Origin of the sequence: Brevibacillus borstelensis, assembly GCF_037834415.1 — a bacterium.
Lineage (GTDB): Bacteria > Bacillota > Bacilli > Brevibacillales > Brevibacillaceae > Brevibacillus > Brevibacillus borstelensis_A.
Window position 1 is genome coordinate 1 of the sequence record NZ_JAUMSJ010000026.1, and the last position, 57671, is coordinate 57671.

Below are 57671 nucleotides of genomic sequence, written 5' to 3' on the forward strand. Positions count from 1 at the left end.
AAACCGATGTGGGAGAGGTCGAAGCAAATGTCGGCGGATAAGCCGTTCTGGCTGCTTTCTTTAATCAGCGCGAGAAATTCGTCTGTGGCGCGGCGGCATTCTTCCGCGTCAGCCGTGTTTTCCCCGATAAACTCTAGCGACTGCCGGTAGCCGAGCTCCTGGAGTCGGACCGCCGCCTTCACTGCCTCGTTTCTCTGTTCTCCGGCCACATACCGTTTTGCCGCCGAATAGAGAATCCGGTATAGCCAAGGCGTCCGCATTACGAAGTCCTTCATGTCCGGGTCGCGGGCTATTGTCCGCAAAACTTGTTCGTCGGACATGATTTTGGGCGGGTCCTCCTCCATCAACGCGGGCGAAAGTTCCAGCCGAGCAGCCATGTCCCTGGCCCCCGATTTGTTTTGTTTCTCCATCCTCGGTTCCTCCCTTTCTTCGCTTTTCTCCCACACGATAACATGCTAATCTGGCTAGGATTAGGTCCACTTTTCATCAATGTGGACAGTACCACTTTGCGAAAGAGAGGGCTTGCCATGCTCTGGATCAACATAGACCGCACCCAGCCGCTGCCCTTGTTCCGGCAGTTGTACGCAGACATTCGCGGCAAAATTCTGAAAGGCGAGCTGCGTGCCGGGGAGCGGCTCCCCTCCACGCGAAAGCTCGCGGAAGAACTGCATGTGTCCCGCAATGTCGTCCTGGAGGCATACGACCAGTTGCTCGCAGAAGGGTATCTGGAAGGACGGCAGGGCTCCGGTCATTATGTGGCTGCCGGGATTGATCTGGCGCTTTTTACGCCGCTTCTTTCGCAGGACCTTTCTTCGTCTGGCCGGAAAACGGAAAAGCGCGGAGAGGAAATGCCAGAGGCACGGCAGGATGGATGGCGATCGGATTGGCCAATGAATCACGATAGAGCTTTCCCCCTGCTCCAGAACGATGCGCGGACGCCCTCATCGGCAATTGGTCGCACTTCCTCGAATGTGATCGATTCGACAATTGCTCCCACTCCCCCGGATGTGATCGATTTCCGCTCCGGCATTCCTTGTCTCGATCATTTCCCCCGCGCCCTGTGGGGAAAAATCATGCAGCGGGTATGCCGGGACGCTCCGCTCGACGCCTTTGGCTACGGACGGCCCGAGGGCCAAGCGGAGCTGCGCTCGATCCTCAGCCGCTATCTATTTCGGACGCGCGGCGTGCAGTGCCGTCCCGAGCAGATCGTGATCACGTCCGGGGCGACCCAGGCGTTCGTCCTGATCGCCAGGGTGCTGCTCTCCAAAAGCGCTTGCGCTGTGCTCGAGGACCCGATTACCCGCGATATCCAGACGATCTTCGCTCAGACCGGGGCCGCGCTTCTCCCTGTACCGGTCGACAAGCACGGGATGATGACGGACCTTCTCCCCGCCGATGCACAGCCGCGCTTTGTGCTGGTCACGCCCTCCCACCAGTTTCCTTTGGGCGGCACGCTGCCGATCCAGCGGAGAATCCAGCTGATCCGGTACGCGAGCGAGCGCGGTTGCTATCTCGTCGAGGACGACTACGACAGCGAATTCAGGTACGACAGTCCGCCGGTCCATTCGCTTCAGGGGCTTGCCGGAGATCGTGTCATCTACATCGGCTCCTTTAGCAAAATTCTCTCTCCCGGGCTGCGCATGGGCTATCTCGTGCTCCCTCCGTCCCTGGTGGAACGGTATCAGGAGGCCAAATGGTACACCGATCTGCACACGCCTTCGCTGGAACAGCTGGCATTGGGGCGGTTTATGGAGGAAGGCCACCTGGAGAAGTACATCAGCAGGGTGAAAAAACTGTACAAGCGCCGCCGGAAAGCGTTATGCGACGGGCTTCAAGCTCATTTTCCCGGACAGGTGGACATTTGGGGGGCGTCGACTGGACTGCACATCGTCGCTTCTTTTCCCGGCAAAGCGTTTACCGGGGAGAGTTTGTCGGCGCTTTTGCAAGCAGGCGTCCGGGTTTATCCGGTCGAGGAGCATGCGATCTGCAAAGGGAGACATGCGGACAAGGCGATTATCGGGTACGGGAATTTGCCGGAAGCGGACATTGTAGAAGGGATTCGGAGGATGAAACGGGTTTTGGGATAGAGGAATTTTGGCTTAGAACTGACTGCGGGTTAAAAATGGAGTTTGGAAAGGGAGAAACCCTATCAACAATAAACTATAGGCTAAAGATGGACTAGATCCAAAAATTCAACTCCAAATATATTGATACTCGGAAAATTATTCATTATTTTGATAAGCTAAATTGAATCTTTAGCGATGTCTGGGTGGGGCTGAAAAAGGGAGTCTGCAAAATATTCTGTGTAAAAACTCTCAACCTCTACACTACAATTAGTCTTAGAAAGGTTGGGAGATTTTTATGATGTCAAAAGAGCAGATCAAGCAGTGGATCAAAGAGAAAAACATGAAGTTGACGATGTACAGTCAGCGTTAAAGAAGCTATTCTCAGACACGATTCAAGAAATGCTGGAAGCGGAAATAGAGTCCTCTCTTGGATACGCCAAGCATGACGTGAAAAACAAGCTGACAACCAACAGCCGCAATGGGTATAGTAAGAAAACCGTCCATTCTGAGTATGGGGATGTTGACATTCAAGTACCTCGAGATCGAGAAGGTGATTTTGAGCCAACCATTGTAAAGAAACATATGTGGCAGATCGAAGACCAGATTCTCGCCCTATATGCAAAAGGCGTATCCACGCGCGATATCCAGGACCATCTGCAGCAGCTCTACGGTATCGACGTCTCACCAACACTCATTTCCCTTGTAACGAATAAAGTTGTTCCGATGATGAAAGAGTAGCAAAATCGCCCTTTGCAATCGGTTTATGCTGTTGTCTTCTTAGATGCCATTCACTTTAAGGTAAAGCAAGATGGAGCTATCGTCAATAAAGCCGCTTACATGGTATTGGCATTGTCCTTGACGGTCATAAAGATGTGCTTGGAATCTGGATTGGGAAGAATGAATCAGCAAAGTTCTGGCTGCATGTCCTTCATGAACTGAAAAAACGTGGGGTCCAGTATTTTGAGGATCGAGTCCACCCGTACATCCGCTAACAAATGAAAGGCTTCATCCCCGAAGGGATTATCTTTCTCTTCCACCAACGTATCAAGGGTTCGCTTCGCCTTACGCCCTTGACTCTGTTGGTGGAGAGAAAGATGTCCCAATTCGTGGATGAAACCTTCTCATCTATATCGGTTGATTTGAGTTTACACAAAATTCTTGACAGACCCGCTTTAACTCTTTGTAAATCGATAACATTCGGAATACATAGTTTCACCTTAATCAATCTTACTTTTCTTCTACGCTGTCAACTTTCCACTCTCTCGTCTCCTTGTCACTTTCAGCACTAATTGACGCCTTAGAATCCCCTTCTAATGCCAATTCGATTTTAACTGACTTACCTTTGCCTTCATCACGCTTGAACATGATTACGGCCTTAGTTTTGTCTTTATTCACCATCAAGATTGGCATCATATCTCCAACCTTCTGGTGCTCAGACATTGCATTTAACATCGCTTCATAAAAGCTACTCTTTTCCTGTTCGCTCAATGTCTTAGTGAAATGAGAGCGATCAGCATAGTCATATTTAGTCCAATCACTATCGTCAAATTCAAAAGTCTCTTTTGCACTCTTCCAAGACTTTTCAATTTTGTCGTTTGTTTCTTTTGAACGATGTTTCTTCATTTTGTCACTTTCTTCAATTTGCTTTTTAGATGCATTCGCATCTGAATAGAAAACCCCAAAACTTCCTCCAGCAATTGCAGCAACTACAAACATACTAACAATTAATCTCGTGCTCTTTTTCATTTTAGCTCACCTCAATTGTAAAATTTATAATTCGGCTTTTGAGTCCACAAACAAGAATCTTCAATATCATCCGTCCACCATATTCTATGTCCGGACAATGCCTCAATATCGTCATAGCCAGATGGAGCATACGCAAAAGCACTTGAATTGCTTCCCTTAACTTTTTCACTGTTTTTCCAGTCTTTTTTCACCCCACCTGCATAAATCTCAGTATACGTTCTTGTATAGACTGTGCCATAGGAACCATAAGTAAAAGCTCTAGACTCCCATTTCTTTTTACTATCAGACCACTCGATAGTAGTACCAGTTCCCCTCTCAAATGAAATTGGAGCAGCATATGCAATTCCAGCAAAACTAGCGAATGTGCCAACCAAACCAGCAACAATCATTAATTTTTTGACAAAGTTCATGCTTATCTTCTCCTACGAGTTTATGTCGGTCGACGGCTACTTTACGATAACATATTTGGGAAAAAATTCAATTTTTTGCAATTTCTTTTTCATGTTTATGTCACAACTATACATTAAGACGATTCGGATCTAATATTGGTACATACATTTATGGGATTCCCTGTTTGTTTTGATTTATTGCCTTGCATTTTCATTCTCGGTTTTTTGCTCAAGGAAAACCTGCCTCTCCTGATTACAAGCCAATAGTTCATCTGGAAGTCAACGGGATTCTTAAAACAAAAGGTGTAAATACATTAGCGGCCACACAAGTACCCAACTGAAGAACCGATTGCTGGCGAGCCGTCATTTTTGATCTCCTTAGTATGGAATAAAGTACAAATCCTCTGAAGATGAATATACTCTGACGGTATATGAAATCGAAAAAGAGATAGAAGTAAATAGCCCCGAATTAAACTATCTTTCAGGAAGTAGTGAAATGGGTGGAATTAGTGGGAGAAGGACCAGTCAATCTCTAACTTCTTTTGAGGAGATGGAAATTCCTAAAAACCCTAAATTAGTTACAATTGATTCAAATCTTTCTGCTTGGATAGACGCTGAATACGATATTTTCGGATATATGGAACTAAAAAACTGGAAGGTGAAGGTCGCCTTAAATGGCGAATCCGCAACCAAAAAATTAACAGAAATATACAATATACTGAAAGATAGTTCACCGCCAGATTTTTCAACTGGTCAAATTTTGTTATCTAGCAGAGATACATTTATAAGATGGCAAAGTGCAGATAGAAAGTATGAATACGATTTTAATTAGAATGTAAATCCATATATTCAAAATTTTGGTATTATACAGCCAAATCAATAAAGAAAGGCGGTTTCCCGCCTTAGGGCCCTCTAAGGTCAACATCGTGACGAATACCCCGAAATGTCCTCCTATTTTTTCTTCAGAATGAATAGCAAAAAATGTTTCCTCGTGACGCTCTGGAACGGTATCAGAAGACTAAATGGTACACCGATCTGCACACGCCTTCGCTAGAGCAGCTGGCTTTGGGAAGTTTTGTGGAGGAAGGCCATCTGGAGAAGTACATCAGCCGGGTGAAAAAGCTGTACAAGCGCCGCCGAAAAGCGCTATGCGACGCGCTTTAGGCTCATTTTCCCGGGCAGGTGGACATCTGGGGGGCGTCGACCGGACTGCACGTCGTCGCTTCTTTTTCCGGCAGAGCGTTTACCGGGGAGAGTGTGTCGGCGCTCTTGCAAACAGGCGTCCGGATTTATCCGGTCGAGGAGCATGCGATCTGCAGATCTCCAATTCTGTCGCCGCAAATGGGGGACGTCTCTACAGATCCCTTACATACCAAAAAGGCTGCATTGTTAGAGCAGCCCATCCCTGCTATAGCCTTACTGTCCTCCTGCGCTTGCCTGTACTGCCGCCCCGTTCACAAAGCAGGCAGCAGCCTCCAGCTCGATCTCGCCCGGCTGACGGCCCAGCGCGGCGGTTAACCCGGACACGATGGCCTCGCGCTCCCCATTCGCGTCCTCCGTAAGCTGGCAGAGCAGTCCAAGCAGCTCCGCGTAGCCTTGAAATTCCACTTTCGACATTGGCATTTCGTGAGACAGGACGTACCAGTCGGCATCGTACTTCTCCAGCTTCGACAGCAGCGCACGCGTTTTCGCCGCCGTGTAGCGTCCATACAAGTCCGCGTACAGGCAATCTCCCAAAAACAAGACCTTCTCCTCCGGGATGTAGACGACCGAAGAATCGGAGGCATGGTCGCCGCCGACATGCTCCACTGCTGCCCGGATGCCGCCGAGATCAGTCTCCCAGCTCGCTTGAAAGGCAATCTCCGGCAGCCGGATCGAGATAATGCGCTCGTCGCCGTACTCCTTTTTGATCATCTCGGCGCAGAAAGCAAATCCGCTGCTTTTATCCTTCCACTCGTCGATGGCCTCATCCGTCCAGGCGAGGGGGACGAGCTTCTCCAGCACGGCTTTCGTTTTTTCATGGGCAACGAGTTTGGCCCCGACCCGTTCACCGCCAAACGTGTGGTCCCAGTGCCAATGAGTCAAAACGGCAACAGACGGTTGTGATATCCCGTGCCGTTCCAATTGGTTCAGAAACAACTCCGCATGTGCGGGAGAGTTTCCCGTATCGAGCATCAACGTCTGCTCGTTCCCGGCAATGGCCGCAAGAATCGGACGATCTGTCCCCTCATCCGGCGGCAGAAAATGAATGCGGTCGGTCAGCCGTTTCAGGCTTTGGTTTTGTTCCACCAGCTTTCTCCCTCTCTTCTTTCCATTTTCAAAAAAATCCAAGCTGTCACCATCACGATACCACGTTTTTCCGTATCCAGATGCACCACTTTTTTACATCCTGGTGAAACTGGGAAGGAGCTGAAAACTAGCGTAAAGCATCTGTCTACCGCCCTGCCGCATCCCCGCCCGGTTTTGATGCATCCATATCGCCAGCTGCAAGGCGTTTTATAGGCCGTCTAAAACCATCATTTCTCAACCAATGGAGACCAAATAAAGACCTCATTTTGAAGTTTTGTGAGTGTGTAAGTATTCCCCTGCCTAATTGGTTCGAAAAGCGAAACAGCGTGGGCAAAAGCTTTTTGTCAGGTATGAGCAAGGGAAAAAACTCATCAAGCGATTTTACTACCTCCGATTATCTTCAGGAAGTAGCGAATATTCTAAACCCATATAACTGGCTACAGAGAGCTTTTTTTCGTTTGCGACCTGAAACCGGTAATTGGCGGGAGACAATAGCGCCTGTTTATCAGCTTCCGTCAAATTGTTTTTTAGCTTTAGCTGTTGCGAAATCGTATACAGATTCTCTTTACTGTTTAACTCAATTTGAACGAGTGAAGGAGACTCAGCAAGCAAATTCTTGATTGTCTCGTTACCCGGCAGATCCCCAAACGTAAAGTAAATGGGGTTTTCCGTACTCATCATTTTTTCTCTCAAATCGTCCGAAATGAAGATTTGTAACGTGAGTTCTGCCGAATTATCGTTTTTTGTTATTTGAAGCACGGATGTTTTCAAATTCTCCCCTGTAAATTCTGCGAAATAGTCGTAGACGCTTGCATATGACTTTTCTTTAGGGGCTGTTTGGATCGTGTCACTTGGTACTTCTTCCACTGTTTCTGATGAACTGCCCGCGCTGCAACCACCAAGGAGAACGATGAACAGAAGGAGAAGCATCTGAAGAGGTCGGATCATAGGGATTTTGTAAAATCATATCCTTGAGATACTGCGAAGGCAGAACCAGCTGCAGATACTGCTAAACTGCTAAGGAAAACAGTTGCGTTAGAAAGCTTCTTAGTATTCATTTTCTCCTCCTGTATATTCACCAAAAATTTCAAATAAAATGATTATAACACAAATTTTTCTGTTCCTATTGTAAATATATCCATTTCTGATTTTCAATCATATTAGCAAACTACTGTTCTGTTTTCTCGAAACATATTGGTGCAAATCGTTGAGAATTTTCGCTGACGAAATGATTGAAAAACACCTTTTATGGAGTCATATTGAAGTCAATCTCCCATTATGGAGTAATGTTTGCCTCAACAGACAAAATGCCCCCTCTCTAAAATCAAAACCAAGTGATGAAAGCGAACTGCAAAGGAGTGGAACGTCAAAGTGAAGGTTGTGATTGCCCCTGATTCATTCAAAGGAAGCTTGTCTGCATGTGACGCCGCCCTCGCCATTGAAACAGGCATTAGACAGGTTTGCCCCGAAGCTCATACCGTTCTGGTGCCGGTCGCAGACGGCGGAGAAGGCACGATGGACAGCCTTATCGCAGCTACCTGGGGACGCAAGGTGGAAGTGACTGTAACAGGCCCTTTGAACACGCCCGTGGATGCCGCCTACGGAATTTTGGGAGACAACGTCACCTGCGTAATTGAGATGGCGAGCGCGTCCGGCCTCTATCTGGTCCCGGCTGAGAAGAGAAATCCGCTGATCACCACGACGTACGGCACAGGCGAACTGATCAGACAAGCACTGGATGACGGCTGCCGCAGGTTTATTCTCGGCATTGGCGGAAGCGCGACCAATGACGGCGGCATCGGCATGCTGCAGGCGCTCGGCATGAAGCTGCTCGACGCCCGGGGACAACAGGTTGGCTTTGGCGGCGGCGAGCTCGAACGAATCGTGGAGATCGACGACAGCGATTTTGACCCGCGCGTACGAGAAGCGGAGTTTTTGATCGCCTCCGACGTCCAGAATCCCCTGATCGGTCCCAACGGAGCTTCCCATGTGTTCGGCCCGCAAAAAGGGGCGACTGCCGCGATGGCGGAAAAGCTGGACCGCGCCCTCCGCACGTGGGCAGATCTGGTCGAGTCCAAGACCGGAATCCGGCTTCATCAGCTGGCGGGAGCAGGGGCCGCAGGCGGAATCGGCGGTGCATTTCAAGCCTTCTTCCCTTCGTCCATGAGACGCGGTATCGACATCGTGATCGAATACACGCAGTTGGGGAAACATTTGCAGGATGCCGATCTCGTCTTTACGGGGGAAGGCCAAATCGACTTCCAGACAGCATCAGGCAAAACTCCGATGGGAGTAGCGCAGGCGGCCCAGCAACGGGGCATTCCCGTATTCGTTCTGGCAGGCTCGATCGGACGCGGTATCGATACCCTTTACCAGTACGGCATTCATAGCATTCACAGCATAGTCAACGCGCCGATGTCCCTGCAGGAAGCGATGCAGCGGGCACCGGAACTGCTGGCCCAGACGGCCGAGCAAGTGTTCCGGACGTATCTGGCTGGCCGCAAGCATAAATAAGCGAATGAGACGTAGATTCAGCGCATTGACGAGCTGAATGCCGCCCTCTGACAGCTGTCAGGGGAGTTCCACCTTTCTTTTCATAACAATCATGGCAAATGCGTGATGCCGTGCTTCATCGTTACACTCCCCCTCGCGCTTGCTTGAACGCTTGTTTTTGGCTATGGTAGTACACGAGGAAACAACCTGGATAAAGAAAGATTCGAGGAGGCTCTGCCGCATGTTGCTGCTGACGGTTGTCACGTTTATCCTCTTGCTGGTTTCCCATATTTTTGTCTATCTTACCATTCAGAAGAAAACGACAACAAAGCTTTTTTCCTTTTTTATGCTTTATACCGCGCTTGCCTGCCCGCTTGTTTTCACCTTGCTCTATGAGCGCTCCAATGACGTTGCGGGAGCCAATATCGGCCTCGGCATCGCCTTTTTGTTCACGTGGGCGGCGATCATTGCGATGTGCGCCGCGGGATTCTTCCGGTTTATCAAAAAGCATATGAAACAGGATGAGATATAGCGGCAAATCTCCCTCTTGCTCGTTATGGAGAGGCCGCGGAGTCTAGCTGCTCCCTCGCAAACAAACGGTAAAAAAACAAGGGATATACGAGCAAATACAGATTGGGGAACCACCAGGCGGGATCGAAGTCATCTTTGAACCCCCAAAAGGCGATGGCCTGCAGGCCTGAACAAAAGGTAAGGACAAGCGAAACTTGCGCCATCGGACGCCAGTTTCGCTTTTTATGATAAAAATACAGACTCGTCAGTCCCGTAATGGAAATAAAAATGTCCAAGGGAAAGAACGACAGATTCCAGGCCGCCATCAGCGGATTGGCGTAATCCGGATAGAGGTATTCGGGTGGGAGCCATTCGAGAAAGACAATGCTCCAGTATACGATAAATCCGACGTCCGTCAACCAGAAAAAAGGCCGCAGCGTTTTCATTTCACACGTACCTCTCCGGCGGCATCCGCGATTTGCCCCACGGTTCCCCCGCCGCCCGCAATCCCGTGCAGCAATATGTCAATCATCGCGTCCAGGGCGCCTCTCATCGTCATGTTTGTTTCTTCTGTGACCTGCCGGTTCACCAGATGCTCGAGCGATCCGATATACATGTGAATAAAGACAGGGATGCTCACCCGCTGAAATGTTCCCTTTGCCATTCCTTGCTCAAGAATGTTCCGTACATGGTCCCACTCGTTTTCAAGGCATCCCTCAACAAGCGCCCACTGCTCGGGATAGTACCGCTTGAGTTCGTACCACAGGCGGATATGCGTACTGCCAAAGCCACTGGGGACGAGTGCCAGCAAAAGCTTTAGTTTTTCCGTCAGATCGATGTCTGTTCGCCCGATAATCTCGTCTTCTTTCTCCTGCAGCTCTTTGATCGCGCGCTCAATAATCGTGGTGATCAGTTCTTCTTTGGACGAAAAGTATCCGTACAGCGTTTTCGTGCTCATCCCCGCTTGTCGGGCCAGCTCCCCCATCGTAAACTTGAGACCCTTGCTGTGGATTTCTCGAATAGCCAGTTGAACGATTCTCTCCTGCACGGCTCCTGCCTCCCCCAAAAAACTTAAGAAAATAATTTATTTTCTTTATTTTCCTGTCGATGAGCAGTTTACTCCCAAACCAGGCATTGTGTCAAGTTTTGGGAGTCAAAACGGAAACTACCCCCACCAAACATCGGTGAGCCTGCGGATACCCGGCTCGATTTTTGCCAGCTCAATCCCGGCAAAGCCCAGGAGAAATTCTTTTGCAGCCCCTTCCGGGCGAGGCGGCATCCAGGTATAGGCAGCCGAGGCGACATTGATTCCGGCCTTTTTTGCCATCAGCGAAAGCTCCCTTTTCCTCCAAATGATGCTCCACCTTCAGCAGCACATGAAAACCGGCGTCCTCTCCGATCAGCACGGCCCGCTCCCCCATATGCTTGCGGACTGCCTGAACCAGCGTGTCGTGCTTTTTCCGATAGACATTCCGCATCCGGCGTACATGCTTTTCGAAATGTCCCTCCCGCATGAGCAGCTCCAACGTTTTCTGGTGCAAGGGAGATGCGGACTGTTCGAGCAGCAGTTCTCTCAGCAAAAGGTCGTAGGACGCAAGCAAGGACTCCGGCAGGGCCATGTAATAGACGCAAAAAGCGGGGGCCAGCACCTGTGAGAAACCGCCCATGTGGATCACGTTGGTCCCCTCCGCCAAGCCCTGCAGGGACGGAACGGGCCTCCCGTGATACCGGAATTCGCCGTCATAATCGTCCTCGATCAAGTAAGCATCCGTCTTCTTGGCCCATTCCAGCAACCGCAGCCGTTTGGCGATCGGCATGATCATTCCCCGCGGGTACTGGTGAGACGGAGAGACCGCGACCAGCTGCACACCGCTGTCCGCCAGCTCGTTTACGTTCAGGCCGTCCTCCTCCAGCGAGACGGGGACCACCTCATAGCCGTTTTGGCGGAAGATCGAAGCGATCAACGGATAGCCCGGATTCTCAACCCCGACGCGGGCCACGCGAGCTTTCAGGAGCAAGGCGAGCAAGCTCAGCAGCCCGTACTGGTCGGCTCCGATCACGATCTGCCCGGGCGAACACGATACACCTCTCAGCTGGTGCAAATAGCGCGCCAGCTCCCTTCGCAGTCCATACTCCCCCTGGGGGTCTCCGTAAAAAAGCAGCTCCTGGTATTCGTGACGCAGCACTCTGTTGAACAGCCTGCGCCACAGCGCAAAGGGGAATTGGGAAAAGTCGTTTCTTGAAAGGTAAAAAACGTAGGGGTACGAGGATGTATCCCGATGCTGCAGGCGGGCCACGGTCGATTTTCTTTCTCTCTCCCCTCCCCTGTCCACCTGCTGTTCGGCGAGCGGTTGAACGTAGTAGCCGCTTTTGGGCTTGCTGGCGATAAAGCCTTCCGCGATAAGTTGTTGGTACGCCGTTTCCACCGGGGTGGTGCTAAGTCCCAGCAGATCAGCCAGCTTGCGGACAGAAGGCAGCTTTGTATGCTCGGACAATGTTCCCGCGATCATTTGCCGCTTCATCTGCTCGTAAATTTGCACGTAATGGGGAATGCGGCTGGAATCGTCCAGCTGCGGTGTGAAAAGCATCAGATGACCTCCATCTGTCCTTTTTATTTTTGCAAAACTGCACATTTTCAAGTATACACATTTTCGCTATCGTAAGCGTTAAGCCATACTGCTCATTAGGCTTTTGGTTCACCTCATCTTTTGCGCATGTCGAAAAAAATCAAGACCATCCCCCACAGATCAGAAAGTTGCGTTTGGAGGCGATTCGATTTGGAGATAAGGGCGAGGCTGGCAGCTGAAAACGATGCGGAAGAGCTTGCCAGGCTAAATCAGCTGTTCAACGGTGGCGACAGAAGGCCTTCACCGGAAATCATAGAGAGCATGCGTACAAGCAGCGAGTTGATCGCCGTAGCAGAGTGCGATGGCAAAATCGTTGGATTCGGCTGCGCGCAAAGCTTCCAATCATTCTGTTATGGGGAGCTTTTGGGAGAAATAACGGAAATATATGTGGAAGAATCTGCTCGAGGAAAAGGCGCGGCTGCTTTATTGATTTCTTGCTTGGAAAAACACCTGAAACAGCGTGGAGTCGCGGAGATGAAAGTGTTGACAGACAGTCAAAACGCTGTTGCGATTCGAACGTATGAACGCTGCGGTTATGTAGTGGATGACGAGGTGCTTCTCAAGAAACAGCTTGGCGTCGAGCCGACGGATACGCGAGCGCTGCCGTGAAAAGAAAACGGGCAGCAGCCGTTTCGGATTGTATTTTCGAGCCCGAAGCTGCCGCTGCCTTTTTGTGATTGAGAACAGTCCAAAGGAGCGCCGCAACTCATCGTTGCAAGAAAACAGTCGAGGCAGCGCATGCCTATGTGTTGCCCATATTGGAAAAGCCCACTCCTCACAGTCCGAGCTTCAGGCGGCACCGCATCCTAGTCGTATCGATACTGAGGGTGCCTACGCAATCGGGACTTGGTTTATCCCGATTTCGGACAGCCTACGCGGAAGACCCGTGCCTTCGCAATATCTCCCAAACATCACGGCTTCCCTCCGCCTTGTCGGGCACGGCTGCTCCCGCCTGAATCAGCGCCTCGACTACAGCGGCATGCTGCCTCGCGCAGGAGCTGCCGCAGTGCAGCGAACCGTGAATGGCCTGTCCAAAGGGGTTCCTCCGTATCCGTTTTGTGCCGAAACGGAAGCTCCCTGAGCAAGGAGAACCCGCACCGTGTCGAAATGGCCGAACCACGCCGCAACATGCAACGCGGTACCTTCCTCCCTGCTGGTCTCCACGTCAAAACCTGCTTCAAGCATCAAGCGGACGGCATCCGCCTGTCCCCGTTCGGCAAACTCTAGCAGCATTTCGCGATCTTCCGGTGCCAAGTCAGATCGCAAATCCGGGTCTTCCTCCAGCATTCTGCCCATGCGCTGCTCGTCAGCCGCGGCGCATGCGCCGAAAAACAGATCCAACTGTCCAGCCTCGCCGTTTGCCCCGCGGCGCAGCAGCAATTCCGCCACTGCGGTTTCACCAAAGCGAACAGCGAGCGCAAATGCCGTTTTGCCGTCCGACCTCCGGGCATTGACGTCGGCCCCATGGTTCAGCAGCAGCTCGATGATGGGCAGCGATCTTCCCCGATAGACAGCCCAATGCAGCAGCGTATTTCGCTGCTCGCCCAACGTAAGGGTCAGATCGGCTCCGTGGTCCAGAAACCAGCGAACGCCCGCTTCGTCTTCATAATCGAGCTTGCGGAACAAAGCGGGAGCCGTATTGACATCGACGCCGTATTCGAATAGCAAATCAAGGCAATCATTCCGGGACATCTCGGCTGCATGGTAGAGCGTTTCCCCGTCGTTCGGATTGGCCCCGGCTGCGAGCAGCGCTTTGCCTACCTCCAAATGTCCCACTATCCCCAATGCTCCGTATAGTACAGGCAGCTTGCGTCCACTCTGATCTTCCGGATCAATCGTGGAGACGTTTGGGTTCGCCCTGTTGGCGAGCAGCAATTTTGCCGCTTCCGCGAAGTCTTTGTGCTTTGCAGCATCTTTCAACAGACAGGAAAAGCATAAATAAAGAAGCGGTTCCGCCTTGAGCGGCCCTCCCGGTTTCACTGCGGAAGCCGGATCTCTTTCCAATATGGCGGCAACAGCATCCGCATTCCCTGCTGCTGCGGCGGCATGAATACTTGTCACGGCCAAAACCGGGTAAGCAGCAAGCAGTGCCCTCGCGGCAGCTTCATCCCCTTCCATGGCGGCTTGCAGAAATTCGTCTAACGCATCCCGGTTCATCTGACTTCCATCACCTACTCATTTACTTGCTTTTTCAAAGCCATTCCCTACCCGTCCTGTCTTCTCGGGATTCTCTGCTTTCTACAGTTTCCCTGTTTTTTCCTTTTCGCCTGCTCCGCCGTTTTCTCCGCTTTTAATCGACGTCTGCTCTGCCTGAACAGCCTGCCGCAGGTTGGGTCCCGGCCCTTGCTTTCATATTTACTAACAAGCCATGCGTGAAAAGAAAACCCGCAGTCATTTTCACCACGGGCTTGCCTTTTCTTCCCCCGACTAGATTTTGACTGCCACCTTGGATTGTCCAGTCAGGGATGCATCTATAAATTTGCGACTCTCTCCAGTTTTGCCTCCGCTTCCAGCAGGCGCTTGTTCAGAACGTCAATTTTGGACTCATGTGTTTCGGTCTTCGTTTTGACAAGCCTAAGCATCCCGATTACCTCATCCTGCTGGGAATGTTCGATCCGGTTTACGGCTTTTTGCAGTTCGTCCAGCCTGGATTCGACTCGGCCCAGAGAGCTTTCAAAACCTTGCAGCTTGGGCTCTACATTGCCCTGAAACTCTGTCAGCCTGGTATCGAGGTCAACTATTTTCGACTCCATCCGGTCTATGGTGCCCTGGAACTCCGTCATTCTCGACTCCATCCGGTCTACGGTGCCCTGGAACTCCGTCATTCTCGACTCCATCCGGTCTACGGTGCTCTGGAACTCCGTCATTTTCGACTCCATCCGGTCTACGGTGCTCTGGAACTCCGTCATTCTCGACTCCATCCGGTCTACGGTGCTCTGGAACTCCGTCATTCTCGACTCCATCCGGTCTACGGTGCTCTGGAATTCCCCCATCTTCGATTCCATCCGGTCCAAGCGGTCCGTCAGCTTCTGAAATTCAGCAAACATCCTGTCCAAAACGTTTTCCAAATCAGACATTCGACACACTCCCCCAGTCTACTGTGTTTATTATACAATAGCAGTTATGCTTTTGTACCAAATGAAAACTATACCAGACCTCCACCGTAATCGAGTTCCGGGCCCGCCTGCTGCCGCAGCTTCTGTTCGAGTCGCTCGATCCGCTTGCGGTAAGCGGCCTCCTCTGCTTTCGACCTGCGGCGCAGCAGCGCCGCTTTCTGCTTCCACCGGTCATATCCGGCCTCCGCGTAGAAAAGCGCCTTCTCCAAATCCTTCGCCTGATGCTCGCAGAGTTTGGCCATCTCGATCAGAACATCCTCCGGAAGAGGGACTCCAGACTTGGCAAGGCTCTCCCAAACGAGCAGGGCTTGGCGCCAGTCCCTTTGTTTTTTGTAACAGCCCCCTATCGCAATACGGGCTTTGTCGCGCAGTGGATGAGCGCTCTCGGCAACGAGCCGGTACGCCTGCATGGCCCGTGCGACGTCGCCGAGCGCTTCGTACCACCGCCCTACCTTGAACCGTTCTTCCTCAGAGACGTTGGCCTGCTGCTCGTGTGACAGCAACAGCGCTGACAGATGAATGTAGAGCGTGATCAGGGAAAGGACGTCGATTTCGTTGTGCCGGAGCACCCCTGCCACCGTATCAGGGTCTTTGTCAGTCAAAAAGTCAAAGTACCGGATGGGAGCCAAATACCCCGGGACGTCATCTTCCCTCACCACGCCCAGTTTTTCCCGCTCGATCAGGGAAAGCCGGCAAGACTCCAGATCCTCCCGCCACAATCGCCTCGCTCCATGCAGCAAATCGTAATGGCCAAACGCCGGAAGCCGAGGAACGAGATCCCGCAAAAGCGTGTGCCTGGTCTTTACCTGCGGCCAGTCAAACGACTTCCCGTTGTACGTAACGAGGTGGGTAGCCGTCTGCGAATCCTCCAGAAAGGAGCGATAGAGCGCCGCTTCTGAATGAGGGGCGGCCAAAAAATGCTGCCGGACGATGACGCTCTCGCCATTCATACGGCTGTGCCCGAGCAGAAAGACCGTGTTTCCCGTCCCGCCGTGCAGCCCCGTCGTCTCCGTATCGAAAAACAGCAAGTCCTCCGCAGATCTCCCCGACGCTGACAGGGGGTGTTCAAATCCGGCTCTCTCCCATTCCTCAATCGTCTCGTACAATTCGGCAAATGCATAAAGGCCATGCCGCTGGCTGATTGGATAGCGTACCTCCCGCACCATGACGTGCTCGTCGTCCCAAAAGTACGGCTGGGCCCCCAGCTCCGTCCATTTGTCCAAAAACGGAATTTCTTCAAAACTGGCTTGGGAAGCGGTAAGCGCCGGGTTGACCGGGGCAGCGGCAGAAGCTGGTTCGAATGCACCGAAAGGCGGCGGTTCAAGGACGGCGGCAGACCTTGGTTCCAGTGCACCAAAAGGCGACGGCGCTTCAAGGGCAGCCGCATCCCCTGGTTCCAGCTCGCCGCCGGATCGTCCGGGAGCTTTCTGCTGACTGACTGCTTGCCGAGGCGCTTCGCGCGTCAAATGTTCTTTAAACCGATTCAGCTTGCCTTTAAGAGACATGCAGACTTCCTCCCTGCGCCACCCGCAAGAGCGTGAGCGCCAGTTCCTTTCCTCCGTCCTCCGCCGCGCCCACACAGGACGGACAGCCGGATTCGCACGGACAGGACAGGATCAGCTCCTCGGCCCTCGCGAGAATCGTATCCATCTCTTTGTACACCTGCTCGCTCAAGCCGATCCCGCCGGGGTAGCGGTCGTAGAGAAAGATCGTCGGCGACCCGGAATGGATGGCTTTGCGTTGCGGAATGACATGGAGGTCCATGCGGTCGCACATCACAAACAGCGGAGCGACGTGCTGCAGAACGTGCGCGAGTCCGACCAGGCCGCGCTCCACCTCGCTTTTTCCCACTGCATCCAGAACCTGCTCGGAAAAGCTGAGCCAGGCGGCATTCGTGTGCAGCTCCTCTTCCGGCAGGTGAATCGGACCGGAGCCGATGTTTTCGTGCGTCTCGAATTTAATCTTTTTGAAAATCGTCGCCATCGCGTTCACAGTGACTTCTCCGTAGGCAAATTCCGTCTCGGCCGCCCGCCGCGTCTGGTCTTCCTCCAGCACCCTCAGCTGGACAGCCAGGTTGGCGTCCGTGTAGTAATCGATCTGCACTTCCCTGACATACGCCTTCTTTTCCTCGTAGTCCAGCTTTTCCACCTGGTACTGCGTCCCCTGATGCAGGTAAATGGCTTCGTCGTGCAGCAGGGTCATCGAGCTGAAGCGGTCCATTTCCCCGATGACCTTTTCGCTGCCCCGCTCGGAGATGTCGATGATCACGACGTTTTCCTGGGAAGCGGAGCGCAGGCTGATGTTGTGCGCCGGAAAAGAGTCGTTCATCCAGAACCACTTTCCTTTTGCATGGTGGAGTATCTGCTCCTCAGTCAAAAACTCCAGAATTTCCGTAATCTCGGCTCGTCCAAAACGGTCCCCTTTGGAAAAAGGCAGCTCGTACGCCGCACATTTGATATGGTCCACCAGGATAATCAGGTTGTCCGGGTTGATCCGAGCCGACTCCGGACTCCGCTCAAAAAAGTACTCCGGATGCTGGATCACGTACTGATCGAGCGGCGTAGAGCTGCCGACCAGCACGACAACCGACTCGCCCTGACGGCGCCCCGCCCGTCCCGCCTGCTGCCAGGTGCTGGCTACCGAGCCGGGGTATCCGGTGATGACGCACACCTGAAGCTGCCCGATATCCACCCCCAGCTCCAGAGCGTTGGTGCTGACTACGCCAATGATGTCTCCCTGGCGAAGCCCCTTCTCAATCGCCCTCCGCTGGCTCGGCAAATAGCCGCCGCGATAGCCCTGTATCGTCTTTTCGCCCAGCTTTCGCCTGATCAGCTCCTGCAGGTATTTGAGCAGGATTTCGACCCGTACCCGGCTGCGGGCGAACAGAATCGTCTGAATGCCGTTGGTCAAAAACAGCTCGGTGATGTCCCGGGCCTCCAGCGTCGAGCTGCGCCTGATGTTCAACTGCTTGTTAATGACAGGGGGATTGTAGAAGATAAAGTGCTTTTTTCCGGCGGGAGCGCCGTTGTTGTCCACCAGCACGACGTTTTCCTCTGTCAGCTGCTCCGCCAGCTCGCGCGGGTTGGCGATCGTGGCCGATGTACAGATAAACTGCGGGCTGCTCCCGTAAAAAGCGCAAATCCGCTTCAGGCGGCGGATCACGTTGGCCACGTGGCTCCCAAAAACGCCCCGGTATGTATGCAGCTCGTCGATGACGATGTATTTCAGATGTTCAAAAAAGGAAACCCATTTCGTATGGTGGGGCAAAATGGCGGAATGAAGCATGTCGGGATTGGTGATCACGATATTCCCCGCGGTTCGGACCATTTGCCGGATGTTGGCGGGTGTGTCTCCATCGTACGTCTCTGATTTGATCGGGAATCCCATGTCGTGAACGAGCCCGTGCAGCTCGCTTTTTTGATCCTGCGCCAGAGCTTTCGTGGGGAACAGATAAAGGGCGCGCGCCTCCGGATCTTCCGACAGCTTCTGCAAAATCGGCAAGTGATAGCACATGCTTTTTCCCGAGGCCGTCGGGGTTACTGCAACAATATGCTTTCCTTCCCGCACATGGCGGAAGGCTGTCTCCTGGTGGGTGTACAAGGAGGTTATGCCCCTTCTTTCAAGGGCATCTTGTATTTGCTGATTCATCTCTGCCGGAAAGGGAACCGTGCGGGCTTCGCGCGAAGGGATGACCTCCCAATGCGCCAGATTCCGATAAAAGCGCTCGTCGCGCTTCAGCAGTTCAAGGATGTCTGCCATGCTTTTTTTACGATTCATTTTCGTCACCTTCTCCCCTCCATTTTACGAATAGATGTTCGGGTTGTAAACGACTTATCGTTCGTTCGGTTTGTTTCCAGATTTGGCAAGGATAATGAGGAGAGAAGCCATGTGAGCTGCGGCAGCCGCACTGAAAAGCCTTGTGGACCATGACGGCGCTGCCGGTGCCACCCACTGATGAAACTGCTATGCCGTTGCCCGTTGACCATCGCCTTACGCAAGAAAGTAGACAACCCTTTTTAAAATAGGTAAGCTGTAAATGACTCTTTTCGACCATACTTGTCCCTTTTAAACAGCCTAATTGTTTGCTGAAGATATTCCATACTCTTTTTGTCGAAGCAACCGCAAAAACGGCGATGTTTTTTGTACAACGAAGCGACGTGGACTTGAATAGCTCCACGCCCAAGGAGGTTTCCCAACCATGTTAAAAATCGGATCGCATGTTTCGTTTTCCGGCAAAGGGCTGCTGAATGCAGCCGAAGAAGCCGCCACCTACGGTTCGAGCACGTTCATGATCTATACAGGGGCACCGCAAAATACGCGGCGCAAACCGATAGAAGAGCAGTTTATCGAAGAAGGCAAAGCAGTGATGGACAAAAACGGCATTGAAGAGATCGTCGTCCATGCGCCCTACATTATCAATCTGGGCTCGTATAAGGATGACACGTACGAGCTGGCTGTCCGCTTTTTGCAGGAGGAAATCCGGCGGACGAACTACCTCGGCGTGAAAAATATCGTGCTTCATCCGGGAGCTTACACCGACAAGGACGCCGAATACGGCATCGCCCGCATCGCGGAAGGGCTGAATGAAGTTTTGAACGGCGTCAAGGACACTGACGTAAAAATCGCCCTGGAGACGATGGCCGGCAAAGGAACGGAGATCGGCCGCAGCTTCGAGGAAATCGCGGCGATCATCGACAAGGTGGGAGACAACCACAGGCTGAGCGTTTGCATGGATACATGCCATATTCACGATGCGGGCTACGATATCGTCAACGATTTCGACGGTGTCCTTGACGAGTTCGACCGGATCATCGGGCTGGACCGTCTGGCGGTTGTCCACCTCAACGACAGCAAAAATTTCCGGGGAGCCCGCAAAGACCGGCACGCACCGATAGGCGCGGGAATGATCGGCTTCGATGCGATGAAGTACATCGTCGATCACGATAAAATCCGCCATTTGCCGCTCGTACTGGAAACGCCGTGGATCGGAAAAGAAAAAGGCAAGGAGCGCCCCATGTACGAAGCGGAGATTGCCCTTTTGCGAGGCGATGTGAAAGGCAGACTCGGCGACGAATTTCTCGACCATGTGGAGCGTCTGGATTTCTTCTTCCGCAAACAGGCGGAGGTCGATCACGATTACGTCGTCCATACATGGAAGCTGCTCAAGGAGGACGCCAAAGCGAAAAAAGCGGATGGCCGCGAACCGCTGGAACGTCTGTACGATATGGTCGCGGAAGCCAGACTTTTTACCGATCTGAGTGAAGAGCAGATCAATCACAGGCTGATCGCCTGGTTCGCCAGCAAACACATCATGTAGGAACTGAAAAAATGAACAAAAAAGGGTTCCCTTTCCTCGAGGGAACCCTTTTTCCTTTTTCCCTGTTCCTTGTTCCTTGTACTCCCGTGCTTTAACCTTTTCCTACCCCGCCTGCTCCGCCATACTGCCCCCGGCGGCAAATTGACTGTTGTACAATTCGGCGTAAAATCCGCCCGCCCGCAGCAGCTCCTCGTGGTTGCCCTGTTCAATGACGCTGCCGTTGTTCATGACGAGAATCAAGTCTGCGTCGCGGATCGTCGAGAGCCGATGGGCAATGACAAAGCTCGTTCGCCCTTCCATCAGACGACTCATCGCTTTCTGGATGAGCAGCTCGGTCCGCGTGTCGACGCTGCTCGTCGCTTCATCCAGAATGAGAATGGCGGGATCGGCCAGAAACGCCCGGGCAATCGTCAAGAGCTGCTTTTGGCCTTGTGAAATGTTCGACGCCTCTTCGTTCAGGATCGTGTCGTATCCGTCCGGCAGCGTCCTGACGAAATGATCGGCGTGGGCCGCCTGCGCCGCCTGCAGCACTTCGTCATCTGTCGCCCCGGCCCGGCCGTACGTGATATTGTCCCGGATCGAGCCGTTGAACAGCCACGTATCCTGGAGCACCATGCCGAACAAGCTGCGCAGCTCGCCCCGCGGCAGCTCCCGGATGTCCCGGCCGTCAATCGTGATCCTGCCTTCCCCGATCTCATAAAACCGCATGAGCAGATTGACAAGCGTCGTCTTGCCCGCCCCGGTCGGGCCGACGATCGCGACCGTCATGCCCGGCTTCACATCGATATTCATATTCCGGATGAGCGGCTCCTCTTCCTTGTAGCCAAAGGAGACGTGCTCAAACCGCACATGCCCTTGAGGCGCGAAGGTCCCGGCCGCTGAAACAGGTTCTGCGGACTCTTCCGGTTCGTCGAGAATTTCAAATACCCGTTCGGCGGCGGCCAGAGTCGACTGGATCACGTTGGCGATATTCGCCGTCTGGGTGATCGGCTGGGAGAATTGCTGGGCGTATTGAATGAACGCCTGCACATCCCCGATCCTGATGCTGCCCCGGGTGACGAGCACGCCGCCGACCACACAGACGAGCACAAAGCCGATATTGGAGACGAGCATCATCAGCGGCATCATGATGCCGGAGATAAACTGGGCCTTCCAGGCGGACTGGTACAGCCGCTCATTGATTGTGTCAAACTTTTCGACAGCGCTTTGTTCCCGGCCGAACGCCTTCACGATCTTATGCCCGGTGTACATTTCCTCTACATGGCTGTTCAATTCTCCAAGCGCCTGCTGCTGCCCCTTGAAATGCGGCCGCGAGCGGGAGGCGATGGCTCTGATCACGACGAAGCTGAGCGGCAGCGTCAGTATCAGGATGAGCGTCATCAGCGGGCTGATGGTCAGCATCATCACAATGACGCCGATCAGCGTAATGATCGAGGTGATCATCTGCGTCAAGCTCTGCTGAAGCGTGCCGCTGATCGTATCCACGTCGTTGACGGCCCGGCTCATAATTTCTCCGTGCGTCCGGGCATCGAAGTATTTCAGCGGAAGACGGGCCAGCTTCTCATCTACTTCCTTGCGCAGCGTATACACCGTCTTCTGGGCTACGCCAGCCATCAGATACTGCTGGATATACGCAAATGCCGAAGAGGCGATATACAGCCCGATCAGGACCATAATGATTTGCCAGACGTAGGCGAAATCAATCGCAGCGCCAGGAACGCCGTTTACCTTCGCCATGAAGCCTTCAAAAAGCTTCGTCGTCGCATTGCCAAGCAGCTTTGGACTGACGATGCCAAATACGGTGCTGAGTGCTGCAGTCAGCAGTACAGCTGCCAGCTTCATGCGGTACGGCTTCAAATAACCGAGAAGCCGCCGCAGGGTGCCTTTGAAATCCTTTGCTTTCTGCCCCGGCATGGGCAGCATGCCAGGTCCTCCGAAGCCCATCGGGCCTTTGTGGCCGCCCGGTCCCGGACCAGGTCCAGACCCTGGCCCTGAAGCACCCGGAGACATGCCGCGCTTTTCCTCGCTCATGCGATCTCCTCCTCCGTCTGCTGAGATGTGACGATCTCCCGGTAGACACCGCATGTTTCCATCAGCTCCGCATGGGTACCGATGCCTGCTATGGCGCCTTCCTCCAGCACGATGATCTGATCGGCATCGATGACCGTGCCGACCCGCTGGGCAACGATGATCACCGTCGCAGCCTGCGTTTCATTTTTCAAGGCCGCCCGCAGTCTGGCGTCTGTTTTGTAGTCGAGCGCGGAGAAGCTGTCGTCAAACACGTACACGTCCGGCTTGCGGATGAGCGCCCTGGCGATGGAAAGCCGCTGCTTTTGTCCGCCCGACACGTTCATTCCGCCCTGCGCGATGACCGATTCGAATCCGTCCTTCATCCCCGTGATAAACTCGGAAGCCTGAGCGATTTCAGCTGCACGGCGGAGCTCCTCGTCGGTCGCGTCTTCTTTTCCGTAGCGGATATTATCCGCTATCGTCCCGCTGAACAGCAGCGCCTTTTGCGGAACGAACCCGATCTGGGCCCGGAGCGCCTCCTGGGACAGCTCCCGGACATCGACTCCGCCGACGCGAATGCTGCCGCTCTCCACATCGTAGAAACGGGGGATCAGGCTGACGAGTGTCGTCTTCCCCGATCCCGTTCCGCCGATGATCGCGGTCACTTGGCCGGGCGGAGCCTCGAAGGAAATTCCGGAAAGCGCCGACTTTTCCGCACCGGGGTAACGAAACGACACCTGGTCGAACACAACGCTGGCCGGTCCATGAGCCGCCACTTTCGCGCTGCCTCTGTCGACAATGACCGGATCTGTTTGCAGCACCTCCCGGATGCGGGCCGCCGAAGCGGAAGCACGGGGGAGCATGTTGAACATCATGGAAGCCATCATCAGCGAGAACAGGATTTGCATCGCATACTGCAAAAACGCCATCAAATCCCCTACTTGGATATGCCCCTCGCTGATGCGCAAGCCCCCGAACCAAATGATCGCGATCGAGGTGACATTCATCAGCAGCATCATGACAGGCATGATGGCCGCCATGATCTGAGCTGCCTTGATCGAGGTGGCAGTCAGATCCTCGTTGGCCACATCGAACCGCTCCCGCTCGTGGTCTGTCCGGTTGAAAGCGCGGACGACGCGGATGCCCGTCAAATATTCGCGCAGGACGAGATTCAGTTTGTCGATCTTCGTCTGCATCGCTTTGAAATACGGGATTCCCTTCGATCCGATCAGGTAAATCGCCAAGGCCAAAACGGGAATCACGGCGATAATGACAAGCGACAGCTTGGCGTCTTTGGAAACCGCCATGATAATCCCGCCGATGCACATCATCGGAGCCATGACCATCATTCTCAGCATCATGATCAGCACCTGCTGGAGCTGCGTGATGTCATTGGTCGTCCGGGTGATCAGCGAGGAGGTGCCGAGCTTGTCGAACTCCTGCAGCGAGAAACGCTCGACATGGCTGAAAACGCTGCTTCGAAGCCGCATCCCGAAGCCGGATGCCGTCCGCGAAGCCAAATAGCTGGCACCGACGGAGAGCGCGGCTCCTGCCGCGGAGACGAGCAGCATCAGCCCGCCGATTTTCAAAATGTAAGGCGTGTTTTCTTTGACGACGCCTTCGTTGACGATATCCGACATCAGCGTCGGAAGATACAGATTCGCAATCGATTGAAGCAGCACAAATACCATCGTCCAGACGATCATGGACCGGTAAGGCCGCAAATAACGCATTAATGTTCGCAAGATAACCACCCTCCGGTGCAGATTGGACCTCGGCTAAAGAGCTTGAACAGGGCGAAGCATCAAGGCGCAGGAAAGCGCCGCGCCGTCGATTTCCGTTTCCATAAGCTTCTTGACTTCCTCCAGGCTACGGCCTTGCTTCAACAGCTCATCGCTCCGCTGACGCAAATGCGCCATGCCATGCATCATCGCCCCCCAGAACTGGTCCGTGAGCAGCTCTGGAGACATGCGGCGGATTTCTCCCGCATCCATTCCCTTCCGCAGCGTGTCGACCATGACTTTCAAATTGTTGTCTCTCCAGAGCAGTCCTTTGATTTCCTCTTTGCTGAACAGCTCGCGCAAATCGTGGCGCATCCGGAAAAAGAACAGCACATGGTCGGATCGTTCAAACAAGTTGTTGAACATGATACCGGCAAATTGCTGGCACAGTTCTACCGCTGACCCCTCCTGCGAGAAATGGGTGCGGGTGTGGACATTGGACAGGCGGAACATATCCAGAAAAAGATCGCGAAACAGCGACAGCTTGTCTTTGTAGTAGTAATAGACAAGTCCTCTGGCAACGCCGGCCCGCTCCGCGACGTCTCCGATGTCAGCCGCGGCATACCCCTTTTCCACATAGACGCTCAGTGCGCCCTTCAGGATCGCTTGCTTGCGCCGGGCGCGGATTTCTTCGTTTTGTTCTTTCGTCCGAGGCACGGTTGGTTCACCGCCTTTTTGATTGACTTTATTGTCAGTCAAAAATATAGACCTTTGTCAGTCTCCTGTCAATATTCAAACTGCAATATTTCTCTTTGGTATTTGTTACAGGCAGAACCGGGCTTCATCCGAGAAGGCGGGGGCGAAAAAAACAAAAAGCCAGGCCGTCTTAAATGACAGCCTGGTCTGTCCTGGGGCAGTTTGCGATTCACGATGCAACTCCTGGAAGCCTGGGAGCATCGAACTCATTTCCGTTTTGCTCCCGGCGCTTTCCCTTCGGTTCCCCCGGCCAGACCCGGGCATTCACGATTCCATCCGAAATACCGGTCCTCTGGGTACAAAGGGAAGATTTTTTCCTTTTGGCAAAATGAAGGCGTGGCTCCGGGCGATCCGGATGCGGTCGCACTCGCCGTCGGTAATGACGAGAATAGGTCCGTCCGGGGGAAAGTCGGGAGCATTTTGCAGCAGATCGATTCCCGGCTGTAAAACCGTTCCGCCCCTGCCCTTTACCCGGACGCGTTCGGCTATATCGTCGGGAGAGAGATACCCTGCATCGTAGGCTGCGGCGTCGCAGAAAACGACGCGGGCATACGGGACATCCCGCGACTGGCTGTAGCTGGCGATCGCCCCCAGCGCTTTGCCCAGCAGCTTGGCGTCCATCGAGCTCGACGTGTCCAAGACAACCCCGAATGTGCGGCCAGCCTGGTCCGATTCTTTGCAGCTCCACGCCGGCCGCGGAATGTCCGGCGTAGACATCTGCCGCCTGCTGACGCGTGCGTAAGTCCGGCTCTTTTCCAAAAGGGGAAAGTGCTCGTCAAACCAGCGCGCCAGTTGAACATCCCAGGGGATCGGCGGCTGTCCCAGGGCGCGAATTTCTTCCACCAGCCCGGCCGGAAGGAGACCGCGTCCCCTCTCCTGGTGATAGACAAGCCCCTGCGTCAAAGCGTTGCGGTAAAAGTCATCCAGGGTCGTTCCCTGATTGGCGTCCCAGAAGCGGGGGTCTGACTTGTCCAGTATATCGCCCATGCCGATCCCTCTTAGCGTAAACAGCTTGCGGTAGGTTCGCAGGTCGGAAACGATCCGGTCGTAGATGGCTTCCGCAGACATCCCCCGCAGCTCTGGGTCCAGCAGTACGCCGACTTGCGGCAGCTGCCCCACGTTCATTTCGGCCAGCCATTGATTGATCACGTAGTCGCAGCTTACATTCCAATAGTACGGGTCACGCCCCATGCAGCGCTCATGATGCCTCAGTCCCGCGTGGAGAAGCTCGTGCCCCATGACAAAAATAGCCTCTTCCCGGTCAAGACCGGCCGCCGGATTCATGTAGATTTCGCCTGCGACCACGTCGATCGCGGCGATGGATATTTGCAGCCGCTGACAGAGCTGCGCGTCCTCGATAATCGAGAAATGACTCGCCAGCGATGCGAGCAGCGGATAGTGATTGATAAACCACTGCCTCGCCTCCTGCGCAGGGGACAGCCGGGCGGTCCGGTCATCCAATGCCTGGACGTATCCGCCCGCCACGCTGACGGCCGATTGCACGGCATTGGACAACCCCGTGCCAAACAGCGCTTCCCAGCTGACTCCACGAGAATAGCTGCTCCTGTCCGGCTTGCCGGAAAAAAGCAGGTCCGGCTGCCTGTCCCCTCCGGTCCCCCATCCGGCAAACCGCTCGGGGACTCCTTCCTCGCAAAAACGCCGGTACAGCTCCTCCTCGCTCCTGACGGAGTGCTCCAGCTCGCCAGCCCACGCCATCGGAGGCTTCCCGAGCTTCATGCTGGACAGAAAGGCAGCGATGTAGACATCGCACGCGATATTCCAGAGCGCCGGCTTTTCTTTCTCGACAAAATGACCAAACCCGAGGTGCAGCAGGTTATGGGCCAGCACGTAAATCCACTCCTGAACGTCCTGTCTTCGCGTAGGGTGTACGTGGATTACTCCGTTTTTGCTCACGACAGCCCATCCGTTGTCTGGACACTTGCTCCGTTTGTCCCTCATCAGAGAGACGCGGGCCATCAGCGGCGAAAACATCGGGTGACGCTCCAAATAGCTGACCGCTTCCACATAAGCGGCGAGGGCGGGGTCCAGCTCCGGCTTGTTTCGTTTCGCCATCTCAGCTGTCCCTTCTCTCCGCAGCCAATCGCGGCAGATCGCGAACCACTTCCACCACAAACCACGAAGGAAGCGCATTCCCCTCCTCGTGCTTGGCCACGGCCATTTGCGCCATCTCCAGCGAGATCATGCTGAGCTCCTTGAGCAGCGCCTTGGCCCGGTGGGCAAACCGCTTGTGCTGTTCCGTTACCTGCGACTTGTCGGCGGGCAGCTCTTTTCTGATCTGGGCCCGGAACGAGTCGGCGAGGAAGTAGAGAACATCCCGATCCTCCGGAGCGCTCGGAAATGAAGCTTCTCCTTCCAGTATCCGGTTCAACTGATACTTGCCCTGAATGTTTTTGTGGAAAGCCTGAAACTGCACTGCATGCTGGGGCGTCAAGGAGCCCCGCGCCAAAATTCCTACCGTTTCGTTGTCGATCGATTCGCCGTATTCGTACAAAATGTCCGAGAGCATGTGCCAGGATCTGGGCGTGGAAAAGGGCTCCTCCGTTTTCGGCGGCTGCGACCAGAGATAATCGGGACGCACCTCCAGAAATTGCAGCACGTACGGATGGATGCCGTTGTCGTATGCCCAGCTCATCCACTCCTGGTACGACACGTGCAGCTGGACGTGAAACATGCGATTGATCAGGGCGGAGGACATCGGCTTGACGATGGCGTTGTCCTGCGCCCGGTTTCCCGCTCCGATGACGATGGAGCCCGCCGGGAGCTGGTAATCCCCGACTCTTTGCTCGTGGATCAGACTGTAGAAGGAATTCTGGACTTCCTGCGAGCATGCGTTCAATTCGTCCAAAAACAGGCAGTACGGCTCTTCCCGCGCGATCAGCCCAGGCGGACAAAAGCGGCTTTTCCCCTCCACGATTTGCGGTACCCCGATAATGTCCTCCGGGGCAAGCTGGCTGCCCAGCAAGGAGACGCACGGAAGCCCGACCTGCCGGGCAAAGGATTGAACAAGCGACGACTTGCCGATCCCCGGAGCTCCCCAGATAAACACGGGCCGGGCAACGGCGACATGAAGCAATACATCCAACAGTTTTGTTTGTGTTACGTGAATTCCTACATTCATTCGTATTCCTTTCTTTTTCTCATCATGATTTTCTAGTATCATCCTCGCTTTTCTGCCTTTTTGACTATTGGCGCACGTCACACCACTAAATATTTCCCATTCTAATCCAGCTCAGGGATCCAAAGCAACCAAAATCTCTGGACCGTTGTAACGATCCTTTTTTTTCCACGTCGAATCAAAAAAGGGGGTATAGAGATGAGAAAACAAATCATGGCAGGAGCCTTGGTGCTGGTCGCCTTATCGGCTGCCGGATGCAGCTCGGGAGAACAACAGGCAGTTGCTCCAGGCAAGATGGCTGGCGGCAGCGTCGAGAGTAAGGCACAGCTGGGAGCTCGAAATGAAGCAGAGCCGGCGGCAGCCAGCACCGCTTCGGACAGGGCGGTCAGCAAAAGAGCTGCCCCGGCGCCGGCAGGCTCTCCGAACGGCATGCATTTCAAGTATTACGGCACCAACCCTGCCGTCGATACGGCCGAAGACCACTTGTCCACCTTTGCTGCCGATGTCGATACCGGTTCCTATTCCGTCATGCGCAATTACGTCACGCGAGGTTCTCTTCCGCCCGCTGATGCGGTCCGCGTCGAAGAGTTCATCAATTATTTTCCGCTCTCCTACGAGCCACCCTCCAAGGATGCGTTCGCCATCCATACGGACGGAGGCCCCTCGCCTTTTCGGCCGGGATACGACCTGCTCCGCGTCGGGATCAAAGGCAAGGAAATCGCCGCCACAAACCGGAAGCCGGCCCACCTCGTCTTCGTCATCGATATTTCCGGGTCCATGAACCAGGAAAACCGGCTGGAGCTGGTCAAGAAAAGCCTCCGCGTCCTGGTTGATCAGCTGGAGGAAAAAGACAAGGTCGGCATTGTCGTCTACGGCTCCAAAGGCAGAAAGCTGCTGGAGCCGACGTCTGCCGACAACAAGGCGGCGATCATCGAGTCGCTCGACTACCTTTTGCCGGAAGGCTCCACCAACGCCGAGGAAGGGCTGCGGCTTGGCTACGAAATGGCGGCCCAGGCCTTTTCCCCTGAGGGGATCAACCGGGTCATTCTCTGCTCGGACGGGGTGGCCAATGTGGGGCAAACCACCGCGGAAGGCATTCTCTCCGCGATCGAGCGCTACGCCGGAGAAGGAATCACGCTCAGCACATTCGGCTTTGGCATGGGCAACTACAACGATGTGCTGATGGAGCAGCTGGCCGACAAGGGCGACGGAACCTACTCGTACATCGATACGTTCTCAGAGGCGCGGCGCGTTTTCACCGAGGCTTTGACCGGGACGCTTCAGACCATTGCCCACGATGTAAAAATTCAAGTGGAATTTGATCCGAAGGCAGTGGAAACGTACCGGCTGCTCGGCTATGAGAACCGGGACGTGGCGGATGAGGATTTCCGCAATGACCGCGTCGACGGCGGGGAAATCGGAGCCGGCCATACGGTGACAGCCCTTTACGAGATCAAGCGAAAGAGCTCAGAAGCCGAAAAGCTGGGCACGGTCCGTGTAAGGTATAAAGACGAGAAGACATCGCAGGCAAAAGAAGTGGCAGAGCCGCTGGCAATCGGGAAAACGTTGGAAAAAGAAGTCCAGTTTCTCGCCTCGGCAGCGGAGTTCGCCGAAATCCTGCGCGGCAGCGAGTGGGCAAAGGAGAGCTCTTTGAAGAAGGTAGCCGATCTGGCGGAAAAAACGGCCTCGGGCGAGCAGCAGCTGGAATTTGTCCGTCTGGTTAAGGATGCGCTGGCCCTTCGCGGAAACTAGCTTTGCAAAAACAAAATGAGAAAGGCACCGGTAGCTTTGGCCGTCGGTGCCTTTTTCCCTATTTCCTTCGACCGGTATTTCTTATACCGGCGGGTTTTGACTTGCAGGAGGATTTTGATTGTTGTCATCATTTGGAGGCTGTTGATCAGTCGGCGCTTGTTGTTGTTCTGCCGAAGCATCGGCCTGCTTTTTCTTTTTGCCGGTCAGGAATCTCCACAATGCGCCGACAGCAACTACGATCAGGACCCAGCCCTTTTTCAAAAAGAGCAGCAGACCCGCGAGAATCCCAACTTTCTTTGCGATCGCGACGCCCAATCCGCCCAGGACAAGTCCGGTCAGACCATACTCTGCCACTTTATCTGTCGATTCATTGAAATCTTCGTACCGATTGCCTTCTTTTAGTTTAAAAGTAGGAATGATTTCATCGTGCAGCTTCTTTTTATCGCGTTGCAAATTGCTTGGATCGGAAATCAGCAGGAAGGAAACAAAGCCTTGGCGCGTCAGAACCTGAACGTTGTAGTTGATCAAAGGGTTCTTCTGGTAGTCCTCGCCGAGCATGGACCACTCCAGCGTGTGGGTTTTCTCATCGTAGAACGGCTTTACATCCCAGCCGATGACGTGCAGCTGTTCTTCCGGCTTTCTCTCCTTGTTCGCTGCTTCCGTACCTTCCTTGTAGCTGTCCAGAATGGCATCGGCGTCAATGTTGTTCTTTTCCTCATCCTTGATATGCCCTACCTCTTCGTACTCCATGACGACGATCCATTCCTCGTTTTCATTCTGAGGAAAGATGCTGCCGATTTCATGTTCGGTGGGAATGTTGCCGATTTGCTTTTGCAGCTTGATCGTGTCTTCTCCATTCAGAAAGACAAAATCCTTGCCCAGATCCAAAGTACCAAGACCTGATCCGACCTCGACGGATTTTCCGCCCTCGACCCAGTTCAGCTCCGGCTCAGCACTTGCTGCGGCGACGACCCCAAACGTCATGGCAACGCTTAGTAAACAAGACAGGATGTTTTTTTTCTTCATTTTCTAATCCCTTTCTCTCTCTATCATCTCTTTGTAAAAAAAAACGAACCTCCACATCGTACCATACAGATTTATACAGGGAAAATCATGCAATTCTCCCAAAAAGAAAAACGAGCTCAGATTTTCTAGACCTTTTTTACCGTGTCTTTCCTCCCATTCCCCAACAAATGGAGGAGTGTCAGAATGGACAAGACCTAAAAAGGCTACGCTATCAAAAAATGCGCAAATCGGGAGCGATACGCCATGGATCTACGTACCGGAACCTTTTACTGGCCGACCAGGATTTCTCATCCCCCTTCCTATCCCGCCCTGGATTCCGACATTTCCTGTGACGTCCTGATTATCGGTGCAGGGATCACTGGCGCCCAATGCGGCTACTATCTGCGTGAGTTGGGGCGGGACGTCGTGATCGTGGAAAAAGGCAGAGCCGGGTACGGCAGCACTTGCACAAATACGGCGGTATTGCAATACGCCGGGGATAAAATGGCCCACGAGCTGGTGGACAGCTTCGGGGAAACCAACGCCATCCGTCACTTGAAGCTGTGCCGGGAAGCTATTGACGAAATAGAAACGGCTGTCGGGAAAATCAGCCGGGATACAGAATTTGTCCGTCGGGACAGCTTGTACTACGCAAGCGCGATGGAGGATGTCGCCAAGCTCGAAAAAGATTTCGCCCTCCTCTCCCGGCACGGCTTTTCGCTTGAGCTTCTCACGGAAAGGCAGATCAGGCAGCGCTATCCCTTCTCCAAGCATGCGGCCCTCTACATTGGCCGCGACGCGGAGATAAATCCATATGCGTTTACGCTGGGGCTGCTGGAAACAGCCCATGCCAGAGGCGTCCGCATCTATGAGAACACCAGAGTGGCAGGCAAACAGCCGGAAAAGGACGGAACCACTCTCATTCTTACAGACCGGGGGAAACAGATCAGGGCACGTATTGTGATCGTTGCTGCGGGTTGTGAGAGCCTTGAATTCCGGCGTGAAAAAAACGCCTCGGTCATCAGCTCCTACGCCGTCATTTCGACCCCCGTTGACGATTTGTCCATATGGGCCAACCGGACGTTGATTTGGGAAACAGCCCGCCCCTACGTATACATGCGAACGACGAAGGATAACCGCGTGATCATCGGCGGCCTTGACGAAAAAACTGCATCCGCAAACAAGCGAGACTCCATGCTGCTTCAGAAGAGGGAACAGCTGATCAGCAAGTTCAACGAGCTCTTTCCGGGCCTCAATATCAAGCCCGCCTACCACCTTGCCGGGTTTTACGGGGGGACACATGACGGACTTCCCATGATCGGCATGTACGAGGATTACCCAGGCTGGTACTTTTTGTTTTCCTACGGGGACAGCGGTATTGTCTACAGCATGCTGCTGTCCAAAATATTGCGGGACGTAATGGCTAGCGGCTCCCATCCTGACCTTGGGCTGTACCTTCAGGAACGTCCCGCAGTACGGATTCAGCCGGTCGTCTGATCGCTCATTTACGGCTCTTGGCCAGTCCCGCTTTTTTCAGGGCCTTCCATTTTGTTTTTTATTTACACAAAACAGAGGCTACCTCATGATGAGATGGCCTCTGTTTGACTTGCAGACTTCTGTGCTATGTGGCTCGCTGCTTTTTTGTGTTTCGCAGCCGCCTACACCTTGAATCTTTGAACTAACGTGTTCAATTCCTCCATCATCTTGGAAAGAGCTTCTGCAGACGAAGCGATTTCTTCCATAGCCGCCAGCTGTTCTTCTGTGGCGGCGGAGACGTTTTGCGAACCGGAGGCGGTTTCATTGGCGATGTGGGCGATCTGACGAATCACGTCCATAACTCCGTCCATTCCGGCCTTTAGCTTTTCTGCAGCAGAAGCGACATTGTCAATCTGCTGCGCGACCTCTCCAACCGAGCCCTGAATGTGGCCAAAGGATTCCCCTGCGCCATGCACCAGCTGGATTCCTTCCCGCACTTCCTGGGTCGCTGATTCCATCGATGTGACTGCCTTCGCCGTTTCGGCCTGAATGGCTGCGATCAAGTCAGCGATTTGCTGTGCCGATCCGGACGACTGTTCGGCCAGCTTCCGCACTTCGTCCGCGACTACGGCGAACCCGCGGCCGTGTTCGCCGGCCCGAGCAGCCTCGATCGCGGCATTGAGCGCCAGCAGGTTGGTCTGTTCGGCTATGCCAGTAATCACCTGGACAATATCGCCGATCTGCGTGGAACGTTCGCCCAGTCCCACGACAACCCCGGAGAGCTCTTCTACCGTGTGATTGATGGAGTTCATTTGATCAATGACAGTCTGAATCGCCTTGTTCCCCTCCAGCGATCTCTCCGATGCCTGCTGGGATGTGTGGGTGACAGTGAGTGCGGCATTCGTAATCCGCTCCACCTCGCCTGCCATTTCATCGACAACACGACTGGCACCGTCAAGCTGATCGGCCTGTTTCTGGGAGCCTGCGGCTACTTCCTGAATAGCCACGGCTACCTGCTCGCCGGCCTGAGAGCTTTGCTCAGCCGAAGCAGACAATTCTTCTGCGGTAGACGCTACGGACAGCGTGCTGCCCCGCACTTCCCGGATCACTTCCTGCAGGTGGCTTGTCATCTTGTTAAAGTCTTCGGCCAACTGCCCGATCTCATCTTTTCTGATGACCTGCACCTGATCGACCGTCAGATCTCCTTGCGACACCCGTCTGGCGTGCTCCGCTATTTTTACGATCGGACCTGTGATTCGTTGGGCAACAAACCAGATGATCAGCGTCCCCAGAACGAGGGAGAGACCCAAAATCACCAGAACATAATAGAAGACCTGGTTAGCTCCTTGATTGAATTCAGACTGGTAAGCGCCGACCCCGACGATCCAGCCCCAATGGGGGTCCTGCTCAACATAGGCTATTTTGGTCTCGGTATCGTCTGCTCCCGCTACTTCCCATTCGTACGTCACATATCCGCCGCCGCTTGTTCCCTTTTCCACGAAAGCTTGCACCAAATTGACCCCGTCCGCCGAGACAGACGCGGTGATATCCTTGCCTTCATTGGCGGGATTCATAATACTGATGCCCTCTGGGAGAATAGCCCAGGCGTAGCCGGTTTCCCCCATCGTATATTTCTGTACAAGCGGTCGTTTATTATCGCTCCCTTTAGGGCCGAGGATTTCCTCGCGCAGCCTTTCCTTCGCTTCCTCTAGCTTCAAATGGCCCGCATCCACCTCTTTTTGCAGCAGCGTAATCATTCCAAGTACCATTTGAACGTTTCCCTTCAGCCGATCCATCCCCGCATAATCCAGCTCCACTTTGGAACGTTCATAGCCAACCATTCCAATGATCAAACTGGGGATCCCTAGCAACAACAAACAGATGATCAATAAGCGGCTGCGCAAATTCATGGGCCGCTTCTCTTTTTCTACCGCCATTTCCTCTCTCTCCCTTCCGAGTTCGGTTTTCATGGGTACTTATTCCCTGTTTCCCACAACCATAAACAGGAAAAATTGCAGAGATAAAAGGCGGAATATTCAGTTTTCATTCCACTGACGAACTTCCCAATCCATATGCCACTTTATCAAGGCCCCGGGCGCTGGTTTCTTTTAGCTGAACACATATAAAAAAATGCCCAGGAGCAGCAATGCGCAAATCCCGTAGAAAACGCCAAGCTTTTTCCAGTGCTGTCTGGCTAGAACGCCGTACGGTTTGTCCTTGGGGCCAAAGGCGACCAGCAGAGTGGCAGCCAGAGCCACAGCCATCAACAAAAAAACCAGTATGATCAGCTTCGTCAATTTGCCTCACTTCTTTCCGTTTCCCTTTCTGAGATCATCACGTTTCCATTATCCGCTCCATCGGACACAAAAACACCATCCAATCCGGGTTTATTTTCCTCATCCACTTTACTATCCTAACTTCTAGGAAGCAGAAACGAAAGGAAGGATGCCGCATGTCCCAAATTGAAAACGAGCAAAAGCGCCACCCCGTCTACAAGCAGACCGCGGCAGAGCTGGAACGGCGGATTTCCTGCGGCGAGTTCCCCGCGGGAAGCCGACTTCCCTCGGAACGCCCGCTGGCAAAGGAATGGAACGTGAATCGCAGCACTGTCGTCGCCGCCTACGAAGAGCTGAGGGCGGCGGAATCGTCGAGCGCAAACTTTCACCCCTTTGAAGACTGCAGTTCAATTACTTGCGCACCGAATGTCAAACAGTCGCGGCAGATCGAGACGCCCGGACCGAGAGCCAGCTCGCCCGCTTTGTCGTTGCTTTTTCCGCAAAAGGAACAGCTCGTAAGGTAGTCGGTCCCTGTCGGTCGGATTGCTCCCGCTTTTTCGGTTGCTTCGGCTGCTTCCGCTTTTTCGGTGAATCCGGCAGCTCGCGTTTTTTCCGCGGCATCATAGAGCTGCTCGACGACCTCTTTTTCGATGTAGTCGAATTCGCCCTTCAGCTTTAGGGAGACCGTCGTGTAGGCAATAGCCATTCCCTCATAAAACCGCTGCCTGTCCAGGCTGTCGCTGTTGGCCCTGTTTTTTTCGCAAAGCTCGATCAGCTTGTCAAGCTCTTGGATGGTATCCTCGATTTTGGCGCCGCGAAACGTTTTTTTGCGAAAATCCTGATCCATCTGTTTCACCCTTTCCTACTCACTTGTATACATTTGTATACAGATATTTCTTCGCAACCAAAACAGTTCCTGCCAAATTTTAGCTTTTGATGAAAATAACGGCCCCTACCCTCTTTCCTTCCCCTGCTGCCAAGGACATTTGTCCGGCTTTGTCGAATATGATCATGTTCGTAAATAAGCGTGTGTGGAGGCATCGTCCATGAAACCTATCGCCGACATTGCTAAGCTCGTAGACATTACGGAAGAGGATCTGGAGTTTTACGGAAGGTACAAAGCAAAGCTTTCCTCCGATCTTTGGGAAAAGGTACAGGATCGCCCTGACGGCAAACTGATCCTGGTGACCGCGATGAATCCCAATCCCGCAGGAGCCGGGAAGACACTGACCACCATCGGACTGTCCCAAGCGCTCAACAAGCTGGGGAAAAGAACGATTGCAGCGCTCCGCGAGCCTTCGCTCGGGCCCTGCCTTGGGATGAAAGGCGGAGCCACCGGCAGCGGCAACGCGCAAATCCTCCCTGCAGATGAGATCAACCTGCATTTCACCGGGGACATTCACGCGATCACAGCCGCTCACAACCTGCTCGCCGCCATGATCGACAACCACATTTTTCACGGAAATAGACTGAGGCTGAACCCGAAAAAAATCGTCTGGAAACGGGCGATGGATATGAACGACCGCTCCCTGCGCAATATCGTGATCGGGCTCGGGGACGGAAACGGGCAAACAAGAGAAGACGGCTTTATGATCACGACGGCTTCGGAGATCATGGCCATTCTCTGCCTGAGCGAAAACATGAGCGACCTGCGCGAACGGCTCGGCAGGATCATCGTCGGCTACGACTTCGATGACAAGCCGGTAACGCCGGCGGACATCAACGCCGTAGACGCCATGTGCGTGCTTCTAAAGGACGCGCTCAAGCCCAACCTCGTCCAGACGTCGGAAGGCACGCCCGTGATCGTCCACGGTGGTCCGTTTGCCAATATCGCCCACGGCTGCAGCAGCGTCATCGGTACCCGGCTGGCGCTGAAGCTGGCTGACTACGTCGTGACGGAAGCCGGCTTTGGAGCCGATCTGGGGGCCGAAAAATTTTTCGACATCAAATGCCGGAAAGCGGGACTCACTCCGTCTGCCGCTGTTCTCGTCATCACGGCTCGGGCGCTCAAATACAACGGCGGCATCCCTGTCGCCCAGCTGCACGAGGAAAATCTGGACGCCCTCAGCGCGGGCTTCGCCAACGTCCGGCGGCACATCGAAAATTTGCAGTCGTTCGGCATCCCGGTCGTCGTCGCGCTCAACAGCTTCGCCACTGACACGGAAGCAGAGCACAGCCTGATCATCTCCAAATGCGAGGAGCTTGGCGCAGAGGTGGCGCTCTCCCGGGTGTGGGAGGCAGGCGGCGAAGGCGGACTTGAGCTGGCCGAGAAAGTAGTGGCAGCGGCCCAGTCTCCTTCTTCGTTTGCCTATTTGTACGATGACCGGCTGCCGATTCGTGAAAAGATCGAAACGATCGTCAAAAAGCTGTATCGAGGTTCTGGCGTGATTTTCTCCAAAGCGGCTGAGCAGACGCTGCGCAAGGCGGAAGAAATGGGCCTTTCGCACTTCCCGGTTTGCATGGCGAAGACGCCCTACTCGTTCTCCGATCAGCCTGACCAGTTAGGCGCTCCTACTGATTTTACGATTCACGTCAGCGAAATCCGGATTTCCGCAGGCGCCGGCTTCCTCGTCGTGCTGACCGGCAGCCTCGTCACGATGCCGGGCTTGCCCAAAGTGCCGGCGGCAGAATCCGTGACCATCGGCGAAGGCGGACAGATTCAAGGACTGGCTTGACGAAAGACCTCTCAAAACTGGGGTAGACAGGCACATTTACTGCCGTGTTGCGTGAAACGGCAGCGGAAGAAACAACTACGGCAATTGCTGATGAAGCATAAAAAGGTGCGGGGAGCCATTTTCCCTGCACCTTTTTCATAACCAATGGGGATCGCGCTTCATAAAAAATGACGCCTTTATACTTGCGGCCGCCAACAGCGCGGGCTCGGCTTACTGCGCGGAAAACGCCTCCGCCAGCAGTCTGTAGGACCTGAGCTTTCCCTCAAAATCATGCGTGATCGTCACAACCATAAATTCCGTCGTCTCGCAGGCTTCGCTCATCTCCAGGATTCTCGCTTTTACCTGTGCGGGATCGCCAACGATCATCCGCTGCCGGTTGGCCAGGATTCTCTGTCGGTCAAACGCCGTATACGGATACTGTCTGGCTGTCTCTATGGACGGGACACCGCGAGCCGCCTCCCCTTTTTCAAGCAGCAGCAGGGTAAGGTCCAGGCTCGATGCGGCTGCTTCCGCCTCTTGCTCCGTGTCGGCGCAGATCACGAAGACCGCCACCATCGACTGCGGCTCGCTGCCCAGCAGGGACCGACGAAAGCGGCGGCGATACCGGCGCATCGCTTCTTCGCCCCCTTCTCCGTTGATAAAATGAGCAAATGCAAAAGAAGCCCCTCGCTCCGCTGCCAGCCGGGCGCTCTCGCTGCTTGAGCCGAGCAGCCATACTTCGGGAGCCGTATGGATGAAAGGCGTGGCCCGAAGTCCGGCAAATGAATGATGCGGATCGAGCGCATCGTGCAAATAGGCGATCAAATCGTCCAGCAGATCGGGATACTGGTCAAGACCCGGAGCCTTCCCTTCCTGCAGCGCTCTCGTAGCCAGCGGCATGCCTCCCGGCGCTCTTCCTACACCCAGATCGATCCGGTTCGGATGCAAGCCTTCCAATACGCGGAAGTTTTCCGCAACCTTGTACGCGCTGTAGTGCGGGAGCATCACCCCGCCCGAGCCTACCCGCAGATGTTTCGTGTGAGCGGCCAGGTGGGCAATCAGAACCTCCGGACTGGAGCCGGCGAGACTGTGGCTAAAATGGTGCTCCGATACCCAGAATCGATGGTAGCCCAGTTTATCCAGCTCACAGGCCAGCCTGGTCGTTTGCGCCAATGCTTCTGCAGCCGTGCTGCCCTCCGGGATCGGAGATTGATCCAAAGCGCTTAAACGGATCACTGGTCTCCCTCCTTATCATAGCTTCCTGATTGCTTCCTTATTATGTACAAGTATACACCCTTGCAGAAACCCGGAGTCTTTTTCTACAATGAAAACACAAAATCTGTTCATCCGCACTGCGTCAGCGCGAACAAACTGCCTGTACCAAAGGAGACTTACGATGAATTCCAAAAAAGTAGAAGAGCAAATCATTGAAAATTACCAGCGTGACGAGGGCATGATGATCCTGGTCTTTGCCCAATGGTGTGTGAATCACGGACTGGATGCGCATGAACTATACCGCCGCGCGTATCCCGGGCAGGCAGAAAATCCGCTTCTGCGCCAAATGACAGACATCACCGTCCCGAAAGAGGAATCCGAAGAAATCCCGGATTCGACGCTGCTGGGCGTCCTCTCGCTGTTTGGCAATGACGATCTCGCTTTCGTCGTAAACGAAGAAATCGAAAAGCGCCAAAAATAAGACAAGACAACTACAGATCGTCCGAAAAAACAGCGGAGCCTCCCTGGCAACGGGAGGCTCTTTCGTTTGTCGGGAAAGCCCTGTGTTTCCTTTTTGCCCCCTACAGTGTAAAGTGGCTGGTCATCCGATTTAATTCCTGCACGTTTTTCAAGCTCCCCTTGGAATACTCCGTAAGCTTGTTGTTCTCTTGCGCAATCGTTTCGGAGAGATGAACGATCGTCTCGATATCCTGGGAATTTTCCTGTATCGTCTGGTTTACTTTTCCCGTCGCCTCCGCGGTGCTCTTGATCGATTCGGCCAAATCCTCGAAAGTGCGGTTGAATTCGCCGAGCAGCATCTGAAAGTGCAGAGCGTCCCGGTTATACGTATCCGAAGTTTCCATCAGCTCGTCAAAGCTCGCTCTGACGTTTTGGTCCACAAAATCAAGCAGCCGGGTCAGACTGGCGGACAGATTGTGTACCGAATCCTTCACTGTGCCGATGATCTGCTGGATATCGGTAACTACCTTGGACGATTCGGAAGAGAGCTTCCGCACCTCTTCGGCGACGACTGAAAAGCCTTTTCCGCTCTCCCCTGCCCGTGCCGCTTCAATCGCCGCGTTCAGGGCAAGCAAATTGGTCTGGGAAGCAATGCTGTGAATCGCATCGACCAGCACATGGATATGGTCTACTGATCTGGTCGATTGATCCATCGCGACTTCGGCCTGGGCTTTCACTTCGCTGTAGATGAGGTTTGCCTTTTGGCTGGAGGAGGCGGCTGTCTCTTTCAAGTGGCCCGCCCGCTCGCTGACATTTTGCGCCACATGAACGGACTCGTTTGCTTTCTCTGAAACGGACTGGATCACATCGCTCACTTCCGTCAGCGTAGCGTCAATTTCCTGCGAAATCGCGGCTGTCTCCTGCACGCGGCTGGAAATCTCTTTCGTCGCCAGGGAGGTTTGAGCGGAGCGGCTGCTGACGTCGTCACTGACGGTTTGCACGGCATTCGCCTTCTCCACGATGGACTCTGTAACGTTGACCAAGCCTTCTGCCATTTGGCGCAGTTCGGCCCGCATCTTCACGATGGCGTGGAACACTCGTCCCAGCTCGTCCTGCGAGGTCATGAACTTCTCATGCCCCTGCTGCTCTGTGAGGTCAAAGGCGGCCGTCTTTTCGATCAGCCCGGACATCATCCGGACCGGGCGGGAGATGATTTGCCCCACAAACCAGGCGATCAGCATCGATCCGATCACGATGACCAGCAGCTGCAGCATGAATTTCGACCGGTTGGCGGCTACCGCCTGGTCAACCTCGTCATGGTTGTAGACGATCTGAATCATACGCGAGCGGCTGAGGTCACTCGACATTTCATCCAATTTATACGGAACAAACCGGTACGTGACGGATTTTCCCTCCCGACCGAGAGTCGCTTCCTTTACGGTCTGGGTCTGATACGATTCGTTGAAAACAGACTGCAGCTCAGGACTGACCCGCAGAGACTTCCCTGCTTCATCCGTTTTGCCCAAAGCATAACCGTCATGACTGAATACCGTAATGTCATCGATGGAGGCATAGCGTTCCATCAATTTGTTCGATACGTCCAGGAAGTTGAACTTTTGGAACAGGGGCGTCCCTTGCAAATTCATTCCCAATTCAAGCAAGTGCTTGTGATCGGGAGTGGGCATATAGGCAAATTTGTTGATCGATCCGGTATTGACCGACACCTCCATGCCATCCGCGATAAAATCCTTTCCGGCGATTCTCGCTTTCAGTACTTCGGTAAATGCCCCGGCATTGCCAAAATCAAGACCGATATCGCCCGTATTGCTGGAGTGGATGATTTTGAATTGCTTGTCGAGCACGAAAATATCCATTCCGCCAAACTTCTGTTTGTAGCTCGCGAGGTCCCATGACGAGAAATCGGGATTCCGGCTGTATTCCTCCATCAACTCCGCCATACTTTTTCTCATCTGCTCTTCCATTTCCACGTCAAACACCTGATAGGCCACATCGACTGCCTTGATCGAATTCAGCACGCTCTCTTCCACCAGCATCAACTGCGTGTTTCGTTCCGTGACAATCGTCTGCTCCAGCTGCCTGTTGTCGAAAAACGAAATCGCCAGCGTACTGATCAGACTGAAACAAAGGATGGCCAACACCACTTTGTTTCGATACGATATTTTTCGCAGCATGTCTCCACATCCTCCACTGTTCGAAAGCGGGTTGCTCCAGCGTCCCGCCGAAGCACTCGCCTTTTTCTCTCTATGTAAATGCCTCCTAGAGGCAGGATCGTCGGCAATGCCAATCGATTGCCGCATGCCGGGCAAAGAAAAAAGGCTTATCCATCCGGATGAACCTTTTTGAAAGAAAGATCCTGTAAGACCGTTCAATCGGCCCGCTTTTTAGTAACTTTGAATTATTTTCGTTTAAAATTCACGTTTATTATATTACTTGAGTCATACAAAAAAGACAAATACGAATCCCCGATGATTTCCATTCCATCCGTCAATCGTCGTGACCGTTTCGGTCAGGCCCGAAAAGCAGCAACCAAGGAGCGAAGCTCTTCCGCCATTTTGGCCAAAGAAGCCGCCGAAGATGATACCTCCTCCACGCCGGCCAGTTGCTCCTCGGCTGCGCCGGAAACCGTTTGCGAGCTGGCCGCCACCGTCCTGGAGCCTTCCCCGATCATATTCGCGGCTTGCAGGGCATGCTCGCTGCTGGCGGAGACTTGTTTGGCCGCCGCAGAAATCGCTTGAATGCGCTCGGTCACTTGGTCTACAAACTGTTTAATTTCACTAAATTGATCGCCCGCAGTGTTTACCGTCTTGATGCCTTCTTGCACCTCTTCAATTCCTTGCTCCATTTTTTCCACGGTCTGCTGTGTATTTTGCTGGATGCCGCCGATCAATCGGGCGATCTGTTCCGCGGATCGGGCCGATTCCTCTGCAAGCTTGCGAACCTCGTCCGCCACGATCGCAAAACCGCGGCCATGCTCGCCTGCTCTCGCCGCTTCAATCGCGGCGTTTAGCGCAAGCAGGTTTGTCTGCGCGGCAATTCCCGAGATGACTTCGACGATTTTGCCTACTTGCCGGGAGTGCTCGTCCATTTCCTGAACAGCTTCGGACAGATGCCCGATCGTAGCGTCCAGAGCGTCCATCTGCTCGACTGCTTGCCGAATCGTTCGATTGCCCTCTTCCGCCCTTTGCGACGCCTGCACGGATAGAGAGGAGGTTGCCTCTGTCTGGTCCGCAATATGCTGCATGCCCGTCGCCATCTGATTCATGGCCGCCACGCTGTCTTCCGCACCTCTGGCCTGTTTTTCCGCCGTGACCACCACTTCCTGAATGCCGGAGCTGATCGCCTCCGACGCTCTGCTGGTCTGCTCGGCGCTCGCTGACAGCTCTTCTGAGGAAGCCGCTACGCTTTCCGCGCTCACATTGATCTGCCGGATCAGACTTCGCAAATTACCTGCCATCTGGTTGAACGAACGTGCCAAATCCCCGATTTCGTCGTTGTTCTTGACGTGTATGTCCGCTCTCGTCAAATCCCCGGTCGCGACCTGCCGGGCAAGCTCTGCTATTCGTTTCACCGGTATGGATATCATCCGGGAGATCAGGTACCCGATCACGACGGACAGGACAAACGCCCCCAGACTAAACCAGACGAGATTCGCTGTCGCTCTGGAGACGCTTTGCGTATTGGCGCTGCTCCCATCGGCCATCAGCTGCTGCTGGCGGGTGACAATCTGGTCAATCGCCGGCTCCAGTTGTCTGCCCAGAGGGAGAATGTCGTTCATGTACGACTCCAGCACCTTCGAGTCGTCTGCCTTCTGCTGAACCATTTGCAAAAGCTCTTCGGACTCCGTTTTGAATTGCTCATACAGTTTGGCGAATGAGCGGAGCGTTTCCATGTCTTCCTCGTTCTGAATCAGGGACTCCGTGTCCATGATCACCGCCTCCATTTGCTGATCACTCGTCTGCAAACTGTTTAAAAATTGACTGTCTGCCGTCAGCAAATACCCCCGCAAGCTGTTTGATTGCTTCACGGAGAGCACTTGCATTTTTTGGGCGTTGCTCAAAATAACGGCCCGTCGGTTGACCAGGTCCGAATAAGAGTCATCCACCTGATCGAAGTAGTAATAGGCGACACCCGCTGTCATCGCAAGCAGTGCGGCGATACTGAAGAAGGCTGCAATCAATTTGGTTCCGATCGTTGCTTTCACAATTCACACCCCGTTACATGGTTAGGTTGCAATCCGCAAGTGGCGAATCGGGAGAAGTCCTTTTGGCCCATCCATAGTTTTCCTAGAGTCCCTCTCCCCGCTGTCGTACAATGTTTGTTGTGCGACACAAGAAAGGGGATTTTGCACTAGTGACAAAAGACATTTTGCCAGCGGACGAGTGGGTCCACGTACAACCCGGAAGCTTGACGGACGACCACATCATCGCGATGTTTTTGCATTTGCGAACCCATTCCACTTACACACTCCGAAATTATCAGCGGGCGATTTCTCAGTTTCGCGAGTTTGTCTCCTGTAAACCATTGCGGAACGTAACCTGGAAGGAAATCGAAGCGTATTTATACAGCTTGTCAAAAGGCCATTGCAGCAAACGGCAAAAACCGTTGGCTCCGGCCACAGTAGCCAGTCTGCTTGCCCCCTTGCGCTCGCTGTACAAATGGGGTAGCGACCCGAACGTGAACATGTTTCCTCACGACCCTACGACATCCATCCGTTCCCCGAAGGTGACCGTGACGAGCAAGCAGCACTATTTGACCCGGCGCGAGACAGTGCTTTTCTTAAACGAGCTAAAGAGACAGGGAGACCGGGATTACCTGATTGGTTTGACCCTGGTCATGCTGGGGCTGCGCGTATCTGAATTAACGCAAATGACATGGGGTCACTTTCACACCGACCCTTCAGAAACCTCGATTTGGCTAACCGTAGTGCGGGGAAAAGGAGGAAAACAGCGGGATGTGAAGGTGCCCCCAAAATTGTGGAGCTTGTACAAGCAATACTCCGCTCAGCTAAAGCCTCAAGCTTCTTCCGAACGCATCTTCCCTTTGTCGGTCAGACAGGTGGAACGAATTATCCGAACAGCCAGGGAGACCAGCCGCATCGGAAAAAAGATCACTCCTCACTGGCTTCGCCATACCAACGCCACGCTTGCTCTCCTCAACGGCGCTTCTTTGCAGCAGGTGCAGGAGCATTTGGGGCACTCGCACATCACGACTACACAGCGCTATCTCCACACTGTTGAACAAATGCAAAAAGCAGCTCCCGACTTTGTCGAGAACTGCCTTCAGGAAGCGCTGCGCCTCTAATGGATGCCTGGCAAGAAGTTGCTTTGACTGGGACAATTATCTATAATTGTAATCAAATTTGTAGAATTTTGTCGCACAACAAACATTGTACGACATTCTGACAAAATCAGAAACGATTTCCTTCCGGAAAGACAAAAACTCCCTCAAGAGGAGTTTTTGTCTTTTTTCTATGAACCTATACCCATACGTCCGCCACTATCTCCTTCACTGCACAACCACTTTGTCCAGCTTCGAGGAAAGGTGGCCGAACGGATTGTAGCCGATCACGACCAGCTTGTCTTTGGCCGTCACCAGCAGGTGATAGTGAGACCCTGGGCCTTCAATCGCATAATCATAGACGGAGGATATGAGCCGAACCTGATCGGGGATGGCCTGACGCTTAAACGGCTCCCACTCATGCTCGAAGATGTGTCCATCTTTGGTAATCCGCAGCCTGCCGCTGATGGCCAGCACACCGTTCTCCTTGGCGTCACCCGTCTTTGCTTTGATCGCTTCCAGCTTAGCCACATAGGGCGGTACCTTGTGTACGATGATTTCATGCACCCGTCCATTTTCATCGAGAGCCCAGACAGATTCCGGCTCCACCGTATACCGGATGAAATATTCCGGGGCCAATGCCTTCAGCTTTGGCAGGCCTTTCATAGGCGCAAAAGAAAAGGGCGTATCCGCCGATTTATCCGCATAGTATGCCCGGCCGTCGTCTGTCAAGGCGAAGAAGGTGTGGTTGTTTGCGTACAAAGCGGTGACGCGCGATGTCCATGCCGGGTCCGCCACGGCAAACTCCGCTTTTCCGGGGATGATCTTCGATACAACAGAATGTCCGGCCCTCTCCTCGTATTCGGGCTTGAATTCGACTGTCAGGAAGCGGTCGTCTTTGGTCTGAAGCAGCAAATGCTCTTCTCCGCCGACAACATTTTTGACCGGAGCGGGCAACGACAGCGTTTGGCATGCTGTGAACCGGTCGCTCCAGATGCGTACTTGCCCGTCTTTATCCAATGTCACGGGGAGTTTGTAGATACTCGCCAGCTTTTCAATATTCGCCGGACCCTGTACCTGGTAGGCGGATCGGTCGTCGGCAAGGCTCCAGATCGAACCGTCACGCAGGACAAAATAGGGCCTCTCCAACTGCGTCACTGCCTGCCGGATGTTCGCCAATTCACCGATTTCCGTCCAACGGTCGAAGATCACCGGGATTCTTCCCAGCTGTCCCGTCATGTTGCTCCCCCATGAATAGACGTGACCGTTATTGTCCAGGGCGAGTGCGTGATCCGTCCCCGCCTTTACGTCGGCGATGCCCGACAGACCGTCGATGGGCACCGGGGCTTCTACCATGTCGGGGCGGTTTTCTCCGAGCAAGCCGCTGATGTTTTCGCCCCATCCCCAGACGGAGCCATCGGCTTTCACGAAAAAGTACGTTCCGTTCCCCGCGACTGCCAACGCCTTTGCTCCATCCGCCTGCGGCATCCGCTGCAGCGCTTTTTCTTTGGGGGCAAAGACGTACACTTCCCCTTTGTCCGTTTGGATCAACGCATGACCGTCATAGCCGGTACTCACCCGAGCAACCCTGCCAGGCACTTCGACGGGTTGCGCGTTCTCATCCGCAAGCCCGCCTGATCGTCCGTTCAGGTACAGGAGCTTGCCGTTTTGCTCCAGGATAAACAGGGAAAAGAAGGACGCGTCTATTTCACGGATGTTCGCCAGCTCCGGCAAGCGGGCCAGCTTCTTCGTTTCTTGGTCCAGCCGCCAGACTGTTCCATCCCGCTTGAGCAGGTACAAGGCGCCGTGCATCTCCATCTCTCCTATGGAGAGGATGTCACGAAGGCCGTCCACCTGTTTGGGACTCTTTCCCTCAGCCAACTGCCACACATCCCCGTCAGTGGTCAGGGCGAAAGAGCCGGAGATTTGCCGGACGCGCTTTAAGCCTTCCAGACGCTTCGGAAAGGAGACGGCCTCTTCCGCGTATCCCCAAGACCAGACTGTCCCGTCTTTGGCGATGGCATAGGAGATTCCCGGCTTCCAGCCGTAACCGGCTTCGTCGAAAATTTTACCAGTCGAGATCGCTGCGATACCGTCTAGTTCCCGGTATGGTTTCAGGTTGCGCCAATTGGCCTGCGGTTTGCTGTCATGCTTGGAATTTCCCGGGTTCGCAGGCGTTGCCACGCTGGCGGGATTTGCCGATTTCCCGGAATGGACCGGATTCTCCGGCGAGCACGAAGACATCTGTACCTGAATATCCGCCTGCTTCCCCGGCGACTGCGCCAGAGGCTTATTTTCTGCAACGAGAGTCTCTGCCGCAGAGACCACCGGCCCCGCCGAACGATCATAACCGTACACGCCCCCGTAGAGTATCAGCGAACAGAGCATGACAGACAACCACTTCATCCTTCTCATTTTCACTACTCCCTCATCTGACTATTTGCTAGTTGTAAGACGTGATCACCCCCAAGTTCGTTTCAAATATTTTCCACTTAAAAAAAGACGGCCAAGGCATTGCTGTGCCTGCAGCCGTCTCTCTTATCGCCGCTATCTTTCGTCTAAATGTCAGCCGCTCCCCGGATACGGGAAACGTTTTTTCACAAACGCGTCTCCTGCTCGTACGCGTATCCAAACTGGTAAAGCTTTGCTTCCTGTCCGTGTTTGCCGATCAGCTGAAACCCGATGGGCAGGCCTTCCTTTGAAAATCCGCACGGCACAGACAAGCTCGGATTGCCTGTAAAGTTGGTCGGCGCAGTAAGCCGCAGCAATGCCGGCCGGACACCATCCGGGTGATCGCCGATCATCACTGTGCGCTGACCGATGTCTGTCGGCAGGATCGGCAGTGTCGGCGTCAGCAGGACGTCTACGTCCGCGAACACCCCGTTGTAGCCCGCCGTGAGCATCCCTCGCCGCTGCTGCACCTGCACGTACTGATAGCCGCGCACTTCCTTGCTGTCCAGCAGGCGCTCGCACACCTCCCGATCCAGATCGGATGCGTGATCCCGCAACGTTTTCTCGTGAACGGCCGAGGCTTCGGCCTGAACCGTAATGCGCTGTGCTTCGACAAGCTCGTCCATCATCGACAGCTCCACTTCCTGGACCTCTGCTCCGAGCGCCCGGTACACTCCGATGACCTGCTGGAGCGCCTGGACGATTTCCTCTTCCACATGCTGATAGTACCAATGGGGAATGCCGATTACCTTTCCCCGGATCGCCTCTCCAAGCAAACGGGCGTAGTCCTCCTCGGGCCGGGAGAGCGAATACGGGTCGTTGTGATCGCAGCCCGCCAAAAGGTTCAACAGGCAGGCGTTGTCTCTGACGCTTTGCGTCATCGGCCCTACGTGATCGAGCGTGTAGCCCAGATCGAATACGCCGTATTTGCTGATCAGGCCAAATGTCGGTTTCATCCCCACGATGCCGCACGCGGCGGCCGGAATCCGTACCGAGCCGCCCGTATCCGTTCCGAGTGCGGCATAAGCCAGATCGGCAGCCACAGCCGCCCCGGACCCTCCGCTGGACCCGCCGGTAATTTTCCCTGGATGGTAGGGATTGCGGGACGGGCCAAAATGCGATTTGTCGCCGGTCGGGCCGTAGGCAAATTCATGGGTGTTCGTCTTTCCGATCACGATGGCCCCCGCTTCCTTCCATTTTTTCACGACCGTTGCGTCCTGCTCCGGGACGTGGTGCTCGAACACTTTGGAGCCCATCGTCGTCCGCACGCCGCCGGTGAAGATCATGTCTTTGACAGCGACCGGAATCCCGTGCCACATGCCCCGCCACTCGCCACGCATGATATCGGCTTCGGCCTGAGCCGCTTCCTTCCGGGCTGTCTCGGCGCAGAGCGTGATATACGCGTTCAATTGATCGTTTTTCGATTCTATTGCCGACAGCGTTTGCTCGACCAGCTCGACTGGCGAAATCTTTCTCTCGCGAAAGGCTTCTGATAGTGCGAAAACATCCATGCCCAGTATCACTTCCTCAAAAGACTTGGTTTCCTTGCGAGTTTCGTTATGAATCCCGATGAAACCCGGAAGTATTTGCCGGGATCGCTTGGGATTTAGGGACGGTGAACCGGGGGTTCAAACATCTGTTCAGCTCTTTGGCATGGCTACGGGTGTCATCGAAGGCTTCGAAAAAATGATGCTGAGTACAACAAGTACGTTTTTGGTTTCGCAAACGTTTTGTATCTTTCGGGTGCAGCTTCGTCCAATCACACCCTTAAGAATACCAAACATTTTTTAATTTGTGATTCTATTTACTCGTTGTTTTCGATTCATTTCATATATGGTTGCTGGTTTCATGGACGAGAACTAAAAAACATCTTTTCAGTGATCTGCTCTCCTTGGCCCCACCACGACGTTTTTTGAAAAGGAGCGTTCTGCTGTAGCGTTTTGACTTTGGAAACGTCTTAGTAATAAAGGAAATTATTGGAGGGGTCCGCACATGAAAAAAGGGGTATTAACGATTGTTTTTTGCATGGCAACTTTACTTGCTGGGTGTACGCCAAATAGTCAAGAAGGTTCAACAAGTAGTCAAGGAATATCAACTAGTAATCAAGTGGAAGCGACCATTCCAGAGGGCTTCGAAAAGCTAACACTTACTGACGAACAAAAGGAAAAAATCCTTACAGATGCTAAGAAAAATGGTGTTGATCAAGTTTTTGTCCCCTTATATGTAAAAAAGGGATCGTCTCTTGTAGCAATAGAATCGGGAGTAGATGACACATTCGATGTAAACCATATTCAATCCCTATGGTTGAAATTTCAGGATGAAAAAGGAGATCATTTCATTGATATCACAGAATCGCCTGAATTAATACTCGCAGGTGGAGTTGTCATACAGGAGAAAGAAACGAAATTACAAAACGGCATACAGGCGAAATGGATTTCTTATTCAAATTCTAGAGATAACATAAAAGGTGCATCAGCTGGACTGTATTTTCAAATGGATAAGACCTTTATATTTATCAGTGGTGGAAGTAACGAAGGAATTTTCGATAAGTATTACGAAGAGATTGCCGCTTCCTTGCAACCTCTAAAAAATTGAATTTCTTGTCCAGTTTTCTCCTTTTATTTTTCCTAGATAGGTGAAAGCGACTAATGACCGGTCAAACGTCGTTTATCCTCTTGATAAAAGGAGAAAAGGCAAATGGGAAAAGGTATTCAAAAAGTGTTGGGACTTGTACGGAGCTTCCCGTAATTCTACCTCCCTTAATCGTCGCGTTTGGATTATACAATTTCCCCCCTAAGGATGTGGCGTTATGACGAAAGATGAATGTATCATGGTCTTGCAACGTATAGCATGGAACATAAATTACCGTGAAAGAAAACGCCAACGAAAGAAATCCCCAATTATTTACAAATTCCAGTGCCTATTTTAGATATTCAGATGAAATATGTAGTAACCTTTAAACAAGTGGGTATAGAACTTAACATGGGGGAAAGTGGGGTGCTAAAATGCAAAAAGAGAGGATTGGAGAAGTTGCGTCGGTATCTGACAACACATTCTTCCTAAAAACGGAACCAAGGCCGTGGCAATGATTTTACTTATAGTCCTGCGCCTGACAATTAAAGCTTGACCACCCTTTTGAAAAATGAACCCTAGTACATTCTCTCTCTATACCCCTATCGCCAAAAGCACTGCCGCCAGCGGAATCACCAGCTTGGAGATTAACTCAGCCTCCCGATGCCCTCTCTTTTGCTCTTCGCTTTCGATGACAGCAGCTCCTCCCTCTGTTCGCCTCCGCAGCTGCTTGTCGATGACGAGTTTCCTGCCAAACAGCAAGGCCATCACCGGGAGCCCCGCAAGCATGGCCGCAGAAAAAGCGGTTCCCGCGAAAAAGCGGATCGCCTCCAAAACAAAGACGATGCAGACACCGAGGAGAGCCAGTCGGTTGTAGCGATTCCAGTACGCGATTGAAAGCTTTTCCAGCATGATTTTTCCCTCCTCCGTGCTGTTTTTCATCCCCCCGGCAAAAAACGGGCGGACGCATGCCGCAAGCACAATGCCGCCCCCCGCGACCAATGCCAGCCCGATCCTCTCCAATGATACGATAGCGACGTCGATGATCATTTCGCTTCTACCTCTTTCTCGTGGTTTGTCCCATCGTCACGCACTGCTGTGCGAATTGATTCCCGTTCGTTCAGTGTTTTTGCTGCCACTCTCTAGTCTTTCTTTCGCCATGCGCGAAGCAAGTCGGCAACCACCGCATGCACGAGCCCGGCGGCACGTTCTTTTCCTTCCGCGATTCTTCCGCTTTGGGACAAGACAATAAACCCGTGGACGGTCGCCCAGACCATATCCGCCCGGTCCCTCAGCTCGGGGTTATTCCCGGCCGAGTCGCCAAGCGCCTCCCCTACCGCTGCGCGAATCGCCTGAAACACTTCCTTTGCTTCGGCAGGAGTCTCGGACGTCCCAAAGGGTACCCCGCCCAACGCGGCTTTACATAGGCTATTTCGGTATGTTATCCTAAGACAGAGATTCAGAAATGTATCATCCATCAAATCCGAAACTCCATTAAGTATGTTTCCTATAAGGATCTAAGAAAGATTACGTCCGAACTTAAACCCATCTATAAGGCTCCAACGGAGCAAGCTGCATTGGAAGAACTTGAGCAGTTTGAACAAACCTGGGGCAGTAAATAACGCTTGATGGTTCGTCCTGACGGAATAACTGGGACGAGATTGCCACTTTCTTTAAATACCGGCCAGAGTCGAAAGCTGATCTATACAACCAACGTTATCGAGAGTTATCATCGACAGCTTCGAAAAGTTACAAAGGGAAAATCCATGTTTCCCATAAACGATGCTCTTCTAAAGATGTTATATCAACCATGGATGTTCTACCAAAGTGGACGGGGTGAGTCCGCAACTGGGGCCAGATCCTCTTGCAGCTATCTGTTTTCTTTGAGGATCGAGTAAAGTCGTACATCCGTTAACAAATGAAAGGCTTCATCCCCGAGGGATTATCTTTTTCTCTGCCAACATGTCAAGGGTTCGCTTCGCCTTACGCTCTCGACTCTGTTGGCTCCGAAAAAGAAGTCCTAATTAGGGGGATGAAACCTTTTCATAATACGGGGTGATTAAGTTTACACAAAAATCCTGCAAGACACCTGAATTACCAAAATTATTTTAAAAATATATTTAATCGTTATTTTTCGCCCTATACTCCTCAACAAATTCATTTAACTTCTTCAACTTTAGTTTTTCTACTTTTTTCCCCTTTTTTTCTGCACTATTTACTAATTTCCATTTTCCATTTGCATCAGGCTTAAACCAGTAAATATGATTTTCACCTGAGTCTCCAGATTTGAAAGTGAATAAGGCTTCTGATCCATCATTTTTGATGAAAATACCTGGTTGAAAATCTCCTGTTTTGACATCTTTCATTGCTGTTTCAAATATAACCTTTTTTAGGGAACGAACCGTTTTCTGATCAATTCCCTCCTGTTCACTCGGAATAGCATGCATACTATGGTACGTATAGTCATCTTGATTAATATCAAAGCTTTCTAAAGAATCCTTGTATGTCTCAAATATTTTGTCATCAATTGATTTTCTCACATAATTTTGCCACTCTTTTTCTTCTTTTGTTTCTGCAACAAATTTATTACTGCTAGCATCTGTATAAGCTTGACCGTTAATGGCTACTAGCAATGCCAGTACACCAGTTGCCAAAATTCCTTTGCCCTTCATTATTGATCCCCTCCCTAAACATAGCATTAAATACCAGGATGCTCGACTGAATCATGGTCCTGTGCAGAATCGATCTCTACACCTTCGTCATAAAGGTAACCATAGGTAGATAGCCCCCATTGAATCTTATCCCCTTCTTTATCACTTTGAAAGTTAATAATTACTGGACTTTTGCCTTCACGAAGTGTGTCATCATCAATTACCTCTCCCTCTCTGGTAAAAAAAGAGAAATTTTCAAGGGCTTGGTATCCAGAATTTGAGCCCGATGCATATACCTTTCCTGTACCTTTTGCATAATAGTATGAAATTTTATTCGAAAATGTAATTGATGCATAAGCACTAACACTTGACCAAGCATATGCAGGAGTAGCATAAACTATTAATGAGGATACTACCAGAACAGGTAAACCAAATTTTTTTATCAACCTTTCCTTCACAAGACTTACCTCCCATATTTTACATTTTATTACCTCTCTTTTACAATATTACACATTTTTTTACACGTCAACCAATTCTACTCATTTCGTCTTTTTTTCATTTTTATCAATACTATAAAGCATAATTCAATGGATGAACATGGAAGGAGGGTTATACCAGCGTCTGGACAAAGACAAGGGACTTTGACGAAGCGTGGATTTCGCATTATTACTTCGAAGTAATTGATTATAGGGTAACGGTAAAAGTGGTTTAAAAGAAGTACAGGTGGACTCAGTGTAATCGAAGAAGTCTAGAAAGTATTAAGGGTTAACACACAGAAGATTTAATGATTGGGTTACTACAACATTATGAGTATTACAAAATAATTACCATTTTAACTGTGGTCAGTTTATTGACTATTGAATAGATTGATATAGCCTTTTTCAGGCAATCATATTGCAGGCTATCGGAAAGGTGATGGGTAGCTCGCACAGGTGAACATATCATTAATATAAAATTCTTGTCCAGTTTTGTCCTTGGAACTCTCTCTATACCCCTATCGCCAAAAGCACTGCCGCCAGCGGAATCACCAGCTTGGAAATAACCTCCGCCTCCCGATGCCCTCTCCTTTGCTCCTCGCTTTCGATGACAGCAGCTCCTCCCTCTGTTCGCCTCCGCAGCTGCTTGTCGATGACGAGTTTCCTGCCAAACAGCAAGGCCATCACCGGGAGCCCCGCAAGCATGGCCGCAGAAAAAGCGGTTCCCGCGAAAAAGCGGATCGCCTCCAAAACAAAGACGATGCAGACACCGAGGAGAGCCAGTCGGTTGTAGCGATTCCAGTACGCGATTGAAAGCTTTTCCAGCATGATTTTTCCCTCCTCCGTGCTGTTTTTCATCCCCCCGGCAAAAAACGGGCGGACGCATGCCGCAAGCACAATGCCGCCCCCCGCGACCAATGCCAGCCCGATCCTCTCCAATGATACGATAGCGACGTCGATGATCATTTCGCTTCTACCTCTTTCTCGCGATTTATTCCTTTTTCATGCGCTGCTGTGCGAATGGATTCCCGTTCGTCCAGTGTTTTTGCTTCCTTCCCTAGTCTTGTCTTCGCCATGCCCGAAGCAAGTCGGCAACAGCCGCATGCACGAGCCCGGCGGCACGTTCTTTTCCTTCCGCGATTCTTCCGCTTTGGGACAAGACGATAAACCCGTGAACAGTCGCCCAAACCATATCCGTCCGGTCCCTCAGCGCAGGGCTTTTCCCAGCCGAATCGCCAAGCGCCTCCCCTACCGCTGCGCGAATCGCCTGAAACACTTCCTTTGCTTCGGCAGGAGTCTCGGACGTCCCAAAGGGTACCCCGCCCAAGCCATGCATCACCTGATACAGGTCGGAATGATCCCAGGCAAACTCCCAATAGCGGTCCAGAATGGCAAATAGCCGCTGTTCCGGCTGCCCCTTCCCGGTAGAGGCTCCTTCCAACTGCTCCAGCAAATGCCTGTAGCCTTCCAGCATCAGCTCCAGCAGTATCGCGTCCTTGCTCTCGAAATGTTCATAGACAGTCGGGGGACTGTACTCGATGGAGCTCGCGATCTTTCGGATGGTGACTGCTTGCCACCCTTCTTCTTTGGCGATCGCGCGGGCCGCCTGCAAAATGTCCTGCTTTCGCTTCGCTTTGTCCCGTTCTTTTCGTTCCTTGCTGCCCACAGCTCACTTCGCTCCCTTTTTGTTGTTCTTAGCGATAATTCTAACTTAGTTAGATTTTTTGTCAATAGTTAAGAATCAGGATTCACTTATGACTTGCTTTCACTGAGTAACAGGACTCTCTGTGTAATGAACCAATCTTGTTCGCTCTCCATGAAAAAACAGCCCCTGCAATACAGAGACTGTTCCTGTGGCTTTGCTTGATGTTCTATTGTTTGTTCGGTTCTACTGATTCTTCCGTTCTACTGATTCTTCGTTATACTGATTCTTCCGTGCTATTGAATCGTTCCAACAACTGGGTTGCGAATAATTCTCTCCAGAATATCGATTCGCATCTTCCTCAATCCGGCCGTCCTTTCATTGGTTCCTCTCCTGATTTGTTTCTCCGCTCTTCGCTCTTTTTCTCTTTTGCTTTCTCTATCTCTCCGTGTCTTTCCATCTACCCTTGATTCCCGGCCTGTTCCCTCGCCAACTCCTCCAGCTCTCCCGCATGCAAGGCGCACAGGGCATACGTCTGAATCGCGATCGCCATCACGCGCTCGTCGATGTCGAATTTCTCGTTGTGATGCCCCGCCGCCAGCGTCGTCCCGATCACCAGATAGGAAGCGAGGCCGCCGTTGTCCTGCACTCGCTGGAGCATGTAAGTGGCGTCCTCGGAGCCGCCCGCTACGACAAAATCGTGTACGGTGTGCACCTCCGCCAGCTTTTCCGCCTGCGCTCGGATAAACGGGATCAGCTCGCTGCTGGAGTCGCAGCTGTTGGCCATCCCGACGACCTCGATGCTTTCCTGGACGTCGTGCATCGCAGCGGCTCCTTTGATAATTTGTACAGCTCTTTCCAGCATGTATTCATTGATCTCCGAGGTGGCCCCGCGCGTCTCTACCTTGAGGAAAGCCGAGCCAGGCACGACGTTTCTCCCGCTTCCCGCCTGCAGGACTCCGACATTGATCCGGGACGAGCCCTGCGAATGCCTGGAAATGCTGTGTAAATTAAGGGCTGCTGAAGCTGCGGCCAGCAGCGCGTTTTTTCCGTCCTCGGGATGGCCGCCGGCATGGGAGGAGTACCCTTTGTAGGTGACATCCAGCTTGGTCGTCGCCAAATACCCCCGCGCACCGCAAACGATCTCGCCCAGCGGCACGCCGCTGCCGATATGGCCGGAAAAGAAAAAGTCGACATCGTCCAGCACACCCGCCTCGACCATCGCCTTGGCTCCGCGCACCCCTTCCTCGGCTGGCTGGAAGACGATTTTGATCCGGCCGTTCAGCTCGTCCTTCATCGCCATCAGTACTTGAGCGAGGCCAAGACCGATAGTGGTATGGGCATCGTGGCCGCAGGCGTGCATCATGCCGGGATTGACCGAGACGTAGCCATTTGCCGTCGGGAGATGATCCGGCTCCTCCGACTCCTGGATGTCGAGCGCGTCCATGTCAACGCGAAAGCCGACCGTCGGACCGGGCCGTCCTGTGTCGAGTATGCCGACGACACCTGTAAAGCCGCCGGAAAAATAGGGGAGCCACTCTTTGACCGCTCCTTGCTCCAGCGCGCGCTTTTCCTGCTGTGCCAAAAACGCCGGTGACGGGACGCCCATCCGCGATTCGTCCCGGACGACTTCCTTTCCCGCCCGGACCTCATAGCCCCATTCCTTCAGCTTGGCGGCCACCCTGGAGGCTGTACGGAATTCCACCCAGCCGGATTCGGCGTACTTGTGAAAATCCCGCCGCCACGCCGTCCACTCCGGGCTCAGGCTCTCCACCAACTGTTTTAGCTGCTGATTCATGTGCGTCTCCTCTTTTCTGATTTGATGCTTGCCTGCGAAAAAGGCAGCGGCCTCTCCAGCGAGATGACGGCTGCCTTTTGAGATGAAAATGTTCTTACTGCTCGAACAGATGGCAGGCGACATGACGGCCAGGCGAAACCTCGCGCCATTCCGGCACAATCTGGCGGCAGCTGTCCATGACGTACGGACAGCGCGTATGGAAGGTGCAGCCGCTCGGCGGCGATTGCGGATTGGGCACGTCGCCTGTCAGCACGATTCGCTCCCGTGCCGCCTCTGGATCCGGGACCGGAACAGCTGACATCAGCGCTTTCGTATAAGGGTGCAGCGGCTCGGCGAACATCTCGGCCGTAGGAGCCATTTCCACCATTCTGCCCAGGTACATGACGCCTACCCGGTCGCAGATGAACTTGACTACGGACAGGTCATGCGAAATAAACATGTACGTCAGCGAGAACTGGCTTTGCAAGTCCTGCATCAGGTTAAGCACCTGCGCCTGGATGGAGACATCGAGCGCCGAGACCGGCTCGTCGCAGACGACGAATTTGGGCCGGAGCGCGAGTGCCCGGGCGATCCCGATCCGCTGCCGCTGTCCACCCGAGAACTCATGCGGAAACCGGCTCGCGTGGTACGGGGCCAGGCCCACGACGCTCATCAGCTCGGCGATCCGGTCCTTGATCTCCGCCTCGGACAGCTGCAGGTGGGTGCGGAGCGGCTCTTCCAGCGTCCGCTGAACCGTCCAGCGAGGGTCCAGCGAGGCGTACGGGTCTTGAAACACGATCTGCATGTTGGTCCGGAATTTCCGCATCTCGTCCGGCGGCAGCTTGCGGATGTCCTGGCCGTCAAACAGCACTTCGCCCGCAGTCGGCTCGATCAGGCGCAAAATCGCCCGCCCTGTCGTCGATTTTCCGCAGCCCGATTCGCCCACGATCCCCAGCGTCTCTCCCGGCTGGATGGAGAAGGAAACGCCGTCCACCGCCTTGACTGCGCCTACCTGTTTGCCAAACAGACCTTTTTTGATCGGATAGTGCTTTTTTAAATCCTTTACTTCCAATAGCGGGTTCACGCTTCCACCTCCTGATACAAGAGACAACGGCATTTGTGCCCGGCCTCTACTTCCAGCAGCTCCGGTTTGATGCGGTCGCAAGCGTCGGTCCGGAACGCACAACGCGGGGCAAAGCGGCAGCCCGGAGGCATCTCCAGCGGATTAGGGACGTTCCCCGGGATTGACTGCAGGCGCGTCTGATCGCCCGCAAGCTGCGGCAAGGACGCCATCAGCCCTTTGGTGTACGGATGCTTGGGATCGCGGAACAGCGTCTTCACATCCGTCTCCTCGACCACCTGTCCGGCGTACATGACGACGACCCGGTCGCACATTTCGGCCACGACGCCCAGGTCATGCGTGATCATCAGGATCGCTGTTCCTTCCGTCTTTTGCAAATCCCGCATCAGGTCGAGAATTTGCGCCTGGATCGTCACGTCGAGAGCCGTCGTCGGTTCGTCGGCGATCAGCAGCTGCGGATTGCAGGCCATCGCCATCGCGATCATGACGCGCTGCCGCATCCCGCCGGAAAGCTGGTGCGGGTATTCGTCCGCGATCTGCTCCGGACGGGGAATCCCCACTTTTCTCAGCATCTCGATCGAATGCGCCCATGCCGCCTTTTTTCCCAGCTTCAGGTGGAAGCGGACCGCCTCCGAGATTTGGTGCCCGATCTTGAACACGGGATTGAGCGAAGTCATCGGCTCCTGAAAAATCATCGCCAGCCGGTTGCCC

General features: G+C 53.3%; 47 protein-coding genes and 4 pseudogenes (1 of these 51 running past the window's edge). 16 read left to right on the forward strand and 35 right to left on the reverse strand.

Annotated features, from left to right (window positions below; all coding sequences use genetic code 11):
* Window positions 1–410: pseudogene (locus Q3F21_RS18575) on the reverse strand (proline dehydrogenase family protein); the annotation flags it as partial.
* Between the two features lie 117 nt (window positions 411–527).
* Between Q3F21_RS18575 and Q3F21_RS18580 the strand changes: the two are divergent.
* Window positions 528–2087, forward strand: coding sequence for a PLP-dependent aminotransferase family protein (locus tag Q3F21_RS18580; RefSeq protein ID WP_340256383.1), 1560 nt, complete (start codon window positions 528–530; stop codon window positions 2085–2087).
* 277 nt (window positions 2088–2364) lie between these two features.
* Window positions 2365–3022 (forward strand): annotated as a pseudogene (locus tag Q3F21_RS18585) (IS256 family transposase); the annotation flags it as partial.
* A gap of 271 nt (window positions 3023–3293) precedes the next feature.
* On the opposite strand, the gene Q3F21_RS18590 reads toward Q3F21_RS18585, so the two are convergent.
* Together Q3F21_RS18590 and Q3F21_RS18595 are read right to left on the reverse strand one after the other, a co-directional pair.
* Window positions 3294–3812 carry a hypothetical protein gene (locus Q3F21_RS18590; RefSeq protein ID WP_340256386.1) on the reverse strand — a complete coding sequence of 173 codons (519 nt, stop codon included), beginning with the start codon at window positions 3810–3812 and terminating at the stop codon, window positions 3294–3296.
* Between the two features lie 11 nt (window positions 3813–3823).
* Window positions 3824–4222, reverse strand: a complete 399-nt coding sequence (locus Q3F21_RS18595; protein ID WP_340256389.1) for a hypothetical protein — start codon at window positions 4220–4222, stop codon at window positions 3824–3826.
* A 475-nt stretch (window positions 4223–4697) separates the two neighbouring features.
* Here Q3F21_RS18595 and Q3F21_RS18600 point away from each other — a divergent pair, with 475 nt between their 5' ends.
* Both Q3F21_RS18600 and Q3F21_RS18605 read left to right on the forward strand, forming a co-directional pair.
* Complete coding sequence (locus tag Q3F21_RS18600; protein WP_340256392.1) at window positions 4698–5033, forward strand: hypothetical protein; 336 nt, start codon at window positions 4698–4700, stop codon at window positions 5031–5033.
* A 149-nt stretch (window positions 5034–5182) separates the two neighbouring features.
* Window positions 5183–5365: a hypothetical protein gene (locus Q3F21_RS18605; protein WP_340256395.1), complete on the forward strand. Its 183-nt coding sequence runs from the start codon at window positions 5183–5185 to the stop codon at window positions 5363–5365.
* A 252-nt stretch (window positions 5366–5617) separates the two neighbouring features.
* Here the strand turns inward: Q3F21_RS18605 and Q3F21_RS18610 are convergent, their stop codons facing one another.
* Window positions 5618–6490 carry an MBL fold metallo-hydrolase gene (locus Q3F21_RS18610; RefSeq protein WP_340256398.1) on the reverse strand — a complete coding sequence of 291 codons (873 nt, stop codon included), beginning with the start codon at window positions 6488–6490 and terminating at the stop codon, window positions 5618–5620.
* Window positions 6491–6874: 384 nt separating this feature from the next.
* On the reverse strand, window positions 6875–7357 hold the full coding sequence (locus Q3F21_RS18615) for a hypothetical protein (protein WP_340256401.1): 483 nt from the start codon (window positions 7355–7357) through the stop codon (window positions 6875–6877).
* 504 nt (window positions 7358–7861) lie between these two features.
* On the opposite strand from Q3F21_RS18615, the gene Q3F21_RS18620 reads away from it, so the two are divergent.
* Together Q3F21_RS18620 and Q3F21_RS18625 are read left to right on the forward strand one after the other, a co-directional pair.
* Window positions 7862–9004 carry a glycerate kinase gene (locus tag Q3F21_RS18620; RefSeq protein ID WP_340256404.1) on the forward strand — a complete coding sequence of 381 codons (1143 nt, stop codon included), beginning with the start codon at window positions 7862–7864 and terminating at the stop codon, window positions 9002–9004.
* A 220-nt stretch (window positions 9005–9224) separates the two neighbouring features.
* Window positions 9225–9515, forward strand: a complete 291-nt coding sequence (locus tag Q3F21_RS18625; protein ID WP_340256407.1) for a hypothetical protein — start codon at window positions 9225–9227, stop codon at window positions 9513–9515.
* Window positions 9516–9537: 22 nt separating this feature from the next.
* Here Q3F21_RS18625 and Q3F21_RS18630 read toward each other — a convergent pair whose 3' ends face one another.
* The 3 genes from Q3F21_RS18630 to Q3F21_RS18640 form a co-directional block, all read right to left on the reverse strand.
* Entirely contained in the window at window positions 9538–9939 is a 402-nt protein-coding gene (locus Q3F21_RS18630; protein ID WP_340256410.1) for a DUF5360 family protein, read from the reverse strand.
* Window positions 9936–10541, reverse strand: a complete 606-nt coding sequence (locus Q3F21_RS18635; RefSeq protein WP_340256414.1) for a TetR/AcrR family transcriptional regulator — start codon at window positions 10539–10541, stop codon at window positions 9936–9938. The genes Q3F21_RS18630 and Q3F21_RS18635 overlap by 4 nt, the downstream gene beginning before the upstream one ends.
* Before the next feature lie 172 nt (window positions 10542–10713).
* Window positions 10714–12081 carry a PLP-dependent aminotransferase family protein gene (locus tag Q3F21_RS18640; protein WP_340256417.1) on the reverse strand — a complete coding sequence of 456 codons (1368 nt, stop codon included), beginning with the start codon at window positions 12079–12081 and terminating at the stop codon, window positions 10714–10716.
* A 189-nt stretch (window positions 12082–12270) separates the two neighbouring features.
* Between Q3F21_RS18640 and Q3F21_RS18645 the strand changes: the two genes are divergently transcribed.
* Window positions 12271–12729, forward strand: a complete 459-nt coding sequence (locus Q3F21_RS18645) for a GNAT family N-acetyltransferase (protein ID WP_340256420.1) — start codon at window positions 12271–12273, stop codon at window positions 12727–12729.
* A 360-nt stretch (window positions 12730–13089) separates the two neighbouring features.
* On the opposite strand, the gene Q3F21_RS18650 is transcribed toward Q3F21_RS18645, so the two are convergent.
* From Q3F21_RS18650 to Q3F21_RS18665, 4 genes are all read right to left on the reverse strand, one after another.
* Window positions 13090–14277, reverse strand: a complete 1188-nt coding sequence (locus Q3F21_RS18650) for an ankyrin repeat domain-containing protein (protein ID WP_340256423.1) — start codon at window positions 14275–14277, stop codon at window positions 13090–13092.
* A gap of 314 nt (window positions 14278–14591) precedes the next feature.
* Window positions 14592–15197, reverse strand: coding sequence for a hypothetical protein (locus tag Q3F21_RS18655; protein WP_340256426.1), 606 nt, complete (start codon window positions 15195–15197; stop codon window positions 14592–14594).
* Between the two features lie 68 nt (window positions 15198–15265).
* Window positions 15266–16741, reverse strand: a complete 1476-nt coding sequence (locus Q3F21_RS18660; RefSeq protein ID WP_340256429.1) for a ribonuclease H-like domain-containing protein — start codon at window positions 16739–16741, stop codon at window positions 15266–15268.
* Complete coding sequence (locus tag Q3F21_RS18665) at window positions 16731–19013, reverse strand: DEAD/DEAH box helicase (RefSeq protein WP_340256432.1); 2283 nt, start codon at window positions 19011–19013, stop codon at window positions 16731–16733. Before Q3F21_RS18665 ends, Q3F21_RS18660 begins: the two co-directional genes overlap by 11 nt.
* Window positions 19014–19434: 421 nt before the next feature.
* Between Q3F21_RS18665 and Q3F21_RS18670 the strand changes: the two genes are divergently transcribed.
* Window positions 19435–20553 carry a deoxyribonuclease IV gene (locus Q3F21_RS18670; RefSeq protein ID WP_340256435.1) on the forward strand — a complete coding sequence of 373 codons (1119 nt, stop codon included), beginning with the start codon at window positions 19435–19437 and terminating at the stop codon, window positions 20551–20553.
* A 102-nt stretch (window positions 20554–20655) separates the two neighbouring features.
* Here Q3F21_RS18670 and Q3F21_RS18675 read toward each other — a convergent pair whose 3' ends face one another.
* The 5 genes from Q3F21_RS18675 to Q3F21_RS18695 all read right to left on the reverse strand — a co-directional run bounded on the left by Q3F21_RS18675 (window position 20656) and on the right by Q3F21_RS18695 (window position 28179).
* Window positions 20656–22584 (reverse strand): ABC transporter ATP-binding protein, encoded by a 1929-nt coding sequence (locus Q3F21_RS18675; protein ID WP_425341279.1) that lies wholly within the window; start codon window positions 22582–22584, stop codon window positions 20656–20658.
* Window positions 22581–24308 carry an ABC transporter ATP-binding protein gene (locus tag Q3F21_RS18680; RefSeq protein ID WP_340256438.1) on the reverse strand — a complete coding sequence of 576 codons (1728 nt, stop codon included), beginning with the start codon at window positions 24306–24308 and terminating at the stop codon, window positions 22581–22583. Before Q3F21_RS18680 ends, Q3F21_RS18675 begins: the two co-directional genes overlap by 4 nt.
* 33 nt (window positions 24309–24341) lie before the next feature.
* Window positions 24342–25001, reverse strand: a complete 660-nt coding sequence (locus tag Q3F21_RS18685) for a TetR/AcrR family transcriptional regulator (protein ID WP_340256441.1) — start codon at window positions 24999–25001, stop codon at window positions 24342–24344.
* A gap of 303 nt (window positions 25002–25304) precedes the next feature.
* Complete coding sequence (locus Q3F21_RS18690) at window positions 25305–27113, reverse strand: vWA domain-containing protein (RefSeq protein ID WP_340256444.1); 1809 nt, start codon at window positions 27111–27113, stop codon at window positions 25305–25307.
* A 1-nt stretch (window position 27114) separates the two neighbouring features.
* On the reverse strand, window positions 27115–28179 hold the full coding sequence (locus tag Q3F21_RS18695; protein ID WP_340256447.1) for an AAA family ATPase: 1065 nt from the start codon (window positions 28177–28179) through the stop codon (window positions 27115–27117).
* Window positions 28180–28374: 195 nt separating this feature from the next.
* Between Q3F21_RS18695 and Q3F21_RS18700 the strand changes: the two genes are divergently transcribed.
* Window positions 28375–29928, forward strand: a complete 1554-nt coding sequence (locus Q3F21_RS18700) for a vWA domain-containing protein (protein WP_340256450.1) — start codon at window positions 28375–28377, stop codon at window positions 29926–29928.
* Window positions 29929–30009: 81 nt separating this feature from the next.
* Here Q3F21_RS18700 and Q3F21_RS18705 read toward each other — a convergent pair whose 3' ends face one another.
* Window positions 30010–30954, reverse strand: coding sequence for a DUF2167 domain-containing protein (locus Q3F21_RS18705; RefSeq protein WP_340256453.1), 945 nt, complete (start codon window positions 30952–30954; stop codon window positions 30010–30012).
* 243 nt (window positions 30955–31197) lie between these two features.
* On the opposite strand from Q3F21_RS18705, the gene Q3F21_RS18710 reads away from it, so the two are divergent.
* Window positions 31198–32430: an NAD(P)/FAD-dependent oxidoreductase gene (locus tag Q3F21_RS18710; protein ID WP_340256456.1), complete on the forward strand. Its 1233-nt coding sequence runs from the start codon at window positions 31198–31200 to the stop codon at window positions 32428–32430.
* A 161-nt stretch (window positions 32431–32591) separates the two neighbouring features.
* On the opposite strand, the gene Q3F21_RS18715 is transcribed toward Q3F21_RS18710, so the two are convergent.
* Both Q3F21_RS18715 and Q3F21_RS18720 read right to left on the reverse strand, forming a co-directional pair.
* Window positions 32592–34346: a methyl-accepting chemotaxis protein gene (locus tag Q3F21_RS18715; RefSeq protein ID WP_340256459.1), complete on the reverse strand. Its 1755-nt coding sequence runs from the start codon at window positions 34344–34346 to the stop codon at window positions 32592–32594.
* 171 nt (window positions 34347–34517) lie between these two features.
* Complete coding sequence (locus tag Q3F21_RS18720) at window positions 34518–34706, reverse strand: hypothetical protein (RefSeq protein WP_340256462.1); 189 nt, start codon at window positions 34704–34706, stop codon at window positions 34518–34520.
* Between the two features lie 155 nt (window positions 34707–34861).
* Between Q3F21_RS18720 and Q3F21_RS18725 the strand changes: the two are divergent.
* Window positions 34862–35067, forward strand: a pseudogene (locus Q3F21_RS18725) (GntR family transcriptional regulator); the annotation flags it as partial.
* A 3-nt stretch (window positions 35068–35070) separates the two neighbouring features.
* On the opposite strand, the gene Q3F21_RS18730 reads toward Q3F21_RS18725, so the two are convergent.
* Entirely contained in the window at window positions 35071–35532 is a 462-nt protein-coding gene (locus tag Q3F21_RS18730; RefSeq protein ID WP_340256465.1) for a ClpX C4-type zinc finger protein, read from the reverse strand.
* Window positions 35533–35731: 199 nt separating this feature from the next.
* On the opposite strand from Q3F21_RS18730, the gene Q3F21_RS18735 reads away from it, so the two are divergent.
* Window positions 35732–37360: a formate--tetrahydrofolate ligase gene (locus Q3F21_RS18735; protein ID WP_340256468.1), complete on the forward strand. Its 1629-nt coding sequence runs from the start codon at window positions 35732–35734 to the stop codon at window positions 37358–37360.
* Window positions 37361–37570: 210 nt separating this feature from the next.
* Here Q3F21_RS18735 and Q3F21_RS18740 read toward each other — a convergent pair whose 3' ends face one another.
* Window positions 37571–38575: an LLM class flavin-dependent oxidoreductase gene (locus tag Q3F21_RS18740; RefSeq protein WP_340256471.1), complete on the reverse strand. Its 1005-nt coding sequence runs from the start codon at window positions 38573–38575 to the stop codon at window positions 37571–37573.
* A 160-nt stretch (window positions 38576–38735) separates the two neighbouring features.
* Between Q3F21_RS18740 and Q3F21_RS18745 the strand changes: the two genes are divergently transcribed.
* Window positions 38736–39035, forward strand: a complete 300-nt coding sequence (locus Q3F21_RS18745) for a hypothetical protein (RefSeq protein ID WP_340256474.1) — start codon at window positions 38736–38738, stop codon at window positions 39033–39035.
* A gap of 100 nt (window positions 39036–39135) precedes the next feature.
* Here Q3F21_RS18745 and Q3F21_RS18750 read toward each other — a convergent pair whose 3' ends face one another.
* Both Q3F21_RS18750 and Q3F21_RS18755 read right to left on the reverse strand, forming a co-directional pair.
* Window positions 39136–41205: a methyl-accepting chemotaxis protein gene (locus Q3F21_RS18750; protein WP_340256476.1), complete on the reverse strand. Its 2070-nt coding sequence runs from the start codon at window positions 41203–41205 to the stop codon at window positions 39136–39138.
* Window positions 41206–41540: 335 nt separating this feature from the next.
* Window positions 41541–43235: a methyl-accepting chemotaxis protein gene (locus Q3F21_RS18755; protein WP_340256479.1), complete on the reverse strand. Its 1695-nt coding sequence runs from the start codon at window positions 43233–43235 to the stop codon at window positions 41541–41543.
* A gap of 149 nt (window positions 43236–43384) precedes the next feature.
* Between Q3F21_RS18755 and Q3F21_RS18760 the strand changes: the two genes are divergently transcribed.
* Window positions 43385–44335 (forward strand): tyrosine-type recombinase/integrase, encoded by a 951-nt coding sequence (locus tag Q3F21_RS18760; protein ID WP_340256482.1) that lies wholly within the window; start codon window positions 43385–43387, stop codon window positions 44333–44335.
* Window positions 44336–44539: 204 nt separating this feature from the next.
* Here Q3F21_RS18760 and Q3F21_RS18765 read toward each other — a convergent pair whose 3' ends face one another.
* Both Q3F21_RS18765 and Q3F21_RS18770 read right to left on the reverse strand, forming a co-directional pair.
* On the reverse strand, window positions 44540–46726 hold the full coding sequence (locus Q3F21_RS18765; RefSeq protein ID WP_340256485.1) for a regulator: 2187 nt from the start codon (window positions 46724–46726) through the stop codon (window positions 44540–44542).
* Window positions 46727–46908: 182 nt separating this feature from the next.
* Window positions 46909–48273 (reverse strand): amidase, encoded by a 1365-nt coding sequence (locus Q3F21_RS18770; RefSeq protein WP_340256488.1) that lies wholly within the window; start codon window positions 48271–48273, stop codon window positions 46909–46911.
* A gap of 481 nt (window positions 48274–48754) precedes the next feature.
* On the opposite strand from Q3F21_RS18770, the gene Q3F21_RS18775 reads away from it, so the two are divergent.
* The gene (locus tag Q3F21_RS18775) at window positions 48755–49357 is read left to right on the forward strand and encodes a hypothetical protein (protein WP_340256491.1); all 603 of its coding nucleotides are present in this window, start codon (window positions 48755–48757) and stop codon (window positions 49355–49357) included.
* A 570-nt stretch (window positions 49358–49927) separates the two neighbouring features.
* On the opposite strand, the gene Q3F21_RS18780 is transcribed toward Q3F21_RS18775, so the two are convergent.
* Complete coding sequence (locus Q3F21_RS18780; RefSeq protein WP_340256494.1) at window positions 49928–50383, reverse strand: hypothetical protein; 456 nt, start codon at window positions 50381–50383, stop codon at window positions 49928–49930.
* Window positions 50384–50475: 92 nt separating this feature from the next.
* The gene (locus Q3F21_RS18785; protein ID WP_425341280.1) at window positions 50476–50811 is read right to left on the reverse strand and encodes a TetR-like C-terminal domain-containing protein; all 336 of its coding nucleotides are present in this window, start codon (window positions 50809–50811) and stop codon (window positions 50476–50478) included.
* On the opposite strand from Q3F21_RS18785, the pseudogene Q3F21_RS18790 reads away from it, so the two are divergent.
* Window positions 50761–51248: pseudogene (locus tag Q3F21_RS18790) on the forward strand (transposase); the annotation flags it as partial. The gene Q3F21_RS18785 and the pseudogene Q3F21_RS18790 overlap by 51 nt on opposite strands.
* 205 nt (window positions 51249–51453) lie before the next feature.
* Here Q3F21_RS18790 and Q3F21_RS18795 read toward each other — a convergent pair.
* From Q3F21_RS18795 to Q3F21_RS18825, 7 genes are all read right to left on the reverse strand, one after another.
* Complete coding sequence (locus tag Q3F21_RS18795; protein ID WP_340256497.1) at window positions 51454–52005, reverse strand: hypothetical protein; 552 nt, start codon at window positions 52003–52005, stop codon at window positions 51454–51456.
* A gap of 26 nt (window positions 52006–52031) precedes the next feature.
* A complete protein-coding gene (locus Q3F21_RS18800) occupies window positions 52032–52442 on the reverse strand; it encodes a hypothetical protein (RefSeq protein ID WP_340256500.1) in 411 nt (136 codons plus the stop codon).
* 528 nt (window positions 52443–52970) lie between these two features.
* Entirely contained in the window at window positions 52971–53426 is a 456-nt protein-coding gene (locus Q3F21_RS18805; protein ID WP_340256503.1) for a hypothetical protein, read from the reverse strand.
* Between the two features lie 91 nt (window positions 53427–53517).
* On the reverse strand, window positions 53518–54126 hold the full coding sequence (locus Q3F21_RS18810; RefSeq protein ID WP_340256506.1) for a TetR/AcrR family transcriptional regulator: 609 nt from the start codon (window positions 54124–54126) through the stop codon (window positions 53518–53520).
* Window positions 54127–54562: 436 nt separating this feature from the next.
* Window positions 54563–55900 carry an amidohydrolase gene (locus Q3F21_RS18815; protein WP_340256509.1) on the reverse strand — a complete coding sequence of 446 codons (1338 nt, stop codon included), beginning with the start codon at window positions 55898–55900 and terminating at the stop codon, window positions 54563–54565.
* 94 nt (window positions 55901–55994) lie between these two features.
* Complete coding sequence (locus Q3F21_RS18820) at window positions 55995–56963, reverse strand: dipeptide ABC transporter ATP-binding protein (protein WP_340256512.1); 969 nt, start codon at window positions 56961–56963, stop codon at window positions 55995–55997.
* A protein-coding gene (locus tag Q3F21_RS18825; protein WP_340256515.1) for an oligopeptide/dipeptide ABC transporter ATP-binding protein crosses the window boundary here: on the reverse strand, window positions 56960–57671 show its 3' portion. The gene runs 266 nt beyond the window's last position; only the last 712 of its 978 coding nucleotides appear in the window; its start codon lies beyond the right edge, outside the window; the stop codon is at window positions 56960–56962. Before Q3F21_RS18825 ends, Q3F21_RS18820 begins: the two co-directional genes overlap by 4 nt.

Excerpts from the sequence above, each read along its gene's own strand:
- Q3F21_RS18580 (WP_340256383.1), top strand. The coding sequence starts at position 528 with ATGCTCTGGATCAACATAGACCGCACCCAGCCGCTGCCCTTGTTCCGG.
- Q3F21_RS18590 (WP_340256386.1), bottom strand. The coding sequence starts at position 3,812 with ATGAAAAAGAGCACGAGATTAATTGTTAGTATGTTTGTAGTTGCTGCA.
- Q3F21_RS18595 (WP_340256389.1), bottom strand. The coding sequence starts at position 4,222 with ATGAACTTTGTCAAAAAATTAATGATTGTTGCTGGTTTGGTTGGCACA.
- Q3F21_RS18600 (WP_340256392.1), top strand. The coding sequence starts at position 4,698 with ATGGGTGGAATTAGTGGGAGAAGGACCAGTCAATCTCTAACTTCTTTT.
- Q3F21_RS18605 (WP_340256395.1), top strand. The coding sequence starts at position 5,183 with ATGTTTCCTCGTGACGCTCTGGAACGGTATCAGAAGACTAAATGGTAC.
- Q3F21_RS18625 (WP_340256407.1), top strand. The coding sequence starts at position 9,225 with ATGTTGCTGCTGACGGTTGTCACGTTTATCCTCTTGCTGGTTTCCCAT.
- Q3F21_RS18630 (WP_340256410.1), bottom strand. The coding sequence starts at position 9,939 with ATGAAAACGCTGCGGCCTTTTTTCTGGTTGACGGACGTCGGATTTATC.
- Q3F21_RS18640 (WP_340256417.1), bottom strand. The coding sequence starts at position 12,081 with ATGCTTTTCACACCGCAGCTGGACGATTCCAGCCGCATTCCCCATTAC.
- Q3F21_RS18650 (WP_340256423.1), bottom strand. The coding sequence starts at position 14,277 with ATGAACCGGGATGCGTTAGACGAATTTCTGCAAGCCGCCATGGAAGGG.
- Q3F21_RS18655 (WP_340256426.1), bottom strand. The coding sequence starts at position 15,197 with ATGTCTGATTTGGAAAACGTTTTGGACAGGATGTTTGCTGAATTTCAG.
- Q3F21_RS18660 (WP_340256429.1), bottom strand. The coding sequence starts at position 16,741 with ATGTCTCTTAAAGGCAAGCTGAATCGGTTTAAAGAACATTTGACGCGC.
- Q3F21_RS18665 (WP_340256432.1), bottom strand. The coding sequence starts at position 19,013 with ATGAATCGTAAAAAAAGCATGGCAGACATCCTTGAACTGCTGAAGCGC.
- Q3F21_RS18670 (WP_340256435.1), top strand. The coding sequence starts at position 19,435 with ATGTTAAAAATCGGATCGCATGTTTCGTTTTCCGGCAAAGGGCTGCTG.
- Q3F21_RS18675 (WP_425341279.1), bottom strand. The coding sequence starts at position 22,584 with ATGAGCGAGGAAAAGCGCGGCATGTCTCCGGGTGCTTCAGGGCCAGGG.
- Q3F21_RS18690 (WP_340256444.1), bottom strand. The coding sequence starts at position 27,113 with ATGGCGAAACGAAACAAGCCGGAGCTGGACCCCGCCCTCGCCGCTTAT.
- Q3F21_RS18695 (WP_340256447.1), bottom strand. The coding sequence starts at position 28,179 with ATGAATGTAGGAATTCACGTAACACAAACAAAACTGTTGGATGTATTG.
- Q3F21_RS18700 (WP_340256450.1), top strand. The coding sequence starts at position 28,375 with ATGAGAAAACAAATCATGGCAGGAGCCTTGGTGCTGGTCGCCTTATCG.
- Q3F21_RS18705 (WP_340256453.1), bottom strand. The coding sequence starts at position 30,954 with ATGAAGAAAAAAAACATCCTGTCTTGTTTACTAAGCGTTGCCATGACG.
- Q3F21_RS18710 (WP_340256456.1), top strand. The coding sequence starts at position 31,198 with ATGGATCTACGTACCGGAACCTTTTACTGGCCGACCAGGATTTCTCAT.
- Q3F21_RS18715 (WP_340256459.1), bottom strand. The coding sequence starts at position 34,346 with ATGGCGGTAGAAAAAGAGAAGCGGCCCATGAATTTGCGCAGCCGCTTA.
- Q3F21_RS18730 (WP_340256465.1), bottom strand. The coding sequence starts at position 35,532 with ATGGATCAGGATTTTCGCAAAAAAACGTTTCGCGGCGCCAAAATCGAG.
- Q3F21_RS18735 (WP_340256468.1), top strand. The coding sequence starts at position 35,732 with ATGAAACCTATCGCCGACATTGCTAAGCTCGTAGACATTACGGAAGAG.
- Q3F21_RS18745 (WP_340256474.1), top strand. The coding sequence starts at position 38,736 with ATGAATTCCAAAAAAGTAGAAGAGCAAATCATTGAAAATTACCAGCGT.
- Q3F21_RS18750 (WP_340256476.1), bottom strand. The coding sequence starts at position 41,205 with ATGCTGCGAAAAATATCGTATCGAAACAAAGTGGTGTTGGCCATCCTT.
- Q3F21_RS18765 (WP_340256485.1), bottom strand. The coding sequence starts at position 46,726 with ATGAGAAGGATGAAGTGGTTGTCTGTCATGCTCTGTTCGCTGATACTC.
- Q3F21_RS18770 (WP_340256488.1), bottom strand. The coding sequence starts at position 48,273 with ATGGATGTTTTCGCACTATCAGAAGCCTTTCGCGAGAGAAAGATTTCG.
- Q3F21_RS18775 (WP_340256491.1), top strand. The coding sequence starts at position 48,755 with ATGAAAAAAGGGGTATTAACGATTGTTTTTTGCATGGCAACTTTACTT.
- Q3F21_RS18780 (WP_340256494.1), bottom strand. The coding sequence starts at position 50,383 with ATGATCATCGACGTCGCTATCGTATCATTGGAGAGGATCGGGCTGGCA.
- Q3F21_RS18785 (WP_425341280.1), bottom strand. The coding sequence starts at position 50,811 with ATGGATGATACATTTCTGAATCTCTGTCTTAGGATAACATACCGAAAT.
- Q3F21_RS18795 (WP_340256497.1), bottom strand. The coding sequence starts at position 52,005 with ATGAAGGGCAAAGGAATTTTGGCAACTGGTGTACTGGCATTGCTAGTA.
- Q3F21_RS18805 (WP_340256503.1), bottom strand. The coding sequence starts at position 53,426 with ATGATCATCGACGTCGCTATCGTATCATTGGAGAGGATCGGGCTGGCA.
- Q3F21_RS18815 (WP_340256509.1), bottom strand. The coding sequence starts at position 55,900 with ATGAATCAGCAGCTAAAACAGTTGGTGGAGAGCCTGAGCCCGGAGTGG.